A 57,671-nucleotide genomic window follows, 5' to 3' on the forward strand; every position below is an offset into this window, starting at 1 on the left:
AAAGAACAATCGTTTCTTTCGTTATCACCGCGTCTCTCAGCGGCGACTTTTATAATATATCACAGGCGCCCAATTCAATGCAACCCTTTTTTAAAAAAAGTTTTCTTTCCATTATCTGGGCACCTGTGCGCGCTCTTCGCGGAATACCCACCGCTTGCTGCCGGTGAAGTTCAGAACGACGGTGACGGCCGTAACCAACAGCTTCGAGAGCCAGTACGGCAAACCTCCAAGGTCGACAAAAACATAAAGCAAGAATATAGAACAAAGCATAACCCCGGCGTTCAAAACGGCAAAGCGAGCCGCTTGCGCTCTTGTGCGGCCCGCCTGCCGGGAGGCATGCTTAAACGTAACGGCCCGGTTCATCACGAAGCTGTTGACCGTCCCGGCCGCATAAGAGATCACTTGGGCAACAATATAATGCACGCCCGCCCATATAAGCGCCTGAAATACGATGTAATCGACGGCCGTATTCATTAACCCGATAAAGTTAAAAGCGACAAACTGGACAAGAAGGCTGCGTTTATTTTCGGGCATACTCGCGAGCCTCCGCCTTTTCCCTTTCCGCTTCCTTCTCCGTCTTCGGCTCCTCGAACCCTTGCGCTTCGCGGACGATATAAAGCGGCCTTCCTTTCGACTCGTCGTAAATCCGGCCGATATATTCCCCGATCACGCCAAGCAGGACAAGGATTATGCCGTTAAAGAACAAATTAATGGCGATAATCGACGCCCAGCCGGGCATTTGAACGACGAAGAAAAGCCGCTGAATGACGACGACGACCAAATAAACGAAGCTGAGCGCCGACAGTCCGAAGCCGATGTATGCCGCCATGCGAAGCGGCTTATACGAAAACGAGGTGATCCCGTCCGCGGCGAAATGAATCATTTTGCGCAGCGGATATTTCGTTTCGCCCGCGAACCGCTCCTCGCGCACGTATTCGACGGACGTCTGGCGAAAGCCTACCCAGCTTACCAATCCGCGGACGAACCGGTTCTTCTCCTTCAGCGTGCGCAGCACGTCGTTTACTTTGCGGTCGATCAGGCGGAAGTCCCCCGTATCCACAGGAATGTCCACGTTGGTCATGCTGCGAAGGAGACGATAAAACAGGCTGGCCGTCGTTTTTTTGAACCACGTCTCGCCTTTGCGCTGCAGCCTTTTGCCGTAGACGACGTCGTATCCTTCCTTCCACTTGGCGATCATCGCAAGCATCACTTCCGGCGGATCCTGAAGGTCGGCGTCGATGATGATGATTGCGTCGCCGGAAGCGTAATCCATGCCCGCCGTAATCGCGAGCTGATGTCCGAAATTACGCGAGAAGTCGATCAGCTTCACGCGGGGATCGGCGCTGCCGATTTCGCGAATGATATCCGCCGAACGGTCCCGGCTTCCGTCATTAATAAAGATAAGCTCATACGGCTCTCCTTGGCCGTCCATCACTTGGAGCAGCCTTTCGCATGTATGGGCGATCACTTCTTCTTCGTTATACATTGGAACGATGATGCTGTATTTGGCTTTCACGACAATCCCCCTCCTTTCCGCGTACATAACGCGATTCCGCCATTAGAACACCCACGTCTGGAACCAGCGCAGCATCGTCACGTAAGCCTGACCGGCCGTCATCCCGGATATGACCGGGTAGAACATGACGAACATCGCAACGGCCGCGGCGATATACAAGTTGCGCACCGGCTTCCAGCGCGGCACCTTCTCGTCGAGCAGCTTCATCATATAGACGATCGACAATATCATAAACGGCACCATCGCGAAATAATGGTACAGGAACGTTACCCGCGGCACGAGCATCCATGGCACGTACTGCGACAAATATGCGATCCATACGATATAGAACCGCTTGTCCCGCCGTTTCAAGCTTAAATAAATCGCCATAATGACGGCAAATATACCGGACCACCAAATCACCGGGTTGCCAAGCGCGCTAATGGTGGAGACTTCGCCCGGAGGCATAATGCTCCGGCCGCTGAAATACCAGACCGGACGTTTCATAAACGGCCATTCCCACCACCAGGAGGCATACGGGTGAGTCGCCTTCAGCTCGCTGTGATATTCGTACATATGGACTTGCTCGTCGATCAGTCCTTGCAGCGTATATCCTTCATCTTTGGCATTCAGAACCGGAATAAACGACAGCGCGTAAATAATGGCCGGAATAACGACGAAAAAAACGACGCAGCTTGCCAGCGTCAGCCAGACGCGCCTCGGAAATTCGGCTACGGCATGGCGCAGAACCTCTTCTTCCCCTTCAATGCCGGGTTCATCCGCCGTTTCCCCGCTCCCGAAGGAAGCGTTGCCGCCGTAACGGGCCTGCAGCGCTTTGCGGGCCGCGGCATATTGCCTGTACCGTTCGTACAGCGTCATAAACAAAACGATCGCAAGACCGGCTCCCCCGTACAGCACGATCCATTTGGAAGCGGCCCCGATGCCGAAAAACAAGCCGGACAAACAAAGCGGCAGCAAAGCCGCGCGGAGCGGCCGGTTGTAGAAATCGGTATCGCGGTAGCGAAGCATGAAGTAAAACATCAGCATGATAAAAAATACGCCGTATACGTCGATCGTCGCGATGCGCGTCTGCGTAAAATGCATAAAATCGGTCGCGAACAGCCCGGTCGCAATGGCGGCGTACCCCGTCTTGCGGAACAGCCGCAAAGCGAAAAGGTACATCAGCGGGAGCATGGCGATCCCGAATACCGTCCCGGCAACGCGCCAGCCGAACGTGTTCAGCCCGAACAGCTTGATGCCGATCGCGATAATCAGCTTGCCGAGCGGAGGATGCGTATTTTCGTAAGCGTTGATTCCTTCAATGTATTCGTAGGCGGTCCTCGCATGGTAAATTTCGTCGAAATAAGCGCCGTTCATAAACGTCGGCTTGTTCGTGGCCAGCCGCTGCTCGTCGAACAAAGCTTGGACGCTCCCTCTTTCGCTCACACCCGCTTCGTCCGCATTCACGCCTGCGATCGGCAGCGGCTCGTCGCTGCCCGGGGCGTAAAACGCCATCTCGTGAAGCGCAAATCCTTGCGTAATCACGGTAAACTTCACGTAGCGCGCCTTGATCGCGTCAAGCTGCTGCTTGTTCCATTTGAACACGTTGCCGGATTTATGGTCGATCTCGACCGCTTGACCCCAGCTCCCAAGCGTATCGCCGAATTCCAGCTTGTATTTGCCGCTTCCGACGCCGCCGAATATAAAGGCCGAATCGATCGCTTTCGATTCGCCGAAATCGACATAGAAGCTTTGCCCGCCGGAGGATGGCTTCCAGTCCGTCGTCGGGCCCTGCAGCGAGCCCAAATGAACGAACGCTACGACCGCGTATACGGCCGTGATGACTCCCATCCACAGCCAATCGCGCTTGTTCATGCGCCCGGAGGGCTTCGCCCCGCGTCCGGAAGGCGAGGCGTAAAGAGCCGCGACGAGCTTCTCGTCGGTCAGCCGCTTGTCCCCCTCCGTATACGGCGCTACCTCCAGCGTCCTGCCGCGGACATACACATCGTAGCCCGTAACCAGCATATAAACAAACAAGCCCAGATTGGCGATGGCGCACAGCATCGCGATGCCGTCGGCCGTCGGATGGCTGTCGATATGGCTGAAAGCAAGCACGTAGCTTACGTTGACGAACTGCGTGACGCTGAAGCCGAACAGCAGATGCAGCATCCGGCGGTCCTTCGTCTGAATGTAAGCAAACGCGCATAGCAGCAGCGCGGGGAACATGTAGCGCTCGTGCATTTTGGTCACGAACAGGAACACCGTTGCAATGAGCACGAGAGCAAGAAAGAAGCTGGACGACACGGCGTCCCGGCCGCGCTTCTGGCGAAGGGACAGCCAGGCCGCCAAAGCCGTCGCGAGCACAATGCCGGCATTGCCCCAGTATGTATAAGGAACGGATAGGAAACGTTCCTCGAGGGGCGCCCAGTTGCCTCCGGTCAGCAGGTATAGATTGAAGGCGTTAAGCGTCGCATACGGATACGACGACAATGTGGACGTATACAGGTCAAACAACCCTTGGGCCCCACCGTTGCCCCAGAAAAAAGGCAGCGCCAGCAGAACGAACGCGGCAGCGCCTGCCAGCATGGCGAGAGAAGCCTTTCTCCACTCCCGTTTATGCCAATACGCGAGCAGCAGAACCGGCGTAAAAATCAACGCTTGCGGCTTCACCAATACGGCGGCGGCGAACAATACCGTCCCTTGGACCAAGCCGCCGCGGACAATCGCAAGCAGCGACAATAGGATGATAAGGGCGAATACGGCGTCCACTTGCCCCCAAGCGGCGGAATTGACGATCACGGCCGGGTTCCAAACATAGAGCATCGCGAGGCCAAAAGCGGCCGCTTGGCCGATCCTTGCCGCACCGTACCGGTAAAGAAGCACGCCCGCCGCCAGATCGGCCAGCATGGCCGGAAGCTTCAACAAAACGCGGGCGCCGATCGACGAATCGGCGATGCCGAACCAATCCCGCACGGCTCCGATCGCATACAAGACATAGATATATCCCGGCGGATAATCCGCAAACATGCCCTCCCGATAAAATCCGTTCAAGCCCGATTGATAGGCATGCTGCGCCCAATACATAAACGTCTTCAGATCGTTGACGTAACCCGGGTTATCCGCGCCGATCCATAATCGCAGCGCAAACGATAACGCGATGCCGGCTGTAAAGCCGTACGCGATGCGGTAATCGCTCCGCTCCTTGCCCCCCGGGCCGAGGGATCGGCGTTCAGCGCGAATCGTACGATGAAACAAATAAAGAAACAATAGGCCGTATAAAGCGGAAAAAGCCAGTTCCGGCAGCGCGGATACTTTCTCGGCAAGCTGGTCCGGCTGCTGGGAGGCGGTGGCCGGACTTCCCGCGGCCGTTAGAAACGGAGGAAAACCTGTTGCGGCGCTTGCTGTAAGTGGCATAACGAACAGAATAACCAGGAACAGCGCGAAAGCAGCCGTTCCTAGGCGCAAACCTTGCTTCAACATTGCCGCTTCTTCACTCCAAACATCATAATTTCAAATCAAACGTAAACGGATTCTCCGTTCTTGCAAATAGACAAGCCGGTCCGGCAAGAAAGATAAGACGATGTAAAGCCGCCGTCTTGGCGACTCTTTCTCAACTCTATCGAAAAATAATGGAAGGGTCAATGTCATAGGCGAACGAGCCCGCAAAACGACGAAAGGCCGTCCGGATCGGTTCCGGGCGGCCTTGATGCGCCAATGCCTTCCAAAGGCATTAGCGGCTTGTTCGGCATACAAGTGGCAATTATAAATGACTGTCGCGCATATGCGGGAAGAGCAGAACGTCGCGAATCGACGGGGCGTCGGTGAGCAGCATGACCAGACGGTCGATGCCGATGCCGAGACCGCCGGTAGGCGGCATGCCGTATTCGAGCGCGCGGATGAAATCCTCGTCCATTTCATGCGCTTCGTCGTTGCCTTGCTCCTTCTCCGCGACTTGCGCTTCGAACCGTTCGCGCTGGTCGATCGGGTCGTTCAGCTCGGTGAACGCGTTCGCGTGCTCGCGGCCGACGATAAACAGCTCGAAGCGGTCGGTGAAACGCGGATCCTCGGCGTTTTTCTTCGCGAGCGGCGAGATGGCGACAGGATGGCCCGTGACGAACGTCGGCTGAATAAGCGTATGCTCGACGAAGGTTTCGAAGAACGCATTCACAATATGGCCGAACGTCATATGCGGCTCGACCGGAACGTTATGCGCCTTCGCCAGCGCATGAGCTTCCTCGTCGCTCATCTGCGCCGAGAAGTCGACGCCGGTCGCTTCCTTGACGAGATCGACCATCGATTGACGGCGCCATGGCTTGCCAAGATCGACTTGTTGGCCTTGATACGTAATGTCGGTCGTACCGAGCACGTCCTGGGCGATATGAACGATGACGTTCTCCGTCAGCTCCATGATGTCCTTGTAGTCGGCGTAAGCTTCGTACAGCTCCAGCAGCGTAAACTCCGGATTGTGGCGGGTCGAAATGCCTTCGTTCCGGTAAACGCGGCCGATCTCGTAGACTTTCTCCATGCCGCCGACGATTAGGCGTTTCAAATGGAGCTCGATCGCGATGCGCATATACAGTTCCATATCAAGCGCGTTATGATGCGTCACGAACGGACGTGCCGCTGCGCCGCCCGGAATCGTATGCAGCGTCGGCGTCTCCACTTCCAGGAAACCGCGGGAATCGAGATAGCGGCGCATCGATTGGACAATGCGGGAGCGCGTAATAAAGGTTTCGCGCACTTCCGGGTTGACGATCAGATCGACGTAGCGCTGGCGATAGCGAAGCTCGACGTCTTTCAAACCGTGATACTTGTCCGGCAATGGAAGCAGCGATTTCGTCAGCACTTCGATGTCGGACGCTTTAACCGACAGCTCGCCGGTATTGGTCTTGAATACCGTGCCGCGAACGCCGACGATATCGCCGATATCGAGAATGTTAAACGCGGCGTATTTGCTTTCTTCCACCGAATCTTTACGAACGTAAATTTGGATTTTGCCGCTCAAATCTTGAATATGCGCAAAAGAAGCCTTGCCCATGATCCGCTTCTGCATAATGCGTCCGGCAATGCTTACTTCGACGGCTTTCTCTTCCAGTTCTTCTTTCTCCAAGGACTGATAGGCGTCCCATATTTCCTTCGCTTGATGGGTACGGACGAATTTGCCGCCGAACGGATCGACGCCAAGCCCGCGCAAATCGTCAAGCTTGCTCCGGCGAATCTGCAGAAGCTCGCTCAGCTCCTGCTCCTGTCCTTGCCCTTGTTCTTGCTCTTGGTTCTGATGTTCCACTTTATCCATCTCCTCGTACCTTCCTCACGATAAGCCGGGACGCGCTTTTACTCGAGCAGAAACGTTTTAAAGTCCTTGTCAAAGGACGAACCGTTTCGGCGAGCCATATAAGGCGATGCAAAAAGAAAATTTACAGATCCTTATATTTTCAAGAAAGTGTAAGCCTCGGCCCAATAACCGAAACTTACACTTTTCTTGCGCGGCATATATGCACTTCTAGACGGCTATGGAATGTGCGTGAAGCACGGTACCTTATTTTTTGATATCGACGATTTTATATTGAATAATGCCGGCCGGGACGCTCACTTCGACTACAGTGCCCTTCTTTTTGCCCAAAATGGCCTTGCCGACAGGGCTTTCGTTGGAAATTTTGTTCTGCAGCGGATCGGATTCGGCGGTTCCTACAATCGTATATTCCATTGTATCACCAAACTCCAAATCTTCAACCGTTACAATGGATCCGATGCTGACCGTATCGATGTCAATCTCGTCGTTGTTAATGATGCGGGCATTGCGAAGCATCTTCTCGAGCGTAATAATGCGGCCTTCAATGAAGGCTTGCTCGTTCTTCGCGTCCTCATATTCCGAATTCTCGCTAATATCGCCGTAACCGATCGCGACTTTAATCCGCTCGGCTACTTCACGGCGTTTGACCGATTTCAGATTTTCCAATTCCTCTTCCAGTTTCTTTAAACCGTCTTGAGTCAGAATAATTTCCTTATCGCTCATGATCCGATTCTCCTGTCATTTGACGTTTTTTTATCGTGCCGAGCAGAAACGGCTTCGTCGCCGTTCTTTAGCGGCAATAATCCGTTTCGCGTAGAAATATAAGCGAAGCATAGGGGATCGCCTACACTTTCTTATATTGTTATGAAGAACATTCATGTTATATAATACGCGCTGCTCATGTACGGTCCTGCTTTGCAGGAATGCCTGCATGAACCGGGCAGGCTCTGATGTATATTGCAAGATTATATTGAAATCCGGATGCAATGTCAATCAAAGCCAAATATTCCTGAAACCGCTTAACAACGGTGCGATGAAAAAACTTTTGCCGAGGCTTTTGGAGAATAAGCGACCGCTTTCAAAAGTCCGGACGACCATCCGAAATCGATAAGTACGAGAACGAATTAGCCAAAATTAGACGTTCGAAAAGGATAAGGAAGCGCGCAGAGTCGACTGCGCGCTCTTCCGGCAGCGGCGATATGTCGCCGATTAATGAACCGTTTCCTGCTTCTGGGCCGCTTTCTCGTCAAGCGAGCTTATATATTGCTCCAGAATCGCAACCAGTTTATCCCGGCTCGTTTCCTCCATGATAACGTCCTTCACGCGCGCCGCGCCCGGCAAGCCCTTCAAATACCAGGCCAGATGCTTGCGCATCTCGCGGACGGCAACCGCTTCGCCCTTCAGCTTGGCCAGACGGTCCATGTGAAGAATGGCAACCTCCATCTTCTCCTGAGGCGTCGGATCGGGCAGCAGCTCGCCCGTCGTCAAATATTGGATCGTACGGTAGAGCATCCATGGGTTTCCGAGAGCTCCTCGGCCGATCATAACCCCGTCGCAGCCGGTATGTTCCAGCATACGCTTCGCGTCTTCCGGCGAAAAGACGTCGCCGTTGCCGATAACGGGGATCGAGACCGCTTGCTTAACGTCTCTTATAATGTCCCAATTCGCCTTGCCCGTATATTGCTGCTCGCGGGTACGGCCGTGCACGCTGACCGCTTTGCCTCCGGCGCGCTCGACGGCGCTTGCGTTTTCCACCGCATAAATATGCTCGTCGTCCCAGCCGATACGCATTTTGACCGTAACCGGCTTGTCGACCGCGTCCACCACCGCGGACACCATCTCGTAAATTTTATTCGGATCGAGCAACCAGCGTGCGCCGGCGTCGCATTTCGTTACTTTAGGCACCGGACAGCCCATGTTAATATCGATAATATCGGCGTTCGTCTGTTTGTCCACGATTTTCGCAGCCTCGACCAGGGACTCCCGGTCTCCTCCGAAAATTTGCAGGCTAAGCGGCTTCTCCCGTTCGTCGACGTACAGCATTTCGATCGTACGCTTATTGCCGTGCAGAATCGCCTTGTCGCTGACCATCTCCGCGCATACAAGGCCGGTTCCGAACTCCTTCGCAATCAAACGGAATGCCGGGTTGCATACGCCGGCCATCGGCGCAAGCACAACGTTGTTTTTCATCTCGATGTCTCCGATTTTCAGCATCGCAGTACCCCTCCTCCTTTATATTCACTCGTTCCGGATCCGGCTTTGGGTACCGGTCCTTTATCCTCATGATTCAGCATTAATTTGCGCGTATACAAAGCGGCTATTCAGCTTGCTCCGCCGTCAGTTCCTCGTAGCTGATGCCGAGAACGGCCGATATATGGGCCAGCAGCTTCTTGTCGGGCTTGCGGGTTCCCCGCTCCAGAGATCCGAGAACCGCGACCGACACGCCAAGCTGCTTGGCCAGCTCCTGTTGCGTATATCCCTTCAGCTTTCGGAATGCGCGGACGCGCTGCGCCAGTTGATCGTACTCCATAACGTGATGCCTTCCTTTCCGTCTTGAAGCGCCGCCGACGATGCCTGAGCGACACGCGTCGCCAGCGGATGCGCAGGGTCAATCACATCATGAAGCGGCACGAGCACAAACGGCCTTTCCATCATGCGCGGATGCGGCAGCTGCAGCTCTTCCGACTCCATCGTTACGTCTTCGTAAAGGAGAAGATCCAGATCCATCGTTCTTGGTCCCCAGCGAATATGCCGCACGCGTCCAAGCCGCTTCTCCGTCTCCAGAAGCTCTCTCAACAGCTCTATAGGAGACAGCTGTGCCTGAACCGCAATGACCATATTGAGAAAAGACGGCTGATCGGTATATCCGACCGGCTCCGTCTCGTAAATTGCGGATACCCGGCGAACGCGGATGCCCGGACGGCAATCGAGACTCTCGATCGCTTCCCGCAGCAGCGCCTCGCGGTCGCCTATATTCGAGCCGAGCGCAACGTACGCCCAGTGCGCTTCCGGCATTGTGACCTTCTCATTCGGGAGCGGCGTCGCCATCTTGATCCCGCCTTCTGCGCAACTCGATCGTCACGCCGTCGAAATGAACGTCAAACGGCGGGTTCGGCTTCGTAACGCGAACTGTAACTTCATTTACCATAGTATAAGCCCCTAATACCTTCGTTGCAATATCGCCGGCAAGCGCCTCGATCAATTTAAAGGGCGCCCCTTCCACGATCGTTTTGACCAATCCGTGCAATTCCGCATAGTTAACCGTATATTCAAGCTCGTCGGTCGCGCTCGCTCCGGAAAGATCAAGCAGCAGTTCCAGATCGACGCGAAAACGCTGCCCCAGCCTGTTCTCTTCGGGAAACACGCCGTGATAGCCATAAAACTGCATGCCGGTCAATATCATCTTATCCATTGGACGCGCCTCCCCCTTTGCGATAAACGATGGCGTCGGCCATCACGGCCGTCCGTTTCATCGCTTTTACGTCGTGCACCCGGATCATATGGCAGCCTTGGGCGATGCCAAGGGTAACCGTCGCGGCCGTCCCTTCCACGAGATCGTCCACCGGCAGGTCAAGCGTCTGGCGGATGAACCGTTTGCGCGAGGTGGCGAGCAGCACCGGGTAGCCAAGCGACGTTATCTCCGACAAACGGCCCATCAGTTCGAGATTGTCGTCCGCGGATTTGGCGAAGCCCGGACCGGGATCAAGCCACATATACCGCGTGGATACGCCCGCCGCGCGCGCAATCGCCACGCTTTCCTCCAAATCTTCGATAATATCGGCGATCAAGTCGCCGTAATTCATATCGTGCCGATTGTGGCATAAGATGACCGGGCAATTGTATTGGGCCGCGACCGAGGCCATTTCCGGATCGGCTTTCAGCCCCCATACGTCGTTAATAATATGGGCTCCGGCTTCCAGCGCTTGGCGCGCCGTTTCGGCCTTGTACGTATCGATGGAGAGCGGCATCGCCGGGAGCGCTTCCCGAACCGCCCGTATGACCGGAATGACGCGCCGAAGCTCTTCCTCAAGCGCAACCTTCTCGCTTCCCGGACGCGTCGACTCTCCGCCGATATCGATCAGGTCCGCACCTTCCTCCGCCATTCGTATCGCATGGGCTACCGCCGCCTCGACATTGTCGTAGCGGCCCCCGTCGGAGAAGGAATCCGGCGTTGCGTTGAGTATGCCCATAACAAGCGTCCTTTTGCCGAACTCCAGCTTTGCGCCGCCACCAAAATCGTAAATGCGGCTTATGTTGCTTCCGTTAATCAATGTTCCCATGACGCAAATTCCTTTCCGAGCGAAATCCCAGACTCTTCAATTCAAGGACTCCCAACCCTTTAGACTCCCCCTTACGCTTGTAAAACGAGCCGATCGCCATCCAGCCCCGTACAACCAAGCCCAAGGCATAATACTGCCATAAGGACGAGAAACCTTAATTATCTATTATGATGCTGCAACGGTCAGTCGCCCGAAGCTTGCCGCGCATCCTGCCGGTATAGCGCCAGCAGCCGAAGCGCGACCGGCCCCGCTTCACCCGAGCCGACCTTGCGGGACATGCCTTCGGCATCGACCAGCGTCGTAATCGGCATCAGCTCTTGAACCGAGCCGGTCGTCCATATTTCGGACGCCGCAAGCAGGTCGCTCCACCGGTATAAGCCTTCCTCCGTCCGGCAGCCGGCCGACTCGGCCAGCTCCAGGACGCGATGCCGGGTAATGCCCGGCAATATGCCCGTTTCGACGGCAGGCGTGCAGACGACGCCGTCCCGTACAAAAAACAAATTGCTTACGATTCCTTCCGCAAGCATCCCTTCGCGCGTCAGCATCAGCCCTTCCGTACCGGCCGCGGCTCCGCTGGCCGCAAGCTCGCGCCTCGCGATTATATTGTTCATATAATGGAGGGATTTCAACCGGCGCACGCCTTCCGGCGTATTGCGGGCCGTTCGAAGCAGGCGCAACGTCCTGCCCGCCAAATACTCGCGCTCATCCGGCACTTGCAAGGGCTTCACGAGCACGATCGCATTCGGCTGCCCGTAATCGTCCGCCGGCAAGCCAAGCCCGGCTTCTCCCGCCGAAACCGTCAGCCGAACGTAAGCGTCCGCAAGCCCGTTCCCGGCCATCACTTCCGCGATCCACGACCTTACCTCTTCTTCCTCCATGTCGAAGCGGATGCCGAGCTCCCGGCAGCCTTCCTTCAGCCGCTCCAGATGCCGGTCGAGCATATACGGCCTGCCTCCGTAAGTGCGGAAAGTCTCGAACAACCCCATACCGTACAAAAAGCCGTGATCGTAAACCGAGATCACAGCTTTGTCGGCATCGACGACGGTGCCGTTGTACCCAGCTTTCATTGCACGGCTCCCGGGCGCCGATTCAAAAAGTTGCGCAACATCTTATGTCCGTGCTCCGTAATGATGGACTCCGGATGGAATTGAACGCCTTCGATCGGATATTCCTTATGCCGAATAGCCATAATTTCGCCCTCGGCCGTTTCCGCCGTAATCTCAAGACAGTCCGGCAGCGTCTCGCGCCGAACGATCAAGGAATGGTAACGGGTTGCCGTAAACGGAGAAGGCAGCCCTTCGAACACCGAGGTGCCGTTATGGAAAATTTCCGACGTTTTGCCGTGCATCAGCTTCTCGGCCCGCACGACTTCGCCGCCGAAAGCTTGGCCGATCGATTGATGGCCGAGGCATACGCCGAATATCGGAATTTCGCCTTTGAAGCGGTCGATGACGGCCAGGCTGATGCCGGCCTCGTTCGGCGAACAAGGACCGGGCGATATGAGAATATGATCCGGCTTCAAAGCGGCAATGCCGTCCAGATCGATCTCGTCGTTCCGCTTCACGACGATTTCTTCTCCCAGCTCGCCCAAATATTGCACCAAATTGTACGTAAACGAATCGTAATTATCAATGACAAGAATCATCGTCTTCGTTCGCCTCCTCTAATCTCGTCTCCCGCGCCGCTCTGCGGCCTTGCAAGTCTAATCTCTTCTCTTCGACTCATGCATTTCGCTGTATTGAATGGCCTTCCATAACGCCTTGGCCTTATTCATGCATTCGTAATATTCCCGCTCGGGATTCGAATCGATGACGATCCCGGCGCCGGTCTGAACATGAACGGTCCCTTGGACGACCGCCATCGTTCTTATGATAATATTAAATTCCATATCGCCGTTATAGTCAATCCAACCCATGGAGCCCGTATACGGGCCGCGGCGGACCGGCTCCAGCTCCTCGATAATCTCCATCGTGCGAACCTTGGGCGCGCCCGTAATCGTTCCGCCCGGGAATACGGCCGCAATCACGTCGTAGACGTCTTTGCCTTCCGCAAGCCGCCCTTCCACCTGCGAGACGAGATGCATCACATGGGAATAACGTTCGACCACCATCAGCTCTTCCACCTTTACGGTGCCGTATGCCGAAATGCGTCCCAGGTCGTTGCGCTCCAGATCCACGAGCATAATATGCTCGGCCCGCTCCTTCTCGCTTGTGCGCAGCTCCTCTTCCATCAGCGTATCTTCCTCTTCCGTCCGCCCCCGCCTTCTCGTGCCTGCGATCGGCCGGGTAGCCAGCGCGTCGCCGCGCTTCCAGGCCAGCAGCTCCGGAGAAGCCGAGACAAGCTGAAAATCCGGGAAACGCATATATCCCATATACGGAGACGGGTTCGCGAGCCGCAGCCATTCGTACAGCTCTTCGGGCGACGCGTTCAGCTCGCGGCTTTGCCGCAGGGATAGATTCGCCTGAAAAATATCGCCTTGCGCAATATATTGCTGAATGCGGACGACCGCTTCCTCGAATTGCTCCTTCGGAAACGGCGAGCCGACGCCGGGCAGCGGCAGCCGGATATCCGGCGAAACGGCCTCCATCGTCCGCCGCCTTGCTTCCCGCTCCGACGAAGCCCGGACAAGCGCCTCTCCGCCGAATAACCGGTTCCAGAACGCCGCCATTGCTTGCGAGCGATCCTTCGCCGCTTCATAAACAAGCCGGAGCTCCTCCAGACCCGCATCCGGAGCGACAGCCGAATGAACGGCGCAATACAACACGCCGGCTTCATGATCGACGATCCACAGCTCGTCCACGCGAACAAATACGTAGTCCGGAAGCGCTAGATCGTCCGCGGCAGCCGCCGGCAGACGCTCGATGCTGCGGGCTACGTCATAGCTCCAATAGCCCGCGCAGCCGCCGCACCATTTCGGCCCCTCGGACAAACCCGGGGCCCGATGGGGCGCCATCCAACGGCGCATAATTTCAAGCGGCGCACCCTCCCACTTGCGATACCCGGATTCGCCGTCCCGTTCGCCGGGGGCGCTGCCGCTAACCCGGTCATCCGGTCCAAGCCGGAACGATTCGGCGGCGGAGCCTTTGCCCCGGATCACTTCGGACGGCCGAAGGCCCAAATACGTATAGCGGCCGTCCTTGCCGCTTTCCAGAACAAAAGCATAAGGAGAAGCTTCCCGCCATGCCGCTTCCCAGCTCGGAACCGCCAAAGGCTCTTTTAATGCCAGGGACATCCGGGCCAGCATCGGCAAAACCGTATATCGTCCTTCCTCGCGCCACCGTATCCATTGTTCCCATTCGGTAAACCTCATGACCGTACCCCCAGTATGAAAAAACCTCTACCCACGGTCTTCCGAAGACGAAGGACCGCGTCTAGAGGCAGGTTTTTGATACGATCGGAAAGATCATCCCTACGCTGACGGTATATAGAAGGAAACTTCCCGATGCAGCAACAATAGTCTTTCAGCCCGCCTGAAAGCGGGCCGAAAGACTATTGCAATCTCGTTCAAATTAGTTCTCGAAGTTGAACAGCGGCGTGCTGAGATAACGTTCGCCGTTGCTTGGCACGACAGCGATAACGCGCTTGCCTTTGCCGAGCTCTTTCGCCACTTGCAGCGCGGCGAAGATCGCGGCGCCGGACGAAATGCCGCACAGAATGCCTTCTTCTCTTGCGGCGCGGCGCGCATATTCGAACGCGTCTTCATTCTCGACCGTCACGATCTGGTCGTAGATATCGCGGTTCAAAATTTCGGGAACGAAGTTTGCGCCGATGCCTTGAATTTTGTGCGGGCCCGGCTTGCCGCCCGACAGAAGCGGAGAAGCGGCCGGTTCGACCGCCACGATGCGGATACCCGGGAAGTTTTGCTTCAGAATTTCGCCTGCGCCGGAGATCGTTCCGCCGGTTCCGATGCCGGCTACGAACGCATCCAGCTTGCCGTCCAGCGAGTTAATCGCTTCTACGATTTCCGGACCCGTCGTTTCGCGGTGAATCTTAACGTTGGCCGGGTTCTTGAACTGCTGCGGAATGAAGTAGCCCGGATTTTCGGCAACGATTTCTTCCGCTTTGCGGACCGCTCCGTTCATGCCTTCCGATCCCGGCGTCAGAACAAGCTCTGCGCCGTAAGCGCGAAGCAGGTTGCGGCGCTCGATGCTCATCGATTCCGGCATGACGATAATCGCCTTGTAACCTTTCGCCGCAGCCACAAGCGCGAGGCCGATACCCGTGTTGCCGCTGGTCGGCTCGACGATCGTGTCGCCGGGCTTGATTACGCCGGCTTTCTCCGCCTCTTCGATCATGCTGATCGCAATACGGTCTTTTACGCTTGCACCCGGGTTCTGGTACTCGAGCTTCACGTAAATTTCGGCGCTGTCTTCGGGAACGATGCGATTCAAACGAACGAGAGGCGTATCTCCGATAAGTTCTGTAACGCTTTGTACGATTTTGGCCATGTGAATAAATCCTCCTTTATTCCGACTAATTCCGTTGGTTTTATGCTACTTCCTATAGTAACAATCTGGCATAGCCATTGTCAATAGCAATCTATTTGAGGGCCGGAAATAACCATAATTTATGGAATAATGACCGCGCCGTACTTCTTAAGCAGTTCTTCCTCCACGCCGTGCAGCGACTCCGCCTTCGCGAGCGCCAGCTGCTTCACCGCTTTCTCGCGGATTTCCTCGTCGGACAACCCTTCCGTCAGCTGGCGTTCGACGAGCTGAATGACGGCGAAGCCGGCATCCACCTCAAAGGGTCCCGCGATCTCTCCCGTTTGCATCCGAGAAGCCGTATCCATAATTTCTTTGCTGTAAAAAGGATCGTTGGCGTCGATAAAGCCCAAATCGCCGCCGTCGCCGGCGGTGAAAGCGTCGATGGACGCTTCCGCCGCCAATTGCTCGAAGTCTTCCCCCGCCGCAAGCCGGTCTACGATATCGTCCGCTTCCCGCTCCGTTGCGGTGACGATCCAGCGGAGATGAAGCTGCAGCCGGTCTCCGAAGCTGTCCCGGTTTTTCGAGACATATTCGCTTATCTCCTGCTCGGAGACGGTCACGTCTCTTGTCGCGATTTTTTCCAGAAGAAGACGGTACTTCATATCCTCCAGCACTTCATCCCGCGTCATCCCCAGCTGCTCTTGCATGACCCGAAAATAATCCTCTTCGCTCGCATAGCCGCTCGTCACCGCCGCAAGCTCCGCCGTCTGCTCCTCATCGGTCACCTGCAGCCCTAAATTCCTCGCCTCCAGGTCTATCGCCTTGCGGACCATCATCGTCCGGAGCACTTCGTCTCCGTACTTCTCGTCCAAAGCCCGCCTGAACTCCGCTTCCGTTATCGGCTCGCCGCCTACCGTGGCCACCGCCTTGTCCAGACCTTCGTCCGGCGATTCCGTATCGGAACCTTCCGCGGAACGGCCGCCGACGGGCCACAGCTTTACCGCGACGACAACGGCAAGCGCGATCATGCATACGGCCTGAAGGATCACGACCGCCTTCAGCACCCCGTTATTCCTCATCTGTCACGCTTGCTCCCCGGATCCCGGCGACGCTTGCTCAAGCAACCTTGTTAACCGGTCTTTATCGAATGTATATTTCTCGTTGCAAAAATGGCATACCACTTCCGCTTCGCCGTCCTCTTCGATCAGCTGCGTCAATTCGGCTTCGCCCAAGCTGACAAGCGTCTGTTCGACTTTGTCGTACGAGCATTGGCATTGGAACCGGATGTCCGTCTCGCTATGAATGTGGATATCGTCGCCTACGACCAGGCGCAGCATCGCTTCCGGCGTCTCGCCTTGGTCGAGCAGCTTCGTGACGTGCGGGACGGCCGCAATCGCATGCTCAAGCTTCGTAATTTCCTCGTCCGTCAATCCCGGGAGCACTTGTACGACAAAGCCGCCCGCTTGCAGCACCGAGCCGTCGGTATCGACCAGTACCCCGAGGCTGACCGCCGACGGCGTCTGCTCGGACAACGCAAAATAATACGTAAAGTCTTCCGCAAGCTCTCCCGAAATAAGAGGAACGCTGCCGCGGTACGGCTCTCTCAGACCCAAATCTTTCGTTACGTACAGGTACCCGGTCCGTCCTACCGCGCCGGCCACATCAAGCTTTCCTTCTGCGTTGCTGGGAAGATGAACCTCCGGATGATCGACATAGCCGCGCACCTCGCCGTCCGCATTGGCGTCCACGACAATCTGGCCGATCGGGCCGTCGCCCTTTACCTGAATCGTCAGCTTCTCCTTGCCCTTCAGCATCGCTCCCATCATCGCGCCGGCCGTCGCCGTGCGCCCAAGCGCCGCCGTAGCCGTCGGCATCGTCTCGTGCCGGCGCTGCATTTCATTCACCAGATTCGTCGAACGCACCGCGAACACGCGGATTTTGCCGCCCCATGCCGTTCCCCGCACGAGTACGTCTTTCAGCTCCTCCATCACTATGCCTCCTGATTTCTTTCATATATTAAACGCAAGCCTTCCAGCGTCAGCAAGGAGTCCACCAGCTCGATCGTTTCCGATTCCGATGCAATCAGCTCGGCGAGCCCGCCCGTCGCGATAACCCGGGGTTTGACGTTAAATTCGCTGCGGATTTTGCGCACGATGCCGTCGACTTGACCGGCGTAGCCGTAGATGATGCCCGCCTGCATCGACGTGACCGGATTGCGCCCGATGACGCTGCGCGGCTTCACCAGTTCGATCCGCGGCAGCTTCGCCGCCCGCTGGTACAGCGCTTCGGTCGAGATGCCGATCCCCGGCACGATCGCGCCGCCCAAATAATCGCCCGCCGCATCGATATAATCGAACGTCGTAGCCGTGCCGAAATCGACGATAATAAGCGGGGCGCCGTATTTGGCGATGCCCGCCACGGAATTGACGATGCGGTCGGCTCCGACTTCGCGCGGATTTTCGTAACGGATATTGAGCCCCGTCTTGATTCCCGGACCTACGACCAAAGGCGTTTTGCGCAAATATTTGGCGCACAGGCTCTCCAGCGTCCGCATTAGCGGCGGCACAACGGAAGAAATAATGACGCCGTCCATTTGGTCGAGGCTCATTCCGGCGTACTGAAACAAATTATGGATCTGGATGCCGTATTCGTCGACCGTGGCCGAACGGTTCGTGCTCAGGCGCCAATGATGCAGCAGCTCGCGGCCTTTGTAAATTCCCAGCACAATATTGGTATTCCCAACATCAATGACCAAAATCACTGCGCAGCTCCTCCTTTTGGCGCATTCAGATCAAGACTGATATCGAGCGCGTCGAACGAATACGTCAGCTGTCCGACCGATATGACGTCGACGCCCGTTTCGGCGATGGCATGAATCGTATCCAGGCGCACGCCTCCGGATGCTTCGACGATCACGTGCGGGGCGGCCTTTTTGATCCGGCTGACCGCCTCCCGCATCAGAGCCGCCGGCATGTTGTCGAGCATAATGATGTCGGCTCCGCATTGAATCGCTTCTTCCACCTGCTCGAGCGACTCCGTCTCGACTTCTATCTTCATCGTATGCGGAATCGCTTTGCGGGAAGCTTCCACGGCCGCCCGGATGCCGCCGGCTCCTTTAATATGATTATCTTTGATCATAACGGCGTCATATAAACCAAAGCGGTGATTGGAGCCGCCGCCGATGCGAACCGCGTACTTCTCGAGCAGGCGATGGCCGGGCGTCGTTTTGCGCGTATCGACGAGTCTCGTCGGCAAGCCTTGAAGAGCTTCCACGAACAAGCTTGTCTTCGTCGCGATACCCGACATCCGCTGCAGCAAATTCAGCGCAAGCCTCTCGCCGGTCAGCAAGCTGTGCGTGCTGCCTTCAACGACGGCAAGGACGGTGCCTTTCTCCACGCGGTCGCCGTCCTTCACTTTCGCTTCGAACACAAGAGAGCTGTCCACGACCTCGAACACGAGCTTCGCGACCGGCATGCCCGCCACAATGCCGTTCTCCTTCACATGAATGACAGCCCGCGAGATCGATCCGGCCGGAATGGTCGTTGCGGTCGTAATGTCCCCGCTTCCGATATCCTCCGCCAGCCAGGCGCGGATCTGATTCTTAAGGGCATCGTCATAAGCCCCGCTTATCGCATATTCAAACATTGTGCACACGCTCCTTCATCCCGTTCGCCGTCCGCCGGTTCAACACCGAATGCTTCTGCCATACCGCGTCGTTCGTTTCCGGGAAATCTTCGCGGTAATGAGCGCCGCGGCTTTCCTCCCGCTGCAGAGCCGATTCGATCATAAGCAGCGCGCACGTCAGCAGGTTTGCGAATTCGTATTCCTCCCGCTTCGTCAGAACCGATTGGAAGATCGGCAGCTGGCGGGCCAGCTCCTCCTGTCCCTTTCGCAGCCCGTCCGCGTTCCGGCGCAAGCCGACGTAGCGCACCATAATTTTTTGCAGCTTCAGCCGCTTCTCGACGACCGCCTGCATCGGAACGCTGGTCCGCCCATGCTCGTTCACGACAACGGGCATCGCGGTAAGCGGCTCCAATCCTTTAATGTGATCTACGATTCTTTTGCCGAAGACAACCGCCTCGGACAACGAATTGCTCGCGAGCCGGTTGGCGCCGTGAACGCCGGTCGACGACACTTCTCCGCAGGCGTACAGCCGTTTGATTGTCGTTTCGCCGTTCAGGTTCGTCTGCACTCCGCCCATCATATAGTGCGCAGCAGGCGCAACCGGAATCCAATCGCTGGTCAGATCGAGGCCGTAATTCAAACAAAATTCATAAATATTCGGAAAACGGTGCTTTACCATCTCCGGTGCTTCGTGCGTAATATCCAAATAGACGAAAGTCGACTTCGTCTCTTCCATCTCGCTAATGATCGCTCGGGCCACGACGTCGCGCGGCGCAAGCTCGAGCTGCTCGTGGTAGCGCTCCATAAAGCGCTCGCCGCGGATGTTGCGGAGTACCGCCCCTTCGCCCCGCACCGCTTCGGATATGAGGAAACGCGGCGCGCCCGGGTAGCACAGCGAGGTCGGGTGGAATTGATTGAATTCCATGTCGCGGATGTCCGCGCCGGCCCGGTATGCCATCGCGATGCCGTCGCCGGTGGCCACGTCGGGATTGGTCGTGTAGCGGTACAGCTGCCCCGTTCCGCCCGAGCATAGGATCGTCGCCTTGCCGCGCACATATACTCTCTGCCCGTCCGGTTTTTGCACGATCGCCCCGCAGCACTCGTCTTCGTTCGTTGCCAGATCGATGACGAAATGATCGTCCCAAATTTCGATATTCGGATTCGAGACGGCCTTCTCCGACAACGCCCGAACGATCTCGAAGCCGGTCGCGTCGCCGTTGGCGTGCAGTATGCGGCGCTGGCTGTGGGCGCCTTCCTTCGTCAGCGCATATTCGCCGTTTTCGGTATCGAAATGCGTGCCCATTTCAATCAAATTTTGCACCCCTTCGGGCCCTTCGTGAACGAGCACGTCAACCGCTTCCCGATCGCATAACCCCGCTCCGGCAAACAACGTATCCTGCAGATGGTATTCCGGCGAGTCGTCCTCCGACAGAACGGCCGCAATGCCGCCTTGCGCATACCGGGTGTTGCTGTCCATGATCGATTTTTTCGTAATCATAAGAACCGATTGGCTTTCGCTGGCCTTAATAGCGGTAAAAAGACCGGCAATGCCGGCCCCGATGACAATTACATCTCTTTCGACGACCGGCAATTCCGCCAGGTCGATATCGACTAAATATCTTGGAATCATGCGTCTCGCGCCTCCAATGGATAGGAGTAGCGCATACTACTTCACAAGCAGCATGCGCTCCAGAGATAGACGGGCTTTATTCGCCACCTCGTCAGGCACGTAAATTTGCGGCTGCATCGTTTCAAGCGCCTTGACGAGCTTCTTCAAGTTGTTCACTTTCATGTTCGGGCATACCAAATATTTGGATGCGAAGTGGAACGTCTTATCCGGGCTGTCGAGACGCAGCTGATAACCCGTGCCGTCCTCCGTTCCCACGATAAACTCTTTATTGGAGGACTCTTTGCAATATTTAATGATCGCGGTGGTGCTGCCGACAAAATCGCCAAGCGCGACGACTTCCGGGCGGCATTCCGGATGGACGACGAATTCGGCGTTCGGGTATTTGGCCTTCATCTCTTCGACGTCTTTGACCGTCAGCATATCGTGCGTATTGCAGTAGCCTTCCCAGATGATCATCTTTTTGTCGGTTTTCTGCTGCACGTAATGGCCGAGGTTTTTGTCCGGAACCCAAATGATTTCGTCGCTTTCCACCGAGTTGACCACCTTCACGGCATTGGCCGAGGTGCAGCAAATATCGGTTTCCGCTTTAATCTCGGCGGAAGAGTTAATATAGGTAACAACCGTAGCGTTCGGATGCTGCGCCTTCAGTTTACGGAGTCCGTCTACGTTGACCATATCGGCCATCGGGCAGCCGGCGCGCTCGTCGGGAATAATGACCGTCTTGTTCGGGGCCAAAATTTTCGCGCTTTCTCCCATGAAGTGGACGCCGCAAAATACGATCACGTCGGCATCGGTTTGAGCCGCCTTCTGGGCCAGCAGGAACGAGTCCCCGCGGAAGTCCGCGACCTCTTGAATTTCGTCCCGTTGATAATAATGCGCTAAAATGATGGCGTTGCGTTCTTTCTTCAACTGCATTAGCCTCTCACGCAGCTCGCGGTTCTGTTCCGCCTTGCGTTCCAGTGCCAGTGCTTCCACTTCGATCCTCTCCTCTGTAAAAGGGATGAGCCGAAAGCCCATTCCGAATATGGCATCGCAGACTTTGTGAATTCGTGCACTTACTTGAAAAGTCCAATAGCCGACAAGAACTAAATATGATGATTCAAATTTACTCCAGGCCGACGAAAGTGTCAATGAAATCTACATCATTTTGTCACTTTTTCGACATAAAAAGAACCCCATCCTTGCCAGGGGATTCCAACCCCTTAAATCAAGGGCTCGCACCCCCTAAATCAACCCTAAATCAAGGACTCCCAACCCCCTAAATCCCCCTTGTCGTAAGAGGGACCCCAAGGGGCGCAGCCCCTGAAGGGCACCCCGAAAGAAATAACGATCCCCGCTCCTGAGACGCATTAAACCAACCACCCGCTTCAAGCGCTTGCGTCTCTGCCGGACATGCCGGACGTTTGCGCGGCGATTGAAGGCACCGGATTACTCCTTACTTCCCTATAGCGGTTATCCCTTTTGCTCAGAAGTCCTGTCTTCGTCTTTGCCTTCCTCTTATCTCCCAACCTGAACCTTGCCGCCTGCTCTTCTGAGCCTCGGGGTTACTGCCGATAAGGACCAAAAACCCCCGAAACCGCATGAAGATCATCGCTAACTGCGTGGTCAGACAAAGGCCTTCTAGAAAGGCGCCCGGTTCAAGTTAAACCGAGTCATTCCCAATAAAAAAGTCTCTCCCGTTTGTCCGAGAGAGACTTGTAACGCAACCCGCGTTCGCGGAAAGCTTACCGCTTAGCCGGGTCGTAAGGCTCGCCGAGCGCCGCCGGAGCATGGGAGCGCTTCGTGGCAATAGCCAGCACCGCAAGCGTAAGAACGTACGGCAGCATATAGAACACTTCGGAAGGAATTTCGCGAGCCCATTCGAATAGCTGCATCCAGACCCGAAGCGCCTGGGCGAATCCGAAAAAGATCGCGGCGCCCGCTACGCCAAGCGGATTCCAGCGTCCGAATATGACGGCCGCGATCGCGATAAAGCCTTGGCCCGATACGGTGTTGTGCGCAAAGCTGCTTGTCGTCGTCAACGTAAGCGTCGCGCCGCCAAGACCGGCCAGAGCTCCGCTAATCAGCACGCCGATATAACGGTATTTCGTAACGCTGATGCCGACCGTATCCGCCGAGCTCGGGTGCTCGCCGACCGAACGAAGGCGAAGGCCAAAAGGCGTGCGGAACAGCAAGTAATAGCCGACCGCGCAAAGGACGATGGCGATGTACGTTGTCGGATAGGCGATAAACAGCGCTTCGCCGAGAAACGGAATATCCGACAGCCACGGAATGACCCATTTGTGGAATGGTTCCGACAACGTCGGCGTCTGTCCGGAGCCTTCGAACATCGACTTCGTCAAATAAATGGTAAGACCCGCCGCCAATATGTTAATAACAACCCCAACGATCGTTTGGTCGGCTTTAAAGGTGATCGTCGCCACCCCATGAAGCAACGAAAACAAGATGCCGAACAGCATCGCCGCGATTAACCCGATCCATGGCGAGCCTTCGCCGAAGCCGCCTTTGATCGCCGCATCGGTCACGACGGCCGCCGAGAACGCGCCGGTTACCATCAGGCCTTCAAGCCCGATATTGATCACGCCCGAGCGCTCCGAGAACACTCCGCCTAGAGCCGTAAAAATCAGCGCGGTCGAAAAGACGAGCGTCGTATTGACAAGCTGTCCCAAAATTTCAGCGATATACAAACTAGACCGCCTCCTTCTTGTCCGGTTTGCCGCTTTTCTCTTTCGAGCCAAGCTTCATAATCGGCTTCAAGAAAAATCTTACAATGCCATGAGCGGCTACGAAGAAAATGATGGATCCGATCACGATCCGCGAAATTTCGTTCGGCACCCCCGCGCCGAAACTCATGCCGGTTGCGCCGTAGCTTAAGCCGCCGAACAGAATCGCTCCCAGCAGCACGCCGATCGGCGTATTGCCGCCAAGAAGGGCGACCGCGATACCGTCGAACCCGTATCCCGGCGAAGCCGTCAGCACAGCCTGGTAGCCGAAAACGCCCAGCACTTCAAAAGCGCCGCCGAGTCCGGCGAAGACGCCGCTTATAAACATCGATTTGACAATCGTCCGATTGACGTTCATCCCCGCGTATAATGCGGCATCTTTGTTGAAACCGACCGCCCGGAGCTCGTAACCGAGCTTCGTCCGCCATAAGAGCACGTAGAAAACGACAACCCCGACAAGCGCCACTACGGCGCCCCAGTGAACGCGGGCGTTATCCATAAGGCTCGCCAGCCCGTCCATATGAACAAGCGCCGATTCTTTAACCGGCTCAGACTTTTGTTGTCCTTCCGCGAGCAGGAACCGGTTAATGATCAAGTTCGACAAGTAGAGCCCGATCCAATTCAGCATAATGGAGGAGATGACCTCGTTAATCCCCCGCGCAGCCTTCAAGTAACCGGCGATAGCCGCCCACAAGCCGCCGAACACCGCGCCGGCGATAACCGCAAGCGGAGCGTGAATATACCACGGCAAATCAAGCGTCACGCCGATAATCGTTGCGCCTGTCATCCCCATGACAAACTGTCCTTCGGCCCCGATATTAAAAAGACCGGTACGGTAAGCGAACGCAATGGCCAGACCCGTAAATACAAGCGGCGTAATGGCCCGGATCGCTTCGCCGATATCGTAAGGGCTGCCGAACACTTTTTTGACCAGCGAAGAATACGCTTGAAGCGGATCGAAGCCGCCCGCAAGCATCGCAATCGCACCGACGATCAGCCCGAGAAGGATCGAGACAATGGGCACGAGAGCCGATGATTTATTGAATATTTTATAGATGGCGCCCATACGCTACCCCCTCTCCGTTTTCTGTTCCGAACCGCCGGTATTCCCGGCCATTAACAGGCCAAGCTTCTGGTCGTCGCGCTCGGAAGCGTCAACCTCGCCTACAAGCTTCCCTTCGTACATGACGACGATACGGTCGGACAAAGCGTACAGCTCGTCCAGCTCGAAGGAAACGAGCAGTACGGCCTTCCCTTCGTTTCGCGCTTGCACAAGCCGTTTATGCACATATTCGATCGCCCCGATGTCAAGACCGCGGGTTGGCTGAACCGCGATGAGCAAATCCGGATCCTTCCACAGCTCGCGGGCGATAATCGTCTTCTGCTGGTTGCCGCCGGACAACGAACGGGCCGCTGCGTGTATACCGGAGCCGCGTACGTCGAATTCCTTCACCAGCTTATCCGAAAGCTCGTCCATCGCCTTGAAATCGATAAAGCCGCCTTTGCCGAATTCGGGCTTGAAGTAGCTGCCCAGAATCATATTTTCGCTAACGGAAAAATCAAGCACAAGGCCGTGTTTGTGGCGGTCTTCCGGGATATGCCCGACACCGGCGAGCGCAACCTCGCGCGGCGATCCGTTCGTCACGTCCTTCGTCTTCAGCTTGACGGAGCCGCCGCTCACCTTCAACATTCCGGTAATCGCTTGGATCAGCTCGCTTTGCCCGTTGCCGTCCACACCCGCTATGCCCAATATTTCTCCCGCGCGGACGTTGAAGCTGACGCCGTCGAGCGTATATTTGCCGTTGCCGTCTTTCATGCGCAGCCGATCGACCGCCAATACGACTTCGCCCGGCTTAGCCCGCTCCTTCTCCACCGTAAAGTTCACGTCCCGGCCGACCATCAGCTCCGCCAGCTGGCGTTCGTTCGTTTGCGACGTCTCCACCGTCCGGATCACCTTGCCGCGGCGAATGACGGTTACCCGGTCCGTAATCGCCATGACTTCCTTCAGCTTATGGGTAATGAGAATGATCGATTTCCCTTCCGCGGCCAAATTGCGCAAAATCTCGATTAACTCCTCGATTTCCTGCACGGTCAGCACCGCTGTAGGCTCGTCGAATATAAGAATGTCGGCGCCGCGATACAGCGTTTTTAATATTTCGACGCGCTGCTGCATGCCGACGGTTATATCTTGAATCCGCACGGTCGGATCAACTTTCAGTCCGTATTGTTCGGATATGAACCGAACTCTTTCATTCGCTTCTTTATAATTGATGCTCATGCCTTTAACCGGCTCGTTGCCGAGCACGATATTTTCCGCAACCGTAAACGGCTGCACCAGCTTGAAGTGCTGATGCACCATACCGATGCCCAGCTCAATCGCTTTGCCCGCGCCGTCGATCACAACCTTCTGGCCGTTAACGGCTATGGACCCTTCATCCGGTTGATACAAGCCGAACAAAATATTCATCAGCGTTGATTTGCCTGCCCCGTTCTCGCCAAGCAGCGCATGAATTTCGCCTTTTCTTAATTCAAAATCAATGGAATCGTTTGCCACTAACCCCGGAAATCGTTTCGTTATTCCAGTCAACTGAACGACCGGCGTTCCCCGTTCCATCATCTTATCACTCCTAAAAGTTTTGCGGATGAGTAAACTTCCCTTTGTAACAAAACAAGACCGGCCCGAAGCCGGTCTTGTCGGACTTGCATCGACATATTGCGTTTCCGATGATTATTCTTCTGGAGTAGTCGGAACCGTAATTTCTCCGCTAACAATCTTTTCTTTATATTCGTTCACTTTATCCAGCACGTCTTGAGGAACGTTAGGGTTGGATTCCGGAAGACCTACGCCGTTATCCTTCAGGCCAAGCGTAATGGTCTTTCCGCCTTCCAAAGTGCCGTTAATCAGATCGCTCGACACTTTATATACCGCTTCTTTTACGCCCTTCATCATCGAAGTGAGCGTAACGTCGTTGCCGAATTCAAGCGATTGATCTTTGTCTACGCCGATAACCCATACTTTGTTGCCAGCGTTGAAACGTTCGATCGCTTCGTTAAATACGCCTGTGCCGGTAGCGCCTGCGGCTTGGAAAATAATGTCAGCGCCGTCGTTGTATTGCGTAGCGGCGATCGTCTTGCCCACATCCGGCTTATCGAACGCGCCGGCATATTGAATCAATACTTCAGCGTTCGGATTTGCAGCTTTCACACCGGCTACATAACCGGCTTCAAACTTCTGGATCGTCGGGGATTCGATACCGCCTACGAAACCAACTTTATTCGTTTTCGTCGTCAAGCCGGCAACTACGCCGACCAGGAAGGATCCTTCGTGTTCGGCGAAGGTAACCGAAGTAACGTTCGGCAGGTCAACAACGCTATCAATAAGGGCGAAGTTCGAGTCCGGATTTTGCTCCGCGGCTCTCGTCATGGCGTCGGAGAACAAGAAACCGATTCCCCAGATCAAGTCGTATTTCTCTTGAACGAAGGATCTCAGGTTCGGCTCCATATCCGCGTCGCCTTTAGATTCCAGGTACTTGGTCGTAGCGCCCGTGTCTTGAGCAATTTGCTGCAACGCTTCCCAGGCGCTTTGGTTAAACGACTTGTCGTTGACGCCGCCGGTGTCGGTCGACATGCCGATTTTCATTTTGCTTGCTTCCGGAGCAGCCGATTCGCCGGCAGCCGGTTGGGACGGCGAAGCCGCCGGAGCGTTCGTATTGTTTTTCGCGCCTCCGCCGCACGCAGACAAAATCAGCGTCAGCGAAAGAATCAAGGCGAGCATCAAACCGGATTTCTTCATTTTTCTCTCCCCTAGTCTCAAAATAATATTTGGCAACCTGCTAAAGTCTGATTTTTCTTAGCTTGTCCAAACGGTCGCTATTATTCCATTATAGAACCAAAAAAATAAACGTCAATGTTAAAATGTAATAAAATGTGACATGATGTTGGACGTTTATCATTTGCCGCTAACAAGCAATTGACATAACCAGAACAAAATGCTGTTCGTTCGGAAATCGCTTAGCAGGTTCATTCCACTTTCCAAATTAAATTATAGCCTATAACCGAACATTAAGGAAGCATTAAAATAAAAAGAACAGACGTTCAAAGGGCTTGGCGCCCTTGATGAACGTCTGTTCCAAATCAGCATATTTACTGCTTATCTTGATCGGAATTGTCGGGTGATCCGGTATCTTCCGGAGCTTCCGCGTCCCCCGGCTCACGCGTCTGAATCCGAACTTTAACGCCGCCAACCGTGTCAATGATCGGATCTACGGAGGTCGTTTCCTTCGGAACGGATCCTTCTCCCGTCGAACCGTTGCCGTCAAGCGTGCCGGTCTCGATCAAATTCTTGATTTGCTCCAGCTCGAGCGTCTCCACCTGCAGCAGCGTTTCCGCAATTATGCGAACTTCCTTGCTCTTCGCGGTGAGTAGTTCCTTCGCCCTAGTGTAGCATTCGTTCATAATGCGCTGCATTTCTTTATCGATCTCGTACGCGATCGTGTCCGAGTAGTTCTGCTCATGACCAAGATCGCGGCCGAGGAATACTTGCCCTTGCGAAGTGCCGAACTGCATCGGCCCAAGCGTCTCGCTCATGCCGTATTCCATGATCATGCTGCGGGCGATGCTTGTCGCTTGTTTGAAATCGCTGTAAGCGCCAGTGCCGATCTCGCCGATAAACAGCTCCTCCGCCACGCGTCCGCCGAGTAGGCCGGTAATCTTGTCGAGAAGCTCCTGCTTCGTGACGAGCATACGGTCTTCCTTCGGCATCATGATCACGTATCCGCCCGCACGTCCGCGCGGGATAATCGTCACTTTATGAACCATGTCGGCATGCTCCAGGAAGTAGCCGATAATCGTATGTCCCGCTTCGTGGAACGCAACGATCCGTTTCTCCCGATCACTGATGACACGGCTCTTCTTCTCCGTGCCGACAATAACCCGGTCGATCGCTTCGTCCACTTCGACCATGGCGATATCCTTCTTGTTGCGGCGGGCCGCAAGAAGCGCCGCTTCGTTAAGCAAGTTCTCGAGATCGGCGCCCGTAAAGCCGGTCGTACGCTTGGCGATGACGTCGAGCTTCACGTCCTTCGACAACGGCTTGTTGCGCGCATGAACCTTAAGCACCGCTTCGCGGCCTTTGACGTCCGGACGGTCAACCGTAATTTGACGGTCGAAACGGCCTGGACGCAGAAGCGCAGGGTCCAGAATATCCGGACGGTTCGTGGCGGCTACGATAATAATGCCTTCGTTGGCGCCGAAGCCGTCCATCTCGACGAGCAATTGGTTGAGCGTCTGCTCGCGCTCGTCATGACCGCCGCCGAGGCCCGCTCCGCGCTGACGGCCGACGGCGTCGATTTCGTCGATGAATATGATACAAGGCGCATTCTTCTTGGCGTTCTCGAACAAGTCGCGCACGCGGGATGCGCCGACGCCGACGAACATTTCCACAAAGTCGGAACCGGAGATGCTGAAGAACGGAACGCCCGCTTCGCCGGCCACCGCTCTTGCGAGCAACGTTTTACCCGTACCCGGAGGGCCCACGAGCAGCACGCCTTTCGGAATGCGCGCTCCGACCAGGTTAAACTTGCGAGGGTCTTTGAGGAAGTCGACCACTTCGACGAGCTCTTGCTTCTCCTCGTCCGCGCCTGCCACGTCCTCGAACGTTACCCGCTTCTTCTCCTCATTATAGAGCTTCGCGCGGCTCTTGCCGAAGTTCATCACTTTGCCGCCGCCGCCCTGCGCCTGATTCATAAGGAAGAAGAACAAAATAAATATAATCACGAACGGAATGATGGAAGTCAGGAAGGTGAGCCAGATGCTAGGCTGATCCATCGGCTTGTATTCCAGCTGGAAGCCGAATTGCTTCTCCCATTCTCTGATTTGCCCCAAGTCTTGCACGCTGATCCGTCCGACGAATTTATCGGAGCTTGCCCCTTCCGGCGCCTGCTTGTAAGTACCCGTTACATAATACGTTTCATCGTCGTACTTCAGGGTCAGCTTCGAAACATTGTCTGATTCGATAGCCTGGCGAAGCTGATCGTATCTTAGCCCGACGGTAGTATCGTTCTGGTTGCTGATAAACTGGATGATCCCGACGGTAACCAAAAAGATAATTAAATAAAATCCAGTGTTACGGATGATCCGATTCATCCCCTACCTCCTCTCAGACGCTTTAAACATTTTACCATAGCATGACTTTCCATCTCAATAGAACTGGATCGGAGCAGAAGGCATGTACGGTCCATCCGTGCCCCGCCGGCAGACGCGTGCGGGGCACATAAGCATCGGGTTATTTCTCGTACACTTCCGGCTTGAGAATGCCGATGAAAGGCAGGTTGCGGTATTTCTCCGCGAAATCCAGACCGTAGCCTACCACGAATTCGTCCGGAAGGGTGAAGCCCGTATAATCGGCTTGCAGATCGACCGTTCTGCGCGCCGGCTTGTCAAACAGCGTAGCGACCGTAACCGACTTCGCGTTGCGGCGCTCCAGCACGTCGATCAGATAGCTGAGCGTCAAGCCGCTATCGATAATATCTTCCACAATAAGGACATCTCTTCCTTCAACGGTTACGTCAAGGTCCTTAATGATTTTGACGACGCCCGAAGATTTGGTCGACTGCCCGTAGCTCGAAACGGCCATAAAGTCGATTTCGAGCGGAATCGTCATCGCTTTGACGAGGTCGGACATAAAAATAAACGCGCCTTTAAGGACGCAAATAACGAGCGGATTCCTCCCCTCGAAATCCCGGCTTAGCTTCTCGCCGAGCTCCTTCACCTTCGCCTGAATCGTTGCTTCATCATAAAGTACCGTCTGAATGTCGCTTAACAAAGAAATATCCCCCTACGTTATAACTATAATTATGAGTATACCGGCGTTACTTATTCATGCTCGATTCGAACGCGCAGAACGCCTTTGGTCTTGCCCCGTTCCACAAGCGCATGTCCGGAGCGGCGGATTCCCGGCACCCACAGCAGGCGCCCCGCCGCATCGCACAGCAGCGGATACCGTTCCCTTAACGAAGGCGGAACTTTACCGTCAACGAACATATCTTGCACTTTTTTGGACCCGTTTAATCCTAGAATTTGCATTCGGTCGCCCGGCTTTCGGCTTCTGATGACGAGCGGAAACTTCAGCTTGTCGATATCGAAGCAAGCCTCCTCGCGTCCGGCGGGAGCTGGACTTCGCCCCGCCGAAACGTCTTCCGCCGCAAACATCATCACCGACCCGAATTCCTTCACCTCAATGCGCGTTGCCCCGGCGGGAACCTCGTAGGCGTATCCGCCGTTTTCGCCGGCGCCGACTTGCTTCGGCCGGATAAAGGAAAGCCGGCCGTATTCTCTTAAAAAACGGACGCCGCCTCCCGCATCGAGCCTCCAGGTGCTCCTCGCACCCGGCGCGGCCGCCGCGCGAATCGTTTCGATATGGTCGAACGTAACTGAATCCGCTTCCTCAGAAAGATAATTTAATATTAGTTTAATCAATCTCCTTTGTAAAGCGACGTGAAGCCCGTTAAGCGCCTCCGCCTGCAGCGCGACGCCTTCCGGCTCGAACGATGCAAGCTCGTCGAACAGCCGTTTCGCCTCCCGGTCCATCCAGTCGTCCTCGGAAGAAGCGAGCTCCGCCAATCGCCAAAGCGAATCCGGCAGTTGCGGATTGAATTGGGACAAGTACGGCAATACGTCGAGACGCACGACATTCCGGAAATAATCGCGCTTCTCGTTGCTGCCGTCCAGGCAATACGGTATATCATAATCGCTGCAATATTGAAGCAGGTCTGTTTTTTTCATACGCAGCAGAGGGCGAATGAGTTCCACGTTTTTTTCCGTACGCTTCATAGCAATTGCTGCCAACCCTCCAAGGCCGGTGCCCCGGATGATCCGCATCATGACCGTTTCCGCCTGATCGTCGGCGTGGTGGGCCAGCGCGATGACGCCCGCGCCGTGCCGCGCGGCCGTCTCGTGCAAAAAGACGTACCGCCTCAGCCGGGACGCTTCTTGGCCGTTCATCCCTGTTTCTTCTATATAAGCAGGCATATTCAGCGATATTTGCTCGCACTCGACGCCAAGCCGTTCCGAGAAGCTTTGCACGACAACGGCCTCTTCGGCCGACTCGGGCCGAAAGCCGTGATTGGCATGGGCCGCCACCAGCGATATGCCTTCGGACTCGGCCACTTGACTAAGCATATGGAGCAGCGCCATAGAATCCGGCCCGCCCGATACCGCGACTACGATTTTGTCGCCATTCTTCCACAGCTTCTCCCGAGCCGCCGTACGGCGCAGGAATCGAAGCCGCTCGTCTTCCCTGTTTCCCATCGTTCAACCTTCTCCATTTCATACGGCTGCCTTGCGGTTACAGACCGCCGGCGAACAGCCAATAGATCGCCCCGGCAAGCAGCAGCAGCGATCCGGCGAACAGCCCCTTCACCCACAAAGGTACGGCAGCAGGGCGGCTCCGCTCCCGCCGGTGCAGAAGCAGGCGCCACGCTTCCGCAGCCGCTGCCGCATCCGGAAATCCGCCGCGAAACGCCCGCTCCAGCCACGACACGTACGGCTGTAATCCCGGGCTGCCGCTTGCCAGATCCAGCAGATCGTCGGCCGAACGGTTCTGCGGCAGCCGTTCCTTCGTCAGCTGCATTAGCCGCTTCGGTTCATGAAGCTGGATGCACAGCACGCCGAACGAAAACAAGTCGTACCCTCCGTCCGCCGAACGGCTCCCCATATTCCAATAACCCCGGTCGTAAATCTCCGTAAACTGCCGGACGCTTTTGCCCGCCGCGGTCACGCCGCCGAAATCGATCAGCTCGATGCGGCCGTAATCAAGCGCCATGACGTTCTCCGCCTTCAAGTCCCCGAATACCCATCCGGCGGCGTGCAGCTCGGCAAGCTTGTTCAGCAGATGCAGCCCCAGCAGCGGAAACCACTCCATGCCGTGCTGCGACAAATAATTCGGCAGCGTAACGCCGCGCACATAACGCATAATATAAAAAGGATACTCCTTGCCGCCCGGCAATTGCAAATCGTCCACGTCGAACAGGAAAGCGTCTTTCCCGGAACGTCTTTGCGCGGCGAGCGACTTCAGCACATTGATTTCCGACTGCAAGTCGACGGTATCCATCCCTACCTTCATGGCGTACCAAGACCGGTCCCGCTCGACCAGATACACTTTGCCGTTGGCCCCCTCGCCGAGCAGCTTTTCGACGCGGTACCGGCGCTGCCTCCACTTGCCGATGACGGTCATCCCTTTGCGCAGCTCTAGATTAAACGACGTAGTCACTCATCATCCCATCCGTTTCGTCCCTGTTCCCTTTACGATAAGACTCGGTCCTGTAAAAATCAATAACTTGCATCAGCGCAGGCCCCGTCGGCGTCGTGCCGCTCATCGGCAGCTTGGGAAAAATCGCGCTCACCCCCGTCAGATCGGATGTCCAGCCGATATCCATCACGCATTCGTCCCCGTAGCGCGAGCCGGGAAAATGGAACACGCACAGCTCGCTTTCCCCCTGACGGGCTTGCAGGCTCAGCATTAAATCGCGGATCGCCTCTTCGACAGCCTGCAGCTTCGGCTTCATGCTTGCGCTGGCGTCGATCAGCAGCGCCACCTGCAGCTTCTGCGTCTCGCCCAGCTCGTCGATAACCCGCACCACCTCGCCCCGCTTATCCGGCGGCAGCGCTTCAATCGAGCCGTTGCCAAGCACCTGCTTCAGCTCCTTCTGCACGGCAAGCTGCACCGTTTGCATGACCGTCTTCCGCGTCATCATCTGCACCGTCTGCGAGAGCTGCCTCGTATTGACGAGCCGGCTCATGCCGCCTCCCGCTCTAGCAATCTCGTCTATTTCGGCTGCGCCGAGCTCGCCTACGTCGCCGTAATCGAGCACGCCGACGACGTTGACGACGATGCCTTCCCCTTTCGCGTGCGCGGCGGCCACGACCGGGCTGACGCCGACATTCGAGCAGCCGTCCGTAATGAGCAATATTTGTTTCATCGTTATCCCCTGCTTTCATTATCGGTTATTCTATCAGTTTTGCCGATTTTAAGAGGGATAAACCAAGAAGAAACGATTCTTCCGGCCCTTCGCTCATGAGGAACCGTTTTCGGCCTCGCCTATAGACCGTCCGTTTAGCTATGAAAGAGGCCTGACTGCTGTAGAAACCGCAAAAAAAAGAGCCGTACCCGGCAAGTAGGACGTCTCTACTTGTGGGTCAGCTCCGAAATGGACAACCATAAAAGCGACAGCAGCAGCATCACCCCTTCTTCGCGCCGCTCGTTCGCCTTACTCCGGTTTTCCCCGAATGGCGACCGAGCCGCGCTGCAGGACAACTTGCCTGGGCCTTCCGAAAGCCGGCGGGCTCGATCGGTTTCGTCCCGCACCCTGCATTCGGCTTTGCGGAATGCCCGCGCCGGCCGTTCGACTCCCGCTCATGCGGACGATGGGCCGCCCTTCACGGCTGCGGGCAAGCTTGTCCGCCGCTCCTTTCGCAAGCCGAAGCGGCCTGAGCTGGCGCGAGCCGCCCGCTTCCTTGCCCGGCCCGGCCGCCGATGCCACCGTCGCCGGGCGCCCTTTGCGCCGCCCTTGCCGTTCCGTCCGGCGCGCCTCTTCCCATACCCGCGTCTCTTCGCGCTTGCGGGCCTCCACCCACGATCTCGCTTCCTTCCAGATCGGCGTCTCCGTCCGCATCGCCGCGCCCCACGCGGCGGCCGCTTCCATTGCCGGGACCGTATCGGGGTCCGCCTCCCGCACTACATTCGCCGGGCGTTCCGCCCGAATCCGTTCCGCTTCTTGCCGAACCGCATTCAAAGTCTCCGCTTCCGCTTTCACATTCTCTATTTTCATGTTCTTCTCTTTCATAAATAACGCCTCCTTTATAATAGATCCGATAACTTCTTCCCGAACGCCGCTCCAACGCTTCTTATCCAAATCCGCTTGCCTGCCCGCTAACTCACCGTTCGAGGCCGTTCCACCTTGTCCAGTCCCGGCCAGCGGAACGACGCCCATTCCGGCATATGCTTGTCGATCCTCGCCACCAGCACCGTCATATCGTCGACGATCTCCCCGTCCCGATGCCGAACGACCGTCTCCAAGAGCGTATCCGCAATCTCCTGCGGATCGTCCGTTTTCAATTCGTGAATGATCCGCTTCATCCACATTTCCTTGTTCACCGCATGCCCCGGCGCGTCGTAAATGCCGTCGCTCATCATAATCAGCGTATCGCCGGGCTGCAGCGGCATCGATACGAGCTCGAAGTCGATGTCCTGCAAGATGCCGATCGGCAGATTGTTGGCCGTAACCGGGATCACTTCGCTTCCCCGCTTAATAAAGCTTGGCGTCGATCCGATCTTCATAAAGGTTGTTTCCGCCGTATATAAATCGATAATGGCCAAATCCACCGTAGCGAACACCTCGTCCGGCGACCGAAGCAGCAGAATGGAGTTGACCGATTTCACGGCAAGCTTCTCGTCCATGCCGGATTGCAGCAGCTGCTGCAAAATCGACAGCGCCGCGCTGCTCTCCTGGCGCGCCCGCTCGCCGTTGCCCATTCCGTCGCTGATCGCCACGGCAAATTTGCCGTTGCCGAGCTCCAGCATGCTGAAGCTGTCTCCCGACAGCAAATCGCCTCCTTTCGCCGCCCCCGCTACGCCCGTTTCCACCTCGAACGCCTTGGCCGACCCGAACACGGCCAGCGCCGGCCCGCCGTTCTTGAGCGGAGCGGATTCCGACTTGACGGCGATATGCTCGCCCAATATGTCGCTCAGCAGCGGCGCGATTAACTTCCGGCATTCGTCATAGCCTTTGCGGAACGTATGGTACACTTCGATCTCCACATTCCCTTCTTCTAAATTGATAATTTCAATATCTTGAATGGATAATCCCAATCCCTCCAATGCGTCGCGAATTTGCTGCTCCTGCAGATGAAGCGTCAACCCCTCCCGTTTTATCTCCTTCGCCAGGTCCTCCATCACTTGCGAGACGCCGGACAATTGCTCCGCCACAAGCTGCCTCGATTCGAATATTTGCCTCCTCCAGTGCATATCGTTTTTGTAGAGCTCGTACTCCTGCTGCATAATGCCGATCACGTTCGGCACCTTGTTGCAATGAACCGTCCAATGGCGGGGCGCGTCCCGGACCGATTGGATTTTGCCTTCCTGGACGGCGTCCATCATTTCGGTCATCATCTTGTGCGTTTGAAAAAACTTGTTCTCCCAACATACTTTCTGTCTATGGCAAGAGGCGCAGCTGCGCTCGGAAACGGAATTCATGAAATGGGCCAGCTCCTGCTCCTTGCGGGCTTTGGAAACGGCTTCGTCCTGCGACGGCGGTCCGCCGAACTGGCCGAAGCTGCGGGAGAGCTGCCGGAACACTTCGGAATATTGCGATACCCGTCCGGCCGTGACCTCCCTGACCCGCTTCGCGTATTCATGCTGCGACTTCGCGTGCTCGTTCGTGCCCGGCACGTAACGGGCGATCGTTCGAATCATGCTCCGCGGCGTAAGCATAAGCAGAACGACGGCGGCCACCGATTCCCATGTCGAGGCCATCACGTCCATGCCGCTGCCGATGTAGACCGACAGGATCGAGGTGCCGAGCAGCATGCCGAACGCGGCGGCCATCTTCCCGCCTTCCCGAAGCAAGCCGGCCAGGAGCCCCGCGAATGCAAGCAAGCTCATCTGCACGATCGCCTGCAGATCGGCCAAGCTTAGAATCAAGCCCGCCACGACGCCGACCGAGGCGCCAAGCGGAGCTCCCCCGGCGAGCGCGAATAGAAGCAGCGTATACCGGGACATGACATGCTCTGCGGACATGCCGTACAATGTCCAGCCGACCAATCCCGTCATGACGGATGCGAGCATAATCATTAAGCAAATGATTTCTTCGTTGCGCAGGTTCGCCGTTTTTTTGGCCATGGTCAGCACGGGCAGCGCTTGGATGAACACGAGCGTAAGCACAAAGCCGAGCGACGCCTCGACCACGACCATCATAAAGCTGTACCAGCCGAGATGGTCCCCGATCAGCACTTCGAACAGCTGGACGACCAGCGTCGCCGCGAATACGAGGAGGGGCGCCGTAGACAGCTCCGCTTTCTCGAACGCCTCCAGACCTTTCAGCAAGAGGAACAGCGCGGCGATCTCCATGCCGGTCCACATCGGCGCCGGCGTCGCCGCAAAACAGCTTCCGGCTATAAGCGATAAAGCCGCCCATAAGTAAACATCCTTTCTCGTCAGATAGATAACTGCGAAGTACGCCGCCGCGAACGGCATCAACGATTCCAGAATGACGGCCCGTCCAAGCAAAAAACCGATAGCGACGAGCAGAATCGTCCATTTCTTGGCCGCAAGGAGACGGAACGGCCCCCATCTCAAGGCTGCCTCATAGCTTCTTCTCATAAAGGATTGCGCCTTGCCCGATTCTTCTACTCCCGGAAATAGAACCACGTTCTCTTTGCTCATCTCTTACTCGCACCACCAATCCCAAAAAGTAATGTGCCTCCCAGTATAGAGACTTGTCCGCATGAAGTTTGTCATTATGCGTAAGCGGATCAAAAGTTTTTTCCGACATGCCCGCGCCGCCTTTGCGACGATTGTCAACACAACCGCAGCCCTTGATTTGCAAGCGCTTGCAACCGATGCGGCGCCGAACCGAAGACAAGCCGTCCTACAAAAACCGCCGTCTATCCCAAGAAGCAAATTGGCGAATGAAGGGGTGAACGTGTCGGGAATGAATGAGAATCGGAGTAAAAAAAACTTCTGTCGAAGTCTATTCGAAGAAAAGGCTCGGCTTCGGAAAGTCTTTCCATGTATCCTGGCGCTTTTGGCGGAAGTTTGTGTTGCCGGAACGGGGACTCGGGGCCGCAATAATACTCGTCCGGAAACAGCAAAAAGCCTGCCCGGTTACCCCGGACAGGCGAATGACTGTCGATGCTTATGCTTATGAGATGCGGTGGATTATACCCGCTTGGCTCCGCGTCCTCCGCGTTTGCCTTCCGTATTCTTCCGCAAGGAAGAAATCCGCTCTTCGCTATCTTTCAGGAAGCGTGACATTTTATCCTCGAATGACGTCTTGCCATACGGCGGTCTGCCAGTTGATGGTTTGAAGGGACGTCCGCCTCGGTCTTGGCCACCGCTAGGACCTCCTCCAGCGCGGTTAAAGCCGCCACCTCCGCCGCCAATGCGCTCGCGCTGCGGCGGTTGTTGACCTGCAGGCCGGTCAACTGCCTGTTTGATAGAAAGCCCGATTTTTCCGTCTTTGTCTACGTTGATGACCTTCACCGTGACGATGTCGTCGATCTTCAGGTGATCCTTCACGTCTTTGACGTAGTTATCGGCAATCTCCGAAATGTGAACGAGCCCTGTGACACCTCCCGACAAGTCGACAAATGCTCCGAAATGCGTAATGCCTGTCACTTTGCCCTCTAACTTGGCGCCCACTTCAATTGCCATAAAATAAAATGTTCCTCCCTAAAATTTATGCGAATAGCTATACAACGTGATTATAACCGAACGGTTCAAGCAAGGTCAACAGACGTTCACCCGTTTATAACCGGGCTATTCGATCACTTGGATAACCTTCTCGCCTTCCTTGACCATGCCTTGTTCCTTCGTTGCCAACTGCTCAATATATTCAGGATCGTTTAATCTCTCGATCTGCTTATTCAGCTCTTGCTTGCGGGCAACGGCTTCGTTCCGCTGCTGTTCGATCGTTTCGTAGCGAAGCGCCGTTTCGCTCTGCTGCTTCATCTGTCCGATAAACGTATAAGCCGCCCAACCCATAAAGAGGATCATAAAGGTAAGCCATAGCCTCATTCGGCGCTTGGAGCCCCGTCCGGTTGCCGGTTTATTCGTATTGGATGTCGCGACAATCGCCATTGGCCGACAATACCCCTCTCTACTTCAATTGTCCGTGCGTTACGGCTTTCGGATCAGCTTCTTCCATCGCTCCGCGATGCGGTTTCCGGCGTCCCGCAGCCGGGAACCCAGCCGGAGTCTGTCCAGATGCGGGCCAAGCCGGCCGGCGATCGGACGAATAACCGGTCCCAACATCCACTTTGCAAGCAGCCAAAACGGACGAAATAATTGTAACACAACTTTTAAGAGGAAAATAGTGATTGCCGCTCCAAAAGAAAAAATTACCTTTATTAGCTTATAGAGCAAAACAAGCGGCTTTACGATCGTCCAGTCCAGCATGCCGATAATAAACCGGATGAGCCCGCGGACCGCAAGTATCGTCCATCGGACAATGGCCGCGACCATTCGGCTGAACAAGAAATAATAAACCGTAACGCCCAAGAGCAAGCCCAGGAACACGTATACCCTAACCTCGCCGTTGTTGCCGGCATACAGTACCCGGAACACGATCAGCGCCGCCGCGACCCAGTAGAGCAAATCGAGAAACGGCAGCCACCACCGGGGAAACTTGAGCTCGAGGGACAGAATTCGGTAGCTGTCGAACACCGCCCCCATCCCAAGTCCGGACAGCAGCATAAGCGCCATGGTCCACCATTGCATACTCAGCGTCACTTGAACAGCTTCCCGAACAATCCTTTGGATTTGCCCGAGGCATTGCCGTCCAAATAGGCGAGCGAATGGACAAGCCCCTCGATCACGACGATTCCCTGTTCCAGGCTAAGATGTTTAATATGCAAGTTCTGACCTTTGATCGTCAGAAAGCCGAGCTCGGTTTCCAGCAAAAACTCCTCCGTGTCGAAGCTTTCCACGTTAATCGCTCCCGTAATTTCCAGCAGCTTGCGGTTTTGCATCTTCACGTCCTGTCGCTTCTGCCCCTTGCTTTGGTCAACCATGCCCTGTCCCTCCCGCTACCTAAGCCGCGCCGCACTATCGGTATGCGCCGGCTTGTACTTACTACTAACCTATGGGGAACGGGACAGGTTTAGAACTGCTTGCCCGGCAGCGGGTCGAAGCGCCGGCGGCGGACCGTCCGCGCGCTTGCATTGTTCGGCCGGCCGAATGGACAAGGAGTCGCTCCAAAGAACAAAGCCGCCCGGCAAGATGGCTTGCAGGCGGCTTTGGACCTGGCATTACCAGCCGAAGGACTCGTCCTTGTCCGGCTGGCGCTGCTCTTCTTTTATTATCGTATACAACTCGCCGGCTTCTTCCTTGCGAGTCGTCTCCGCTATACGTTCAACACGTACCGTTACGATCTTCTGACCGTATTGAATTTGAAGCTCGTCTCCCGGCTTGACGGCGCTGCTTGCTTTCGCTTCGCGGCCGTTAATCCATACGCGGCCTTGCTCGGATACGTCCTTGGCCACCGTACGGCGCTTAATCAAGCGGGAAACCTTCAGAAACTTGTCGAGGCGCATTTCTTACTTGATCGCTTCTTTCAGTTTGTTGCCCGCTTTGAATGCAGGAACCTTCGATTCCGGAATCGTGATTTCTTTGCCCGTTTGCGGGTTGCGGCCCACGCGGCCGGAGCGTTTGCGAGTTTCGAACGTGCCGAAACCGATCAGCTGCACTTTGTCGCCTTCGGCGAGCGCTTCCGTTACTTCACCAAGAAAACCGTTCAATACGGTTTCTACGTCACGTTTGGTAAGACCGCTTTTTGCCGCGATGTTGTTGATCAAGTCTGTTTTGTTCATAATAATTAATCCTCCCAAAATAACTAAATTTGTCAATCGGCGCGGGCAGCGCCAACTGGCCTTGGAATTTTCTATTCTACATGAAGATTATAGATTCTGCCATTCCGTAAAAATTCCTGCCTGACCCTAAAATTTTTTTGCGTAATATGGTGGATGTCGGCGAATAATGACGAAACTTCAGCGGATTATAAGCGTTTCGCTTCTTCCCACCAACGATCCATTTCTGTTAAATCAGTCTGGTCAAATTGTTTCCCGCTTATACGAAGCTGCTCTTCGATATAAGAGAATCTCCGCTTGAATTTGGCGTTGGTCCGGGAAAGCGCCTCCTCCGGATCCGCGCCGATGAACCGTGCGGCGTTCACGACGGCGAACAGCAGGTCGCCGAGCTCCCCGGCCTGTTCCTCCGCATCCTTCGAAGCGACCGCTTCGCGAAGCTCCGCCAATTCCTCCGCGATTTTGTCCAGCACGGGCTCAAGCTCGCCCCAATCGAAGCCGACCTTGGACGCTTTCTTCTGCAGCTTGTACGCCTTCAGCAGCGCCGGAAGCGCCGGCGGGATGCCGTCCAGCACGGACTGCTTCGACGGATCGATGCCTTTGCGCCGCTTCTCCTCCGCCTTCATCTGCTCCCAGTTCGCCAGCGCTTCGTTCGCGTTCTCAGCGCCGAGATCGCCGAACACGTGAGGATGCCGGAACAGCAGCTTCTCGTTCAACGTCTGGACGACGTCGTAAACCGAGAAAGCGCCGACCTCCTCCTCCATCTGGCTGTGCAGCATAATTTGCAGCAGAACGTCGCCGAATTCCTCCCGCATTCCGTCGGGATCGTCGTTGTCGAGCGCCTCGAGCGCTTCGTACAGCTCTTCGATGAAGTTGACGCGTATCGACTGATGCGTCTGCTCCCGGTCCCACGGACAGCCTTCCGGACTGCGGAGAATCGCGACGATCTCGTGCAGCCGGTCGAAGGACCTGTTCAGCAGCGACGGGTCTTCCGAACGCGGCACCCAGACCAGCGACAGATTGCCGAAGCCCGGCGTCCGATCCAGCTCGTACAGCGGCACGCGGAGGATCGATTCCTCGCCGGCGACGCCAAGCGCATGCCCGACGACGACTTCGTAATCGTCCGGATAAATTTCCATCAGGGCAAGCTTCACGTCCGAAGCCGTAAAGCCGTCGTAGACTTGCCCGATGATCGTATGTAGCTGCGGCCGCAGCAAGGAAGGCGACAGCTCGGCGGCGTCCAGCAGGACGAAGCCTTCGATCGGATCGAGACCGAGCCGCAGGAACGCTTGGTCCAGGAAGCTTTCTCCCCCGAGAACGGCAAGCGGGACGCCTTCCTCCCGGCAGCGCTGAAGCAGCAGCTGGACGGTGCGCTCGGCGACCATCGGATGTCCCGGCACCGCATACAGAACCGGGTCGCCTGCGCCTTTCGCTTCGGCGATCAACTGATCCGCAATCGCCTCGTAAACGTCGGGAAAGCTGTCCTTCTGCTCGTAAATGTAATCAAAAGAAGCGTAGGCGATTCCGTGCTCCCGCAGCATCGCCATCATCGGATGCTTCTCGGTGCGGACATAAACGCGGGAAGCCGACTGCAGCCTCCGCCATACGCCAAGCGTCAGCTGATCGGGGTCGCCCGAGCCCAAGCCAACGACCGTAATCCGTTCGTTCACACCCATTCCCTCCACTTTCCCTGCACGGGCAGTTGTTTATGTTCTACCTTCCGGCGCTTAGTCGGACTTTCCATCTCTATTGTTAACCTAATCGACTGTTCCCATAGCCGCAAAATCGATAAGAACGTTTGCCCGTTCTATAGTTTACCTCTTTGCGTACCCGCTTCGCAAACTTTGGCGGAAATCGGCTCTTCCGCCCGCGCCGAAGGTATAATGGAAATACCGGTACGGCTCAACGGATTCTTATGGAAAGGCAAGGTGTTGTCGAGATGAAAATCGTCATTGCCCCGGACAAGTTTAAAGGCAGCTTGACGGCCCCGGAAGCGGCCCGCGCGATCGAGCAAGGCGTCCTTCGCTGCAATCCTGAGGCGGCGACGGTGCTTGTCCCCGTCGCCGACGGCGGAGAAGGGACGCTGGACAGCCTGATCGCGGCAACGGGCGGGACGTCTGTGCCGGTCCGAGTGACCGGCCCGCTCGGCGAGCCGGTGGAGGCCGCATACGGCATAACCGGCGACGGGCGCACCGCCGTCATCGAGATGGCGCGCGCCTCGGGGCTGCTGCTCGTTCCGCCCGCGCGGCGGGACCCGCTCCGGACAACGACATACGGCACGGGCGAGCTGATCCGCCACGCGCTTGACGCGGGCTGCCGCAGCTTTATACTTGCGCTCGGCGGCAGCGCGACGAACGACGGCGGAGCGGGCATGCTCGAGGCGCTCGGCATGCGGCTGACGGACCGGGACGGCCGGAAGATCGGACCCGGCGGAGGCGAGATCGGACGCATCGCAAACGTCGATGCGTCCGGATTCGATCCGCGAATTGCGGAAAGCTCGTTCGTTATTGCGTCCGATGTGACGAATCCGTTCATCGGCGCCGAAGGCGCTTCCCGGGTATTCGGGCCGCAGAAGGGCGCCGACGCCGATAAGGTCGAGCGGCTGGAGGAAGCGATGGCGAGCTGGGCCGGACGGATGGAGGAGGCGACGGGCGTGCGGGTGCGCGACATGCCGGGCGCGGGTGCCGCAGGCGGTCTCGGCGGCGCGCTGCTGGCGTTTTTCCCGGCCGTCATGCGGCGGGGAATCGACGTGGTCGCGGCGTGCTGCAGGCTGCGGGAGAAGCTGCAGGGCGCGGACCTCGTCCTGACCGGCGAGGGCGCCATCGACGGCCAGACGGCCGGCGGCAAAGCGCCGCTCGGCGTCGCCGAAGAAGCGCGCAGGCTGGGCATTCCCGTTATCGCGCTTGCCGGGTCTGTCGGGGCGGGCGCGGGCAAGCTGAACGATCTCGGGTTCGCCAGCATCCACAGCATCGTTAACGGGCCGATGACGCTCGAGGAAGCGGTCGGACGGGCCGCGGAGCTGCTGGAGCTGGCGGCCGAGCAGGCGGTCCGCGCGTTCAACGCCGGACGGCGGCGCTAAGCAAGAGGCCTTCCCGGTCCGTACCGACCTGGACGCGCCGGCGCGCCCGCGCGGCAACGAAAAACGCCCCATCCCGCCGTTGCTTAAGCAAAAGCGGGATGGGGCTTCTTTTTCGATTATTTGAAGGCCGGCAGCCAGCTGCCGTGCGCCTCGATCAGATCGTCGCACAAAGCGACGATCTCGTCCATCGACAGCTCGGCGGACGTATGCGGGTCGAGCAGGGCCGCGTGGTAAATATGTTCTTTTTTGCCCGTAAGCGCCGCTTCAATCGTCAGCAGCTGCGTGTTTATATTGGTCCGGTTCAAAGCGGCCAGCTGCGGCGGCAGATCGCCGACATAGGTCGGCGTAACGCCGGATGCGTCCACCAGGCAAGGAACCTCCACGCAAGCTTCCTTCGGCAAATTCGTAATCAATCCCGTATTCATTACATTGCCCCCGATTTTGTACGGCACGTCCGTCTCGATCGCCTCCATGATGCGGGACGCGTATTCACGGCTCCGTTTATGCTCGATATGCTTATCCGAAAGAAGCTTCTCGCGCATCTCCTTCCAGCCGTTAATCTGATTCACGCACCGGCGCGGATATTCGTCGAGCGGAATGTTGTAGCGGTCAATCAGCTCGGGATATTGGCGTTTGATGAAGTAAGGATGGTATTCGGCGTTATGCTCGGAAGATTCGGTCACGTAATAGCCGAACCGCCGCATCAGCTCGAAGCGGACCATGTCGTCATGCTTCTCGAGCTGCTTCTCGGCGGCGCGGCGCTTAATTTCCGGATACAAATCTTCGCCGTCCTTCGTCACTTCCAGCAGCCAAGCCATATGGTTGATCCCCGCGATCTTCCATTGCACCCCGGCGTCGTCCATTCCGAGGCTGCGGAACAAATGCGGCACGCATACCTGCACGCTGTGGCACAAGCCTACGGTGCGGATGCCCCCGGCCGTGTTCATGACGTTCGTCAGCACCGCCATCGGGTTCGTATAATTCAGGAACAGGGCGTCCGGGCATACTTCCCGCATATCGCGCGCGAAATCGAGCATGACCGGAATCGTGCGCAGATTGCGGAATATCCCGCCGATGCCGACGGTATCGGCAATCGTCTGGCGAAGACCGTATTTCTTGGGCACTTCAAAATCGGTAATCGTACAAGGGTCGTAGCCGCCGACCTGGATGGCGTTAATGACGTATTTGGCTCCCCGCAGCGCTTCCTTCCGGTCGGAATAAGACTTGACGGCGCAAGAGCTGCCGGTTGACCGCTTCAAGTTCTCCAGCAGCTCGGCCGATTCCCTCAGCCTTGTCGCGTCGATGTCGAACAGCGCCAGTTCGAATTGCTGCAGCGCCTCCGTCAACATGACGTCTCCGAGCACGTTTTTGGCGAATACGGTGCTTCCCGCTCCCAGAAAAGCGATTTTGGACATGGCGGAATTCCTCCTCTATCGGATCGATTTGTATAAATCCATAGCTTTAGAATAAAACGCACGCCTTTCCGGCACCATGGATTAACCCGTCATAAACCTGTCATAATGCAAGTTTGTATACCGTCTGCTCCTGTTAAGATTGGGTTCCGATCTGTTATAATGCGGGCAAACCCAGTAATGGAGGAAACCGCCTCATGGCCTTGTTCAACGATGTTATCGTCCGATCGCCGGGAGTCGGGCAAGAGGATTTAAGCCTGTTGTTTTACGGCAAAGAAAATTGCGATCCCGGCCATTCCTGGGGCCCGGGCTTGCGCGACTCGTATTTGCTTCATTATGTCGAAAGCGGACGCGGCCTGTTCCGCATCGGCGACGAAACCTTTCATCTGACGGCCGGACAAGGCTTTCTGATCGTGCCGGGCACGCTCGTTTACTACAAAGCCGACGACGCCGATCCTTGGACGTACGCCTGGGTCGGCTTCAAAGGGCTGCAGGCGAAATCGTTGCTGCGCCGGTCCTCCTTAGGAGCCGAGCATCCCGTCTTCCGAACCGCAAACGCCGGCTGGTTCGGCCGTTTCCACGACTTGCTGTCCGGCCCGCAAGCTTCCTCGCCAACGCGCGATGTCCGCGGGCAAAGCCTGCTGTACGGCCTGATCGCGGATTTGATCGACGACAATCCCGCTTCGGCGCAGGAAGGAGGCGCATCCGTTCCCAAGCAGCGGTACATCGAACAAGCCGTTGAATATATCGAAACGAACTACAGCCAAAAAATATCCGTGCTCGACATCGCCCGCTTCGTCGGGCTCGACCGCACGTACTTGTCCGGTTTGTTCAAGGAGCGGTTCGGGGTGCCGCTGCAGCTTTATCTGCTCCAGTTCCGCATGAACCGCGCGGTGGAGCTGCTGGCGCTCGAGGAGCTGTCGGTCAGCGACGTTTCGCGCTCCGTCGGCTATGCGGACCCGTTCCTGTTCTCCAAAATGTTCAAACGGACGATAGGTTCGTCGCCGCGCGATTTCCGCAAGTCGACCGTCAGGCAGAACCGATCGTAAGCTTCATGCGGCGCTTGTGAATGGTTACGCGCAAATAAAAAAGCCAATCGGAGTTCCTTCCGATTGACTTTTGGCGTATGATCGCAAGCGCAGCCCGCTGGATGCTTCAACATCTTGCAACGGCTTATTTACTGCTCCATTTGCTTCGCAAGGAAACCGGCCGCCGTTTCGACCATTTTCGTTTCCAGCTGCCCCATCGTAACGGATTCGTCCTTGCTCAGCAGGACGACCGTGCCGATCGGGTCCCCGCCGGCCACGATAGGAGCGGCTACGAAAGAGCTGTAGGTTTCCTGGCTGTCTTTAATGATTTCGTAAGTACCTCCGGCCGTTTCAACCGTCGTTTTGCGGTTATCCATGCAAGATTCCAAAGCGGAACCGATTTGCTTGTCCAGCAGTTCCTTTTTGGACGCTCCGGCTACGGCGATAACCGTGTCCCGGTCGGAGATAAGCGTAATATGATTGGTGCTCTCGTACAGCGATTCCGCATACTCTTTCGCGAAGTCGCCAAGCTCCCCGATCGGAGAATATTTCTTCAGAATGACTTCGCCGTCGCGGTCAACGAAAATTTCAAGCGGATCCCCTTCGCGGATACGCAGTGTACGGCGTATTTCCTTCGGAATCACCACACGCCCGAGATCATCGATGCGACGTACAATTCCAGTTGCTTTCATTTCATGTTGCCCCACTTTCCTAGAGGATATTTAAGTCGACTGGATGAGATAAGCCTTCGCCGAAGCGTCCGCCGGAGACGGAGAGCTGCGCGTGGCGGTTTAAATAATTCGCCGAAAGGACGGTCCATTACACCTAAGCAGCGATGAGAAAAACTTCTGTCGAAGTCATTCGAGGATGAGCGGCCGAGGTTCAAGGCTGTCGAGAACTTTTTTCGCCGCTCTTGCTGTATTGCAGGATATTTCCTTGAGCGAATGTGAATCTGACCATAGTATTCATCCGCTCCCATTTTCTTATGCACCGTCCGCCGCCCCGCTTTGACGCATTCGTCAGGCGCTAACCGGGATAACGGCTCATGAACGAACGCATCGAAAAAAAGCCGGCCGCTTGCTTCCCGCAAACGGCCGGCCTCCGGTTTGTCCGTTAAGTTCATTCTGCCGCCGAGCCCGCCTTGGACGGACGGAACGCCAGTCCTGCCAGCGCAAACGCCAAGAACGCCGCTCCCAAACCGGTAAACACGATGGACAATGCGACATAGCGGATGCCGTAACCGCCGAGAGAAGGCCCCAGAACGCTGCCGATGCTGAAATGGATCGAAGCGATGACGTTGGCCGCCGGCAATATCGCTTTCGGCAGGATGTCGGCGGCGTAGGCCAGTCCCAGCGAATAGAAGGAGCCGACAAGTCCGCCGGTCAGCGCGAACAGAACGAACAGCGCTCCGACATGGCCGCCGGCAAGCGGCACGGCGATAAACAAGAGCCCGCCGGCGACGGCGCATCCCATCAGAACGGGCTTCCGTCCGATTCTGTCGCTCCAGATGCCGAGCGGCAGCTGCAAAATAAGCGAGCCGACGCCGAAGGCGAGCAGCAGCAGCGAAATCCAATGCTCGTCGATGCCGACGCGAAGCGCGTACAGCGGAAAGCTGGAGTTCATCGACGACTCCATGAGGCCGTACAGCAGTCCCGGAATCAGCACGAACCACGCAAGCCGATATGTGACGAAATAACGGTTTTCTCCCTGTACCGCTTTGCCGTGCCGTTCGGGCTTGTCTTTCGGCAGCTTCGGCATCAGCGCCATTACCGCAAGGCAAAGCGCGCCCATGACGATAAACGGCGCCGCGTCCCCCAGCGGCAGCAGATTGATGCCGAGCGGACCGAGACTGAAACCGACGCCGTATGCCATGCCGTACAGCGAAATATACCGGCCCCTGCGTTCCGCCGGCGCCGAGCTTACGATCCACAGCTGGGACGCGTAATGAAGCGAGCTGTCGCCCACGCCGACGACGAGGCGAAGGATGAACCAAGCCGCAAGCGACCGGTACGCCGGAAACAGGAACAACGCCAGGGCGACCATCGCGATGCCGGCAACGATCACCTTTTTATACCCGAACCGGGCGACCGGCTTCTCGACGAAAAACATTGTGCAGAACGTGCCGATATATAAAGCGGCCGAGTTCAGCCCGTTCATGTCCGAGGATATGCCCGAGTTTTCCAGCATAATGGATAACAGCGGCAGCAGCAGTCCTTGGCTCATCCCCGCAATCAGCACGACGGAAAGCAGCAGATACAATTTAAAGCGAAAAGACGGGGCGGCCGGCGCCGTCCCGCGTAGTAAGGCGGTCATTTGTACACTCCTTTATAACTACATCGGAAAGTTTAAGTTTGGTCCTGCGTTCCGTAAGAAAGACCTTTCCGAAAAGGCACGATATCTACCTCCAAGCGCGGCCGCTCATCCCGAGAGGCCTCGATAAAGGTATGCTTATGACGCTTGCTTCCGGTAAAATGAAGAGCGCAATTTGAGATAACTATAAGAAACGTATGTTAAGGGGGACATGCCTATGCATCGCGAGATCGAAGAATTTACGGTTCCGCCCGAGCCGGAAGAATACGCCGCGCTGAGGGAGGCGGCGGGCCTTAGCCCGAAGGACGTCGCCAAATCGGCTGTCGGCTTGCCGAATTCCTTATTCGCCGTCACGCTGCGCGATTCGGGCAAGCTTATCGGCATGGGCCGTGTTATCGGCGACGGCGGCTGCTTCTTTCACGTCGTGGACATCGCCGTCGATCCCGCCTATCAGGGACGGGGACTCGGCAAACGAATCATGCGGCGCATTACCGAATATCTCGACGCGCATGCGTCAAGCGGCGCATACGTCAGCCTGATGGCGGACGTTCCGGCGGACCATCTGTACAAGCAGTTCGGCTTCGTCTACGGTTATCCGAAATCGGTCGGCATGTACAAGCTGTACAAGGAAGCCGATCCGGGGGCTTCTTCCTCATCCTAAACCGGGGAAGAGACGTTTCGGGCCGAAATCCGCCCTCGGCCATCAAGAATGAACGGCCTTGTTTACATGGCGAACAAGCCCGCCCCGCCAGCCGTCTGTCGCGCTAGCGGGGCATGGCCTATACAGTTCGCCGGACGCTATTCCTTCGCTGCGGGCGGCTTGGGCGTTCCCTTCAGCCTTCCCGCTCTGGACAAAGCCTCCCGCAGCAAAAACTCGATATGCCCGTTTACGCTGCGGAATTCTTCCCCCGCCCACTGTTCGAGAGCTTTATACAGCTCCGGGTCAAGGCGCAGCGGGAACGCCTTTTTCTCTTTTCCCATGGAATCATCCCTTTAATTATACAACGTGCCCGCATTGATGACGGGCGTCGCCGAACGGTCGGACACGATCGCCACCATCAAATTGTTGACCATCGCGGCGCGGCGCTCTTCGTCCAGCTCGATGCCGCTCTCGATCAATTGCCGGAGCGCGGCGTCCACCATGCCGACGGCGCCTTCGACGATTTTCTGCCGGGCCGCCACGATCGCCATCGCCTGCTGGCGCTGCAGCATCGCGCTCGCGATTTCCGGAGCGTATGCCAGATGCGTCAGGCGCGTCTCCAGCACTTTGACGCCGGCAACGGACAATCGTTCCTGCAGCTCCTTCTTCAGCTCGTCGCCCACTTCGTCGGCGTTGCCGCGAAGCGAATGCTTCGCTGCGTCCTCGCCGTGAACGTCGTACGGATATTGCGCGGCGATGTGGCGTAGCGCGGTTTCGCTTTGAATTTCCACGAACGTTTCGTAATCGTCCACGTCGAACGCGGCGCTTGCCGTATCGGATACTTTAAACACTACGACGGCGCCGATTTCGATCGGGTTGCCGTCCGCATCGTTCACCTTCAGCGTCTGGCTGTTGAAATTCCGCACTTTAAGCGATATTTTCTGTTTGTCCGTCAACGGAAGAACCATCCATAGCCCGCTCGACGATACGGTTCCGATATAAGTTCCGAAGAACGTAATAACCCTCGCTTCGTTCGGATGCACGATAACAAGAGACGAGAACGCGATCACGGATAAAATGACGAGCACAACCCCCAGCACGATAAGCGCTGCGCTTACTTCGGAACGGTTAATCCCGAAAATGATCAGCGCGATTCCGGCTGCGAGAGAAATCAAGGCGACAAGCAAAGCCAGGTAGCCATTGACATACCATGCTTTTTTTTCGTTCATGCCAACACCCCACATATTATTTTGATATATTTATGATATCACTTTTTACAAATAAAAGAAAGTGCGGCAAAGAAATAATCGATTAGACGCAAAAAAAGGCCGAACGGCCGATTAAGGCTCGTTCAACCTTTTGATGCGGGAATCCCCCTGCATTCGTTACGGCGTTGCCGTCGCTTCCGGGGACGGGCTTGGGCTTGCCGCCGCGCCGTTCGTTGCCTCAGGGGACGCCGTCGCTTCCGGCGAAGCTGTCGCTTCAGGGGATGCCGCCGGAGATTCCGTCGCTTCTCCCGAAGCCGTCGGCGACGGGCTTGGTTCCGGAAGCGTCACTTTAATGTTCAGCTTCTCCAGATCCTCCGTCATATACGTGTTCATATGGTTATACGCGACAGCGCTTTTCACCTTTTCCTTCGTTTCGTCCGTAATCTCGTTGTAGTCCAGCATATCGCGTTTCTCTACTTTAATGACATGGTAGCCGAATTCCGTTTGCACCGGATCGCCGATCGCTCCCACATCTTGCTGCAGAGCCGCGTTTTTGAACTCTTCCACGAATTGGGTAACGTCGGCATCTTCGTACAATCCGCCCTTGTCCTTCGAGCCCGGATCGTCGGAATATTCCTTCGCAAGCTCATTCCAATCGCCGCCGGCGTCGAGCTTCGCTTTCACTTCCTTCGCGCGCTTCAGCGCTTCTTCGTCCGTGCGCAGCTCTTTCGTTTCGCCGGTCGTTTGGTCGGTTTCGGTCGTCGCGACGAGAATGTGGCGAAGCGTGACAGGGTTGTAGCTGTTTTTGTTCTTGTCGTATTCCGCCTTCATTTCGTCTTCCGTTACCTTGGAATTCATATGATCCACGACGACGAGCATCAAGTTCAAATACGTCTTGACGTCTTCGGTCGTAATGTTTTTCGTTTCCATCGTGCTCTTCATCGATTCGTCGGTTTCCGCGTAATCTTTGAAATCCTTGAACTGGCTGTCCGCTTCTTCCAAAGCTTTCTTCTTCGTATCCTCGGAAGCTTGTCCCGCGATCACCTTGTACGCGATATATTGCTTGAGCAGCTGCTCCTTGAACTGCGGAATTTCAACCAGCTGCTCATAGCCCGGCTGCATAATGTTGAATACGCCCAAATATTTATTAAACTCCGGCTCCGTCACCTGACCGCCGTCGTAAGTCGCTACGACCGTTCCTTCCCCTTCTCCGGCGAAGACCAGCGAATCTCCTCCGTCTTTCTTACCGCATGCAGATACAACCGTCATGACCAGAACTGCGGCAATGACCAGCAGCGCCGTTCTTTGCCATGCCGATTTGCGTAATCCGTGCAACATGTTGGGTCCCCTTTCAAAAATGTAAAGTTGCTTGTATTGTAACAGATTTGCGTGCCCGGATGCGAATTTTTGACCGAACCGGAACGTTTAAGCCCGCTTAACCGCAGAGCGGGACGGCCTTTCCGACCGGCCGATAAACCGGCCTTTCCGCTTGCGGAACGAGTTTGCTCCGCAAACTTACAAGGCCTCTTCTCTTTGAAAGATTTCGATTACGGGGCCGCTTTTTGCAGCTTATCGGGGACCGAACGGGTATCGCCGAACAACCGCAGAAACTTCTCCAGCAGCTCGAGCCGCTGCTCCATCGTCAGCCCTTTGCCCCGGAGAACGAGCAGCGGGTTGTCGTCCGCCTGATAACGGTACCGGTTCTCGAACTGCATGCACAGCTGATGAACGAGCTTGGCGTTGATCCGCTCTTTCTCGCGCGCCGCGAAGCGGATATGGACGTCGTCGCCCTTCTGGCTGAATTGCTCGATGCCGTATTGCGAACCGAACACTTTCAGCCGCGCAACGGAAAGCAAGTTGTCCACCGCCTGCGGCAATTGGCCGAACCGGTCGGTCAGCTCGTCGTACAGGTCGTCCGCTTCCTCCAGCGAGCGAATCGCCGCAACCTTCTTGTAAATTTCGATCTTCTGAATGCTGTCGTAAATATAGTCGGAAGGCAAATACGCGTCGACGCTCAGATCGACGAGCGTATTGAACACAGGCTCGGCCTTCACCTCGACGCCTTCGAGCTCCGCCTTGCGCGCCGCGATCTCGTCGGCGAGCATCTGCGTATACATGTCGAACCCGACCGAAGCGATAAAGCCGTGCTGCTCCGCCCCAAGCAGATTGCCCGCGCCCCGGATGGCAAGGTCGCGCATCGCGATTTTGAAGCCGGACCCAAGCTCCGTAAACTCCTTGATCGACTGCAGACGCTTCTCCGCCACCTCGGTCAGCACCTTGTCGCGCTGATAAGCGAAATAGGCGTACGCGATCCGGTTGGATCGGCCGACGCGCCCGCGCAGCTGATACAGCTGGGACAAGCCCATCTTATCCGCGTCGTGGACGATCAGCGTGTTGACGTTCGGAATGTCCACGCCGGTCTCGATAATGCTCGTGCTGACGAGGACGTCGGATTCGCCGTCGAGGAAATCGAGAATCGTCTTCTCGAGCTCCTGCTCCGACATTTGGCCGTGCCCGACCGTCACCTTCGCATCCGGCACAAGGGCGGATATTTGCTCCGCCATCTGATAGATGCCTTGGACCCGGTTGTACAGATAATAGACCTGTCCGCCGCGCGCCAGCTCCCGTTCGATCGCTTCCCGCACAAGCGCCATGTTGTTCTCGACGACGTACGTTTGCACCGGGAACCGGTTCTCCGGCGGCGTCTCGATAACCGACAAATCGCGAACGCCGAGCATGGACATGTGAAGCGTCCGCGGAATCGGCGTCGCCGTAAGGGTAAGCACGTCGACATTCGTTTTGAGCCGCTTCAGCTTCTCTTTATGGGACACGCCGAACCGCTGCTCCTCGTCGACGATCAGCAGCCCCAGATCCTTGAAAACGACGTCCTGCGACAGCAGGCGGTGCGTGCCGATGACGATGTCGACCGTTCCGGCTTTCAGCCCTTTGATCGTTTCGTTCTGCTCCTTGCGGGAACGGAACCGGCTCAGCACCTGGATTTGAAAAGGATACCCGGAGAACCGTTCGCGGAACGTCTCGTAATGCTGCTGCGCCAAAATCGTCGTCGGCACAAGCACGGCAACCTGCTTGCCGTCGATCGCCGCCTTGAAAGCGGCCCGAATGGCGACCTCCGTCTTGCCGTAGCCCACGTCGCCGCAGAGCAAACGGTCCATCGGCCGCGGCTGCTCCATATCCTTCTTGATCTCCTCGATCGCCCGCAGCTGGTCGCGCGTCTCTTCGTAAGGAAACATCGCTTCGAACTCCTGCTGGTACGGCGTATCCTTGCTGAAGGCGTAGCCCGGCGTCGCCTGACGCTGCGCGTACAGCTTCACCAGATCTTCGGCAATGTCCTTGACGGAAGCGCGGGCCTTGCTTTTCGCCCTTGTCCATTCGCTGCCGCCCAGCTTGTTGATCTTCGGTTCCTTCTCTTCCGAGCCTACGTATTTCTGGATCAGGTCAACCTGCTCGATCGGAACCGACAGCTTATCCCCATCCGCATACAGAATATGCAGATAATCTTTATGAATGCCCCCGATTTCCAGCGTGCCAATGCCGATAAATTTGCCGATGCCGTGATTATGATGGACGACGTAATCGCCGACCTTAAGGTCGGTGTAGCTTTTAATGCGTTCGGCATTGTCCAGCTTCTTGTCGATTCTTCTCGCCTTGCGCTGCTTCTGCGAGAACATCTCGCCTTCCGTAATGACGACGAGGTGCGAAGAAGGCAGCTCGAAGCCCGATTGCAAATTCCCTTCCAGCAGCGTCGGCGGCTCGATGCCGTAATCCATGAGCACCCGCCGCATCCGCTCCATCCGTTCGTTGCCGCCGGCAAGCATCAACACGTTTGCGCCCATTTTGCGCCAGCGCTCCATCTCGGCTTTCAGCACGTTCATTTGGCCGTGGAAATTTTGCATCGCGCGGCTTGTCATATTCAGAATGTTCTGCGGCTGCGTATGCGGAATTTGCCGGAGAAACAACGACAGGAATAGCGTCTGGAACGGCCGGTGGTACAACACCTCGTCCGTCCCCCGCGCCAAGGCGAAGCCCGGCAGCGTCTTGCCGTTCTGCAGCAGATGCGTCTCCCACTCCGCCTCGTCGCGCTCAAGCTGGCGGGCCGTCTCGATCAGCCGAGTCGGCTCGTCTAACAGCAGCAGCGTATCCGCCGGCATGTATTCGATCAGCGTCTGCCGCTCCGGATACAGCAAGGAAACGTATTTATACATTTCGGGAAAATAAACCTGCTCCCGCAGCTTCTCAATCTCGCTTTCGATCTCCGAGCGGAGCCGTTCCTTCGCCGTCCGGTCGTTCATCTTCTCGAGCTGCCGCTCGAGCAGAACGGCCGCGTGATCCGCCGCCGCCTTGAAGCGGCGTTCGTCGGCCAGCAGCTCCTTGCAAGGCGGAACGGCCAGCTCGCGGACATTGTCGAGCGACCGCTGTTCGGTCGGATCGAACGTGCGAATCGAATCGACTTCGTCCCCGAACCACTCCATCCGGTAGCCGACCGGCGACGTGAGCGGATAGAAGTCGACAATGCCGCCGCGTACGCTCATCTCGCCTTTGTTTTCGACGCGGTCGACCCGCTCGTACCCGAGACGGTTTAACGCATGCAGGAACGACTCCATGTCCAGCTCGTCCCCGGTTTTGACCGTGAAGGACGCTTCGGCCATCACCTCTTTGGCCGGCTGAAACCGCCGGATGCCGGAGAACGGCACGACAACAATCCCGCGGAAGCCGCCGGACAGCTTGATCAGCACGTCCGTCCGCTGCGCCAGCGTCTCCGGACTCGAGATCGCCGCTTCGGCAGCTACCAGCTCATTCGCGGGATACAACAACACTTGATCGGAGGATAAGCATTCCTGCAAGTCCTCCGCGATTTTTTGCGCGGAAAACATATTATGGGCTACGACCAGCATCGGCCGGTCGATCTCTTGCTTCAGCGCGGCCATCAATACTTGCCTGGAAGAGCCGGCAAGCCCGGAAACCATCTGCTCTCGCATCCCCGATCGAATGCCGGATACGATCGATTGGACATCCGCATCGGCGGCAAAAGCTTCTATTAACGCTTTCAAACGAAATAACACCCCGTTTCTGAGCGCGGAAGCCCGGCGTTCCTTCCAGCCGGAACGATCGCAAGCTTCCGCTGCCGTCTAACATCCGGGTGAAAGCCGAGCCTTAAGGCCCGATGCTCACCCTGCCAACATTCTCATCATATGCCTGCAAGTTCCGTATGGTCTTTCTACGAAACGAAGCAGCCGGGCAAGCGTTTGCCCGTTACATCGAAAAATAAGCCTCGGCCGAACGCCAAGACTTATTCGAATCTGCAAAACAAAACTATTGAAGCGGGTTCACGACGAGCACCAATTCCGGATTCGCGTCAAGCGCCTCGCGGCAATAATCGCATACGACCCGGACCGTCACGTCGCCGTTCAGGTTATACGCTATTATATCGCTGCGCTCTTCGGGGGTCAAGAAATGGAAGCCCAGCTGCTGCTCGGTAACGTGGACGCTCTCGATCGTTCCGATCGTTGTTTTGCAATGCCTGCAAACGTAATTTACAGCCATATGTATGCCTCCTGAAGAATCGTTATACCCTTCAGTATGCCCGGCTAATCTATGTTTAAAAGAGCGCCGAATGAGAAGTTTCCGTTACGGACTTCAGCCGTTAAACTTGGCCATCGTCTGGTCGAACGGCTGCTTCAATGCGAATTCGACCGCATCGCATGCCCGGCCGACCATCTCCTGCAGCAGCTGCTGCTCGCTCTTCGGGAACGGCGCAAGCACGTAGTCGACGATGGGCCGGCCCGGCTCCGGCCGCGAGATGCCCATGCGGATCCGGTTAAACGACTGCGTTCCCAAATGCTGAATCAGCGATTTGACGCCGTTATGCCCTCCCGAGCTGCCCTGATAGCGCAGCCTGATTTTGCCGATTTCCGTATCCATGTCGTCATAGACGAATAGCCCGTCCGCCAGATCGGCTTTAAAATAATCCATAAAAGCCCGGGCCGACTCGCCGGATAAGTTCATATAAGTCATCGGCTTGATCAGGACGACCTTCGTGCCCTGCACGTTGCCTTCGCCGAGCAGCGCCTTGCACTTGTTTTGCGTTACAGCTATGCCCCACCGGCGCGCCAGCTCGTCCACGACCATAAACCCGACGTTATGGCGCGTATTGGCGTATTGCGTCCCGGGATTTCCCAAACCTACAATCCACTTCATCCTCTGCTTCCTCTCCTGACATTTCCTAGTATAATGATTCGATGCTGAACGTATAAAATCCTTTCAAGGGCTCCCAACCAAAAGGCTCGACAACCCCTCAAATCCCCCTTGTCGTAAGGGGGACCCCAAGGGGCTTCGTCCCTGAAGCCCACCCCAAAAGGAAGAACGACACCCGCTTCCGAGACGCTGGGCCAACCTTCCGTGCAAGGAGCGCTTTCGTCCCTGCGGGACACGCTTAACGTTAAACCGCTTAAAAACATTAAAAAGCACTTCAATGTATGATCAAAGGCGCTCTAACGTTCAATAAAGAAAAACCAAAAATCCCCCCGACAGCAAGGCCCCCGGTGAACGCAAAGCGGGTGTGTCGCCATGCGACGCACCCGCTCCCTATACGGCTAACTCTTGCTGTCCAATTACGCATTATCCACTGCATGCTTCTGCGCTTCCTCGGAGCGCATCTCCGCTTCCTTCAGCTCGACGGCCGCGTCCTCGGCTTCTTCTTCGGTCAATTCCTTCTGCGGCGCCAGTATCGTGACGACGACCAGATCCGGATCGGATTTGATCTTAACGCCCGGCGGCGCCGGAATATCGCGGACGAGCAAGTTTTCGCCGACGCCGAGGGTTGTAATGTCCACTTCGATCGACTCCGGAATGTTCGCCGGCAGACATTCCGCTTCCACTTCGTGAACGACAACTTGCATGATGCCGCCTTCCCGCACGCCGGCGGAATCGCCGGCAAACTCAAGACGCACATGGGTTCTGATCTCTTCGTTCATGTTTACTTTCAACAAGTCGACATGAAGCACCTGCCGCGAAATTTCGTCCCGGTGAACATCGGCAATCATAACGTTCTGCTTGCCGCCGGCAGGTAAGCTCAGCTCGAGCACCGCGTTCGGATGGGAACGAAGAAGCGCAAGCAGCTCCTTCTCCTCCACCGCGACGGGGGTGGGAGCGATTTCCCGTCCGTAGAGCACGCCCGGCACTTTGCCTTGATGCCTTAAGTTGCGAAGCTCGCTTTTGGTGCGGCCCTCTCTCGCTACGGCTGTCAGGGATTGGGTCATGATATGGAAACCTCCTATAAGTTTTGCGGAGCGGTTCTCCTCTGATTTTACTTCGCAGCAAAATCTTGCATCGGAAGCATAAGCTCGGTTTTGCGGAGCGATTCTCCACTGAGATTACTTCGTCGCAAAATCCTGCATCGGAAGCATAAACTTAAGCAAGTCGATTTCCATTAGGTTTCCCTATCAGGCCCAATTTAAAACCGTGCTGATCGAATCAGTATCGTTCCTTCGGCCGTCCAAACGATTCGTTATTTTGTCGAACGTTCCTTTTTGGCTTTGGCACGGGCCCTAATCTTCTCCGCGTAACCCGCCTTGTTCGTTTGCCGTTCTCTTGCGATCGCCAGATCCCCGGCCGGCACGTCGTTCGTAATGGTCGAGCCCGCTACCACGTACGCTCCTTCTCCGATCTTAACCGGAGCGATTAGGTTGACGTTGCTGCCGATAAACGCGTTATCCGCGATCTCCGTCAGCGATTTGTTGTAACCGTCGTAATTGACGGTAATGGCGCCGCAGCCGATATTGACGTCGCTGCCGACCTTGGCGTCGCCTACATAGCTCAAATGCGATACCTTGCTGCCGTCGCCGAGCGAGGCGTTTTTCAGCTCGACGAAATCGCCGATTTTACAGCCTTTGCCGAGCTTGGAGCCCGGACGCAGGTTGGCGTAGG

52 protein-coding genes (1 of these 52 running past the window's edge) are annotated in these 57,671 nt (G+C 56.3%); 3 read left to right on the forward strand and 49 right to left on the reverse strand.

Going from position 1 to position 57,671, the window contains the following annotated elements:
• Positions 1 to 111: 111 nt before the first annotated feature.
• The 38 genes from ACFSW5_RS20000 to ACFSW5_RS20185 form a co-directional block, all read right to left on the reverse strand.
• A complete protein-coding gene (locus tag ACFSW5_RS20000) occupies positions 112 to 534 on the reverse strand; it encodes a GtrA family protein (RefSeq protein WP_379277007.1) in 423 nt (140 codons plus the stop codon).
• The gene (locus ACFSW5_RS20005) at positions 521 to 1,516 is read right to left on the reverse strand and encodes a glycosyltransferase family 2 protein (protein ID WP_379277009.1); all 996 of its coding nucleotides are present in this window, start codon (positions 1,514 to 1,516) and stop codon (positions 521 to 523) included. Before ACFSW5_RS20005 ends, ACFSW5_RS20000 begins: the two co-directional genes overlap by 14 nt.
• A gap of 42 nt (positions 1,517 to 1,558) precedes the next feature.
• Positions 1,559 to 4,975, reverse strand: a complete 3,417-nt coding sequence (locus ACFSW5_RS20010; RefSeq protein WP_379277013.1) for a phospholipid carrier-dependent glycosyltransferase — start codon at positions 4,973 to 4,975, stop codon at positions 1,559 to 1,561.
• 280 nt (positions 4,976 to 5,255) lie between these two features.
• On the reverse strand, positions 5,256 to 6,791 hold the full coding sequence (lysS, locus tag ACFSW5_RS20015) for a lysine--tRNA ligase (RefSeq protein ID WP_379277015.1): 1,536 nt from the start codon (positions 6,789 to 6,791) through the stop codon (positions 5,256 to 5,258).
• 243 nt (positions 6,792 to 7,034) lie between these two features.
• Positions 7,035 to 7,511, reverse strand: a complete 477-nt coding sequence (gene greA, locus ACFSW5_RS20020; protein WP_379277018.1) for a transcription elongation factor GreA — start codon at positions 7,509 to 7,511, stop codon at positions 7,035 to 7,037.
• Positions 7,512 to 7,997: 486 nt separating this feature from the next.
• Positions 7,998 to 9,002, reverse strand: coding sequence for a tRNA dihydrouridine synthase DusB (dusB, locus tag ACFSW5_RS20025; protein ID WP_379277020.1), 1,005 nt, complete (start codon positions 9,000 to 9,002; stop codon positions 7,998 to 8,000).
• 103 nt (positions 9,003 to 9,105) lie between these two features.
• Positions 9,106 to 9,318, reverse strand: coding sequence for a helix-turn-helix domain-containing protein (locus tag ACFSW5_RS20030; protein WP_379277025.1), 213 nt, complete (start codon positions 9,316 to 9,318; stop codon positions 9,106 to 9,108).
• Positions 9,270 to 9,836: a 2-amino-4-hydroxy-6-hydroxymethyldihydropteridine diphosphokinase gene (folK, locus tag ACFSW5_RS20035; protein ID WP_379277027.1), complete on the reverse strand. Its 567-nt coding sequence runs from the start codon at positions 9,834 to 9,836 to the stop codon at positions 9,270 to 9,272. Before folK ends, ACFSW5_RS20030 begins: the two co-directional genes overlap by 49 nt.
• Complete coding sequence (gene folB, locus ACFSW5_RS20040; protein ID WP_379277032.1) at positions 9,814 to 10,200, reverse strand: dihydroneopterin aldolase; 387 nt, start codon at positions 10,198 to 10,200, stop codon at positions 9,814 to 9,816. The genes folK and folB overlap by 23 nt, the downstream gene beginning before the upstream one ends.
• On the reverse strand, positions 10,193 to 11,068 hold the full coding sequence (gene folP, locus ACFSW5_RS20045) for a dihydropteroate synthase (RefSeq protein ID WP_379277035.1): 876 nt from the start codon (positions 11,066 to 11,068) through the stop codon (positions 10,193 to 10,195). The genes folB and folP overlap by 8 nt, the downstream gene beginning before the upstream one ends.
• Before the next feature lie 182 nt (positions 11,069 to 11,250).
• Positions 11,251 to 12,135 (reverse strand): aminotransferase class IV, encoded by an 885-nt coding sequence (locus ACFSW5_RS20050; RefSeq protein ID WP_379277037.1) that lies wholly within the window; start codon positions 12,133 to 12,135, stop codon positions 11,251 to 11,253.
• Positions 12,132 to 12,713, reverse strand: a complete 582-nt coding sequence (pabA, locus tag ACFSW5_RS20055; RefSeq protein WP_379277040.1) for an aminodeoxychorismate/anthranilate synthase component II — start codon at positions 12,711 to 12,713, stop codon at positions 12,132 to 12,134. The genes ACFSW5_RS20050 and pabA overlap by 4 nt, the downstream gene beginning before the upstream one ends.
• Positions 12,714 to 12,770: 57 nt before the next feature.
• On the reverse strand, positions 12,771 to 14,378 hold the full coding sequence (locus tag ACFSW5_RS20060) for an anthranilate synthase component I family protein (protein WP_379277042.1): 1,608 nt from the start codon (positions 14,376 to 14,378) through the stop codon (positions 12,771 to 12,773).
• A 199-nt stretch (positions 14,379 to 14,577) separates the two neighbouring features.
• Positions 14,578 to 15,516 carry a cysteine synthase A gene (gene cysK / locus ACFSW5_RS20065; RefSeq protein ID WP_379277045.1) on the reverse strand — a complete coding sequence of 313 codons (939 nt, stop codon included), beginning with the start codon at positions 15,514 to 15,516 and terminating at the stop codon, positions 14,578 to 14,580.
• A gap of 119 nt (positions 15,517 to 15,635) precedes the next feature.
• Complete coding sequence (locus tag ACFSW5_RS20070) at positions 15,636 to 16,574, reverse strand: peptidylprolyl isomerase (protein WP_379277047.1); 939 nt, start codon at positions 16,572 to 16,574, stop codon at positions 15,636 to 15,638.
• Between the two features lie 3 nt (positions 16,575 to 16,577).
• Positions 16,578 to 17,483, reverse strand: coding sequence for an Hsp33 family molecular chaperone HslO (hslO, locus tag ACFSW5_RS20075; RefSeq protein WP_379277049.1), 906 nt, complete (start codon positions 17,481 to 17,483; stop codon positions 16,578 to 16,580).
• Between the two features lie 2 nt (positions 17,484 to 17,485).
• On the reverse strand, positions 17,486 to 18,256 hold the full coding sequence (locus ACFSW5_RS20080) for a type III pantothenate kinase (protein ID WP_379277051.1): 771 nt from the start codon (positions 18,254 to 18,256) through the stop codon (positions 17,486 to 17,488).
• Complete coding sequence (gene nadC, locus ACFSW5_RS20085; protein ID WP_379277053.1) at positions 18,253 to 19,140, reverse strand: carboxylating nicotinate-nucleotide diphosphorylase; 888 nt, start codon at positions 19,138 to 19,140, stop codon at positions 18,253 to 18,255. The genes ACFSW5_RS20080 and nadC overlap by 4 nt, the downstream gene beginning before the upstream one ends.
• A complete protein-coding gene (nadB, locus tag ACFSW5_RS20090) occupies positions 19,133 to 20,749 on the reverse strand; it encodes an L-aspartate oxidase (RefSeq protein ID WP_379277055.1) in 1,617 nt (538 codons plus the stop codon). The genes nadC and nadB overlap by 8 nt, the downstream gene beginning before the upstream one ends.
• A 36-nt stretch (positions 20,750 to 20,785) precedes the next feature.
• Positions 20,786 to 21,724 carry a quinolinate synthase NadA gene (gene nadA, locus ACFSW5_RS20095; RefSeq protein WP_379277058.1) on the reverse strand — a complete coding sequence of 313 codons (939 nt, stop codon included), beginning with the start codon at positions 21,722 to 21,724 and terminating at the stop codon, positions 20,786 to 20,788.
• A gap of 749 nt (positions 21,725 to 22,473) precedes the next feature.
• Positions 22,474 to 23,436 (reverse strand): ABC transporter permease, encoded by a 963-nt coding sequence (locus ACFSW5_RS20100; protein WP_379277060.1) that lies wholly within the window; start codon positions 23,434 to 23,436, stop codon positions 22,474 to 22,476.
• 1 nt (position 23,437) lies between these two features.
• A complete protein-coding gene (locus ACFSW5_RS20105) occupies positions 23,438 to 24,538 on the reverse strand; it encodes an ABC transporter permease (RefSeq protein WP_379277063.1) in 1,101 nt (366 codons plus the stop codon).
• Positions 24,539 to 24,541: 3 nt separating this feature from the next.
• Positions 24,542 to 26,086 carry an ABC transporter ATP-binding protein gene (locus ACFSW5_RS20110; protein WP_379277189.1) on the reverse strand — a complete coding sequence of 515 codons (1,545 nt, stop codon included), beginning with the start codon at positions 26,084 to 26,086 and terminating at the stop codon, positions 24,542 to 24,544.
• Between the two features lie 114 nt (positions 26,087 to 26,200).
• Positions 26,201 to 27,265 (reverse strand): BMP family lipoprotein, encoded by a 1,065-nt coding sequence (locus ACFSW5_RS20115; protein WP_379277065.1) that lies wholly within the window; start codon positions 27,263 to 27,265, stop codon positions 26,201 to 26,203.
• Positions 27,266 to 27,615: 350 nt separating this feature from the next.
• On the reverse strand, positions 27,616 to 29,616 hold the full coding sequence (gene ftsH, locus ACFSW5_RS20120; protein WP_379277069.1) for an ATP-dependent zinc metalloprotease FtsH: 2,001 nt from the start codon (positions 29,614 to 29,616) through the stop codon (positions 27,616 to 27,618).
• A 139-nt stretch (positions 29,617 to 29,755) separates the two neighbouring features.
• Positions 29,756 to 30,295 (reverse strand): hypoxanthine phosphoribosyltransferase, encoded by a 540-nt coding sequence (hpt, locus tag ACFSW5_RS20125; RefSeq protein ID WP_379277072.1) that lies wholly within the window; start codon positions 30,293 to 30,295, stop codon positions 29,756 to 29,758.
• 50 nt (positions 30,296 to 30,345) lie between these two features.
• On the reverse strand, positions 30,346 to 31,779 hold the full coding sequence (gene tilS / locus ACFSW5_RS20130; RefSeq protein ID WP_379277076.1) for a tRNA lysidine(34) synthetase TilS: 1,434 nt from the start codon (positions 31,777 to 31,779) through the stop codon (positions 30,346 to 30,348).
• Between the two features lie 37 nt (positions 31,780 to 31,816).
• Positions 31,817 to 32,740, reverse strand: coding sequence for a protein kinase domain-containing protein (locus ACFSW5_RS20135; RefSeq protein WP_379277079.1), 924 nt, complete (start codon positions 32,738 to 32,740; stop codon positions 31,817 to 31,819).
• Positions 32,724 to 33,449, reverse strand: a complete 726-nt coding sequence (locus ACFSW5_RS20140) for a hypothetical protein (RefSeq protein ID WP_379277081.1) — start codon at positions 33,447 to 33,449, stop codon at positions 32,724 to 32,726. Before ACFSW5_RS20140 ends, ACFSW5_RS20135 begins: the two co-directional genes overlap by 17 nt.
• Positions 33,450 to 33,737: 288 nt before the next feature.
• Positions 33,738 to 34,313 carry a hypothetical protein gene (locus ACFSW5_RS20145; protein WP_379277083.1) on the reverse strand — a complete coding sequence of 192 codons (576 nt, stop codon included), beginning with the start codon at positions 34,311 to 34,313 and terminating at the stop codon, positions 33,738 to 33,740.
• Positions 34,314 to 34,399: 86 nt separating this feature from the next.
• Entirely contained in the window at positions 34,400 to 36,910 is a 2,511-nt protein-coding gene (gene spoIIE / locus ACFSW5_RS20150) for a stage II sporulation protein E (RefSeq protein ID WP_379277087.1), read from the reverse strand.
• 495 nt (positions 36,911 to 37,405) lie between these two features.
• Complete coding sequence (locus tag ACFSW5_RS20155) at positions 37,406 to 37,900, reverse strand: S1 domain-containing RNA-binding protein (RefSeq protein WP_379277089.1); 495 nt, start codon at positions 37,898 to 37,900, stop codon at positions 37,406 to 37,408.
• Positions 37,901 to 38,005: 105 nt separating this feature from the next.
• Positions 38,006 to 38,326: an FtsB family cell division protein gene (locus ACFSW5_RS20160; RefSeq protein WP_379277091.1), complete on the reverse strand. Its 321-nt coding sequence runs from the start codon at positions 38,324 to 38,326 to the stop codon at positions 38,006 to 38,008.
• Positions 38,327 to 38,365: 39 nt separating this feature from the next.
• Positions 38,366 to 38,977, reverse strand: a complete 612-nt coding sequence (gene yabQ, locus ACFSW5_RS20165) for a spore cortex biosynthesis protein YabQ (RefSeq protein WP_379277094.1) — start codon at positions 38,975 to 38,977, stop codon at positions 38,366 to 38,368.
• Positions 38,974 to 39,258, reverse strand: coding sequence for a sporulation protein YabP (gene yabP, locus ACFSW5_RS20170; protein ID WP_379277097.1), 285 nt, complete (start codon positions 39,256 to 39,258; stop codon positions 38,974 to 38,976). Before yabP ends, yabQ begins: the two co-directional genes overlap by 4 nt.
• A 237-nt stretch (positions 39,259 to 39,495) precedes the next feature.
• Positions 39,496 to 39,780, reverse strand: a complete 285-nt coding sequence (locus ACFSW5_RS20175) for an RNA-binding S4 domain-containing protein (protein ID WP_379277099.1) — start codon at positions 39,778 to 39,780, stop codon at positions 39,496 to 39,498.
• A gap of 3 nt (positions 39,781 to 39,783) precedes the next feature.
• Complete coding sequence (locus ACFSW5_RS20180; protein WP_379277101.1) at positions 39,784 to 40,056, reverse strand: HU family DNA-binding protein; 273 nt, start codon at positions 40,054 to 40,056, stop codon at positions 39,784 to 39,786.
• 185 nt (positions 40,057 to 40,241) lie between these two features.
• Positions 40,242 to 41,720 (reverse strand): bifunctional methyltransferase/pyrophosphohydrolase YabN, encoded by a 1,479-nt coding sequence (locus ACFSW5_RS20185; protein ID WP_379277103.1) that lies wholly within the window; start codon positions 41,718 to 41,720, stop codon positions 40,242 to 40,244.
• Positions 41,721 to 41,989: 269 nt separating this feature from the next.
• On the opposite strand from ACFSW5_RS20185, the gene ACFSW5_RS20190 reads away from it, so the two are divergent.
• Positions 41,990 to 43,129 carry a glycerate kinase gene (locus ACFSW5_RS20190; protein ID WP_379277105.1) on the forward strand — a complete coding sequence of 380 codons (1,140 nt, stop codon included), beginning with the start codon at positions 41,990 to 41,992 and terminating at the stop codon, positions 43,127 to 43,129.
• A 116-nt stretch (positions 43,130 to 43,245) separates the two neighbouring features.
• Here the strand turns inward: ACFSW5_RS20190 and melA are convergent, their stop codons facing one another.
• A complete protein-coding gene (gene melA, locus ACFSW5_RS20195) occupies positions 43,246 to 44,544 on the reverse strand; it encodes an alpha-glucosidase/alpha-galactosidase (protein WP_379277108.1) in 1,299 nt (432 codons plus the stop codon).
• Between the two features lie 194 nt (positions 44,545 to 44,738).
• Here melA and ACFSW5_RS20200 point away from each other — a divergent pair, with 194 nt between their 5' ends.
• Positions 44,739 to 45,590 carry an AraC family transcriptional regulator gene (locus ACFSW5_RS20200; protein WP_379277111.1) on the forward strand — a complete coding sequence of 284 codons (852 nt, stop codon included), beginning with the start codon at positions 44,739 to 44,741 and terminating at the stop codon, positions 45,588 to 45,590.
• Positions 45,591 to 45,718: 128 nt separating this feature from the next.
• Here ACFSW5_RS20200 and spoVT read toward each other — a convergent pair whose 3' ends face one another.
• Together spoVT and ACFSW5_RS20210 are read right to left on the reverse strand one after the other, a co-directional pair.
• On the reverse strand, positions 45,719 to 46,261 hold the full coding sequence (gene spoVT, locus ACFSW5_RS20205) for a stage V sporulation protein T (protein WP_379277113.1): 543 nt from the start codon (positions 46,259 to 46,261) through the stop codon (positions 45,719 to 45,721).
• Positions 46,262 to 46,688: 427 nt separating this feature from the next.
• On the reverse strand, positions 46,689 to 47,882 hold the full coding sequence (locus tag ACFSW5_RS20210) for an MFS transporter (protein WP_379277115.1): 1,194 nt from the start codon (positions 47,880 to 47,882) through the stop codon (positions 46,689 to 46,691).
• 214 nt (positions 47,883 to 48,096) lie between these two features.
• Between ACFSW5_RS20210 and ACFSW5_RS20215 the strand changes: the two genes are divergently transcribed.
• On the forward strand, positions 48,097 to 48,540 hold the full coding sequence (locus ACFSW5_RS20215; RefSeq protein WP_379277117.1) for a GNAT family N-acetyltransferase: 444 nt from the start codon (positions 48,097 to 48,099) through the stop codon (positions 48,538 to 48,540).
• 137 nt (positions 48,541 to 48,677) lie between these two features.
• Here ACFSW5_RS20215 and ACFSW5_RS20220 read toward each other — a convergent pair whose 3' ends face one another.
• The 8 genes from ACFSW5_RS20220 to glmU all read right to left on the reverse strand — a co-directional run.
• The gene (locus tag ACFSW5_RS20220) at positions 48,678 to 48,860 is read right to left on the reverse strand and encodes a hypothetical protein (RefSeq protein ID WP_379277120.1); all 183 of its coding nucleotides are present in this window, start codon (positions 48,858 to 48,860) and stop codon (positions 48,678 to 48,680) included.
• A 12-nt stretch (positions 48,861 to 48,872) separates the two neighbouring features.
• A complete protein-coding gene (locus ACFSW5_RS20225; protein WP_379277122.1) occupies positions 48,873 to 49,748 on the reverse strand; it encodes an SPFH domain-containing protein in 876 nt (291 codons plus the stop codon).
• 156 nt (positions 49,749 to 49,904) lie between these two features.
• Positions 49,905 to 51,065, reverse strand: a complete 1,161-nt coding sequence (locus ACFSW5_RS20230) for a peptidylprolyl isomerase (RefSeq protein ID WP_379277124.1) — start codon at positions 51,063 to 51,065, stop codon at positions 49,905 to 49,907.
• 209 nt (positions 51,066 to 51,274) lie between these two features.
• Positions 51,275 to 54,796 (reverse strand): transcription-repair coupling factor, encoded by a 3,522-nt coding sequence (gene mfd / locus ACFSW5_RS20235; RefSeq protein WP_379277127.1) that lies wholly within the window; start codon positions 54,794 to 54,796, stop codon positions 51,275 to 51,277.
• Positions 54,797 to 55,058: 262 nt separating this feature from the next.
• Complete coding sequence (locus ACFSW5_RS20240) at positions 55,059 to 55,289, reverse strand: anti-sigma-F factor Fin (RefSeq protein WP_379277130.1); 231 nt, start codon at positions 55,287 to 55,289, stop codon at positions 55,059 to 55,061.
• A 93-nt stretch (positions 55,290 to 55,382) separates the two neighbouring features.
• On the reverse strand, positions 55,383 to 55,943 hold the full coding sequence (gene pth, locus ACFSW5_RS20245; RefSeq protein ID WP_379277132.1) for an aminoacyl-tRNA hydrolase: 561 nt from the start codon (positions 55,941 to 55,943) through the stop codon (positions 55,383 to 55,385).
• A 413-nt stretch (positions 55,944 to 56,356) separates the two neighbouring features.
• Positions 56,357 to 57,004: a 50S ribosomal protein L25/general stress protein Ctc gene (locus ACFSW5_RS20250; protein WP_379277135.1), complete on the reverse strand. Its 648-nt coding sequence runs from the start codon at positions 57,002 to 57,004 to the stop codon at positions 56,357 to 56,359.
• A gap of 248 nt (positions 57,005 to 57,252) precedes the next feature.
• A protein-coding gene (glmU, locus tag ACFSW5_RS20255; RefSeq protein ID WP_379277138.1) for a bifunctional UDP-N-acetylglucosamine diphosphorylase/glucosamine-1-phosphate N-acetyltransferase GlmU crosses the window boundary here: on the reverse strand, positions 57,253 to 57,671 show its end. The gene runs 979 nt beyond the window's last position; 419 of the gene's 1,398 nt are visible here — the last part of the coding sequence; its start codon lies off the right edge, out of view; its stop codon occupies positions 57,253 to 57,255.

The organism is Paenibacillus thailandensis (genome assembly GCF_042685365.1).
In the GTDB taxonomy this organism is placed as follows: domain Bacteria; phylum Bacillota; class Bacilli; order Paenibacillales; family Paenibacillaceae; genus Paenibacillus_AP; species Paenibacillus_AP thailandensis.

What these genes read in the sequence shown, in the direction of transcription:
- nadC (WP_379277053.1), bottom strand. Translation starts at nt 19,140, where the DNA reads ATGTTTGAATATGCGATAAGCGGGGCTTATGACGATGCCCTTAAGAAT.
- folP (WP_379277035.1), bottom strand. Translation starts at nt 11,068, where the DNA reads ATGGGAACATTGATTAACGGAAGCAACATAAGCCGCATTTACGATTTT.
- ACFSW5_RS20190 (WP_379277105.1), top strand. Translation starts at nt 41,990, where the DNA reads ATGAAAATCGTCATTGCCCCGGACAAGTTTAAAGGCAGCTTGACGGCC.
- ACFSW5_RS20160 (WP_379277091.1), bottom strand. Translation starts at nt 38,326, where the DNA reads ATGGCGATTGTCGCGACATCCAATACGAATAAACCGGCAACCGGACGG.
- ACFSW5_RS20240 (WP_379277130.1), bottom strand. Translation starts at nt 55,289, where the DNA reads ATGGCTGTAAATTACGTTTGCAGGCATTGCAAAACAACGATCGGAACG.
- ACFSW5_RS20050 (WP_379277037.1), bottom strand. Translation starts at nt 12,135, where the DNA reads ATGAAAGCTGGGTACAACGGCACCGTCGTCGATGCCGACAAAGCTGTG.
- dusB (WP_379277020.1), bottom strand. Translation starts at nt 9,002, where the DNA reads ATGCTGAAAATCGGAGACATCGAGATGAAAAACAACGTTGTGCTTGCG.
- lysS (WP_379277015.1), bottom strand. Translation starts at nt 6,791, where the DNA reads ATGGATAAAGTGGAACATCAGAACCAAGAGCAAGAACAAGGGCAAGGA.
- ACFSW5_RS20140 (WP_379277081.1), bottom strand. Translation starts at nt 33,449, where the DNA reads ATGAAACAAATATTGCTCATTACGGACGGCTGCTCGAATGTCGGCGTC.
- yabP (WP_379277097.1), bottom strand. Translation starts at nt 39,258, where the DNA reads ATGGTTGACCAAAGCAAGGGGCAGAAGCGACAGGACGTGAAGATGCAA.
- hslO (WP_379277049.1), bottom strand. Translation starts at nt 17,483, where the DNA reads ATGGAGGAGCTGAAAGACGTACTCGTGCGGGGAACGGCATGGGGCGGC.
- pabA (WP_379277040.1), bottom strand. Translation starts at nt 12,713, where the DNA reads ATGATTCTTGTCATTGATAATTACGATTCGTTTACGTACAATTTGGTG.
- ACFSW5_RS20230 (WP_379277124.1), bottom strand. Translation starts at nt 51,065, where the DNA reads ATGTTGCACGGATTACGCAAATCGGCATGGCAAAGAACGGCGCTGCTG.
- nadB (WP_379277055.1), bottom strand. Translation starts at nt 20,749, where the DNA reads ATGATTCCAAGATATTTAGTCGATATCGACCTGGCGGAATTGCCGGTC.
- pth (WP_379277132.1), bottom strand. Translation starts at nt 55,943, where the DNA reads ATGAAGTGGATTGTAGGTTTGGGAAATCCCGGGACGCAATACGCCAAT.
- ACFSW5_RS20115 (WP_379277065.1), bottom strand. Translation starts at nt 27,265, where the DNA reads ATGAAGAAATCCGGTTTGATGCTCGCCTTGATTCTTTCGCTGACGCTG.
- ACFSW5_RS20215 (WP_379277117.1), top strand. Translation starts at nt 48,097, where the DNA reads ATGCATCGCGAGATCGAAGAATTTACGGTTCCGCCCGAGCCGGAAGAA.
- ACFSW5_RS20180 (WP_379277101.1), bottom strand. Translation starts at nt 40,056, where the DNA reads ATGAACAAAACAGACTTGATCAACAACATCGCGGCAAAAAGCGGTCTT.
- spoIIE (WP_379277087.1), bottom strand. Translation starts at nt 36,910, where the DNA reads ATGAGCAAAGAGAACGTGGTTCTATTTCCGGGAGTAGAAGAATCGGGC.
- folB (WP_379277032.1), bottom strand. Translation starts at nt 10,200, where the DNA reads ATGGATAAGATGATATTGACCGGCATGCAGTTTTATGGCTATCACGGC.
- ACFSW5_RS20030 (WP_379277025.1), bottom strand. Translation starts at nt 9,318, where the DNA reads ATGGAGTACGATCAACTGGCGCAGCGCGTCCGCGCATTCCGAAAGCTG.
- ACFSW5_RS20000 (WP_379277007.1), bottom strand. Translation starts at nt 534, where the DNA reads ATGCCCGAAAATAAACGCAGCCTTCTTGTCCAGTTTGTCGCTTTTAAC.
- tilS (WP_379277076.1), bottom strand. Translation starts at nt 31,779, where the DNA reads ATGGGAAACAGGGAAGACGAGCGGCTTCGATTCCTGCGCCGTACGGCG.
- melA (WP_379277108.1), bottom strand. Translation starts at nt 44,544, where the DNA reads ATGTCCAAAATCGCTTTTCTGGGAGCGGGAAGCACCGTATTCGCCAAA.
- ACFSW5_RS20010 (WP_379277013.1), bottom strand. Translation starts at nt 4,975, where the DNA reads ATGTTGAAGCAAGGTTTGCGCCTAGGAACGGCTGCTTTCGCGCTGTTC.
- ACFSW5_RS20070 (WP_379277047.1), bottom strand. Translation starts at nt 16,574, where the DNA reads ATGAGGAATAACGGGGTGCTGAAGGCGGTCGTGATCCTTCAGGCCGTA.
- ACFSW5_RS20200 (WP_379277111.1), top strand. Translation starts at nt 44,739, where the DNA reads ATGGCCTTGTTCAACGATGTTATCGTCCGATCGCCGGGAGTCGGGCAA.
- ACFSW5_RS20210 (WP_379277115.1), bottom strand. Translation starts at nt 47,882, where the DNA reads ATGACCGCCTTACTACGCGGGACGGCGCCGGCCGCCCCGTCTTTTCGC.
- ACFSW5_RS20110 (WP_379277189.1), bottom strand. Translation starts at nt 26,086, where the DNA reads ATGGAACGGGGAACGCCGGTCGTTCAGTTGACTGGAATAACGAAACGA.
- ftsH (WP_379277069.1), bottom strand. Translation starts at nt 29,616, where the DNA reads ATGAATCGGATCATCCGTAACACTGGATTTTATTTAATTATCTTTTTG.
- ACFSW5_RS20250 (WP_379277135.1), bottom strand. Translation starts at nt 57,004, where the DNA reads ATGACCCAATCCCTGACAGCCGTAGCGAGAGAGGGCCGCACCAAAAGC.
- ACFSW5_RS20175 (WP_379277099.1), bottom strand. Translation starts at nt 39,780, where the DNA reads ATGCGCCTCGACAAGTTTCTGAAGGTTTCCCGCTTGATTAAGCGCCGT.
- folK (WP_379277027.1), bottom strand. Translation starts at nt 9,836, where the DNA reads ATGGCGACGCCGCTCCCGAATGAGAAGGTCACAATGCCGGAAGCGCAC.
- ACFSW5_RS20220 (WP_379277120.1), bottom strand. Translation starts at nt 48,860, where the DNA reads ATGGGAAAAGAGAAAAAGGCGTTCCCGCTGCGCCTTGACCCGGAGCTG.
- greA (WP_379277018.1), bottom strand. Translation starts at nt 7,511, where the DNA reads ATGAGCGATAAGGAAATTATTCTGACTCAAGACGGTTTAAAGAAACTG.
- spoVT (WP_379277113.1), bottom strand. Translation starts at nt 46,261, where the DNA reads ATGAAAGCAACTGGAATTGTACGTCGCATCGATGATCTCGGGCGTGTG.
- ACFSW5_RS20105 (WP_379277063.1), bottom strand. Translation starts at nt 24,538, where the DNA reads ATGGGCGCCATCTATAAAATATTCAATAAATCATCGGCTCTCGTGCCC.
- ACFSW5_RS20155 (WP_379277089.1), bottom strand. Translation starts at nt 37,900, where the DNA reads ATGGCAATTGAAGTGGGCGCCAAGTTAGAGGGCAAAGTGACAGGCATT.
- ACFSW5_RS20225 (WP_379277122.1), bottom strand. Translation starts at nt 49,748, where the DNA reads ATGAACGAAAAAAAAGCATGGTATGTCAATGGCTACCTGGCTTTGCTT.
- ACFSW5_RS20060 (WP_379277042.1), bottom strand. Translation starts at nt 14,378, where the DNA reads ATGAGGTTTACCGAATGGGAACAATGGATACGGTGGCGCGAGGAAGGA.
- ACFSW5_RS20145 (WP_379277083.1), bottom strand. Translation starts at nt 34,313, where the DNA reads ATGAAAGAGAAGAACATGAAAATAGAGAATGTGAAAGCGGAAGCGGAG.
- cysK (WP_379277045.1), bottom strand. Translation starts at nt 15,516, where the DNA reads ATGGCCAAAATCGTACAAAGCGTTACAGAACTTATCGGAGATACGCCT.